The 57,671-nt window shown below is 47.2% G+C and carries 46 protein-coding genes (2 of these 46 cut by a window edge); 14 read left to right on the forward strand and 32 right to left on the reverse strand.

Going from position 1 to position 57,671, the window contains the following annotated elements:
* Positions 1 to 291, forward strand: partial view of a TetR family transcriptional regulator gene (locus ACJJI7_RS18305; RefSeq protein ID WP_444901541.1) — the end only. Its footprint begins 393 nt before the window's first position; 291 of the gene's 684 nt are visible here — the last part of the coding sequence; its start codon lies off the left edge, out of view; its stop codon occupies positions 289 to 291.
* 380 nt (positions 292 to 671) lie between these two features.
* On the opposite strand, the gene ACJJI7_RS18310 is transcribed toward ACJJI7_RS18305, so the two are convergent.
* The 17 genes from ACJJI7_RS18310 to ACJJI7_RS18390 form a co-directional block, all read right to left on the reverse strand.
* A complete protein-coding gene (locus ACJJI7_RS18310; protein ID WP_444901540.1) occupies positions 672 to 1,124 on the reverse strand; it encodes a hypothetical protein in 453 nt (150 codons plus the stop codon).
* Positions 1,125 to 1,386: 262 nt separating this feature from the next.
* A complete protein-coding gene (locus tag ACJJI7_RS18315; RefSeq protein WP_282953441.1) occupies positions 1,387 to 1,701 on the reverse strand; it encodes a hypothetical protein in 315 nt (104 codons plus the stop codon).
* A gap of 54 nt (positions 1,702 to 1,755) precedes the next feature.
* Positions 1,756 to 2,292 (reverse strand): pre-toxin TG domain-containing protein, encoded by a 537-nt coding sequence (locus ACJJI7_RS18320; RefSeq protein ID WP_282953440.1) that lies wholly within the window; start codon positions 2,290 to 2,292, stop codon positions 1,756 to 1,758.
* A 37-nt stretch (positions 2,293 to 2,329) separates the two neighbouring features.
* Complete coding sequence (locus ACJJI7_RS18325) at positions 2,330 to 2,794, reverse strand: hypothetical protein (protein ID WP_282953439.1); 465 nt, start codon at positions 2,792 to 2,794, stop codon at positions 2,330 to 2,332.
* A gap of 9 nt (positions 2,795 to 2,803) precedes the next feature.
* Positions 2,804 to 9,865: an RHS repeat-associated core domain-containing protein gene (locus tag ACJJI7_RS18330; protein ID WP_444901539.1), complete on the reverse strand. Its 7,062-nt coding sequence runs from the start codon at positions 9,863 to 9,865 to the stop codon at positions 2,804 to 2,806.
* A gap of 869 nt (positions 9,866 to 10,734) precedes the next feature.
* The gene (locus tag ACJJI7_RS18335; protein ID WP_282953438.1) at positions 10,735 to 11,709 is read right to left on the reverse strand and encodes an isoaspartyl peptidase/L-asparaginase family protein; all 975 of its coding nucleotides are present in this window, start codon (positions 11,707 to 11,709) and stop codon (positions 10,735 to 10,737) included.
* A 68-nt stretch (positions 11,710 to 11,777) separates the two neighbouring features.
* Positions 11,778 to 14,537: a TonB-dependent receptor gene (locus ACJJI7_RS18340; protein ID WP_282953437.1), complete on the reverse strand. Its 2,760-nt coding sequence runs from the start codon at positions 14,535 to 14,537 to the stop codon at positions 11,778 to 11,780.
* Positions 14,538 to 14,700: 163 nt separating this feature from the next.
* Entirely contained in the window at positions 14,701 to 15,396 is a 696-nt protein-coding gene (locus ACJJI7_RS18345) for a gluconate 2-dehydrogenase subunit 3 family protein (protein WP_282953436.1), read from the reverse strand.
* Positions 15,396 to 17,192: a GMC oxidoreductase gene (locus tag ACJJI7_RS18350; protein ID WP_282953435.1), complete on the reverse strand. Its 1,797-nt coding sequence runs from the start codon at positions 17,190 to 17,192 to the stop codon at positions 15,396 to 15,398. The genes ACJJI7_RS18345 and ACJJI7_RS18350 overlap by 1 nt, the downstream gene beginning before the upstream one ends.
* Positions 17,193 to 17,458: 266 nt before the next feature.
* Positions 17,459 to 18,373 (reverse strand): sugar phosphate isomerase/epimerase family protein, encoded by a 915-nt coding sequence (locus tag ACJJI7_RS18355; protein WP_282953434.1) that lies wholly within the window; start codon positions 18,371 to 18,373, stop codon positions 17,459 to 17,461.
* Positions 18,373 to 18,588: a twin-arginine translocase TatA/TatE family subunit gene (locus ACJJI7_RS18360; protein WP_020412851.1), complete on the reverse strand. Its 216-nt coding sequence runs from the start codon at positions 18,586 to 18,588 to the stop codon at positions 18,373 to 18,375. The genes ACJJI7_RS18355 and ACJJI7_RS18360 overlap by 1 nt, the downstream gene beginning before the upstream one ends.
* Before the next feature lie 4 nt (positions 18,589 to 18,592).
* Complete coding sequence (locus ACJJI7_RS18365; RefSeq protein WP_282953432.1) at positions 18,593 to 19,306, reverse strand: 3-keto-disaccharide hydrolase; 714 nt, start codon at positions 19,304 to 19,306, stop codon at positions 18,593 to 18,595.
* 79 nt (positions 19,307 to 19,385) lie between these two features.
* Positions 19,386 to 20,396 carry a LacI family DNA-binding transcriptional regulator gene (locus tag ACJJI7_RS18370; protein WP_282953431.1) on the reverse strand — a complete coding sequence of 337 codons (1,011 nt, stop codon included), beginning with the start codon at positions 20,394 to 20,396 and terminating at the stop codon, positions 19,386 to 19,388.
* Between the two features lie 56 nt (positions 20,397 to 20,452).
* Positions 20,453 to 21,772 (reverse strand): MFS transporter, encoded by a 1,320-nt coding sequence (locus ACJJI7_RS18375; RefSeq protein WP_282953430.1) that lies wholly within the window; start codon positions 21,770 to 21,772, stop codon positions 20,453 to 20,455.
* A 56-nt stretch (positions 21,773 to 21,828) separates the two neighbouring features.
* Positions 21,829 to 22,890, reverse strand: coding sequence for a sugar phosphate isomerase/epimerase family protein (locus tag ACJJI7_RS18380; RefSeq protein WP_282953429.1), 1,062 nt, complete (start codon positions 22,888 to 22,890; stop codon positions 21,829 to 21,831).
* A gap of 223 nt (positions 22,891 to 23,113) precedes the next feature.
* A complete protein-coding gene (locus ACJJI7_RS18385; RefSeq protein WP_444901538.1) occupies positions 23,114 to 24,283 on the reverse strand; it encodes a Gfo/Idh/MocA family protein in 1,170 nt (389 codons plus the stop codon).
* 275 nt (positions 24,284 to 24,558) lie between these two features.
* Positions 24,559 to 25,815, reverse strand: coding sequence for an FAD-dependent oxidoreductase (locus ACJJI7_RS18390; protein ID WP_282953427.1), 1,257 nt, complete (start codon positions 25,813 to 25,815; stop codon positions 24,559 to 24,561).
* Positions 25,816 to 26,083: 268 nt separating this feature from the next.
* Between ACJJI7_RS18390 and ACJJI7_RS18395 the strand changes: the two genes are divergently transcribed.
* From ACJJI7_RS18395 to arsJ, 7 genes are all read left to right on the forward strand, one after another.
* Positions 26,084 to 26,626 (forward strand): lipocalin family protein, encoded by a 543-nt coding sequence (locus tag ACJJI7_RS18395; protein WP_282953426.1) that lies wholly within the window; start codon positions 26,084 to 26,086, stop codon positions 26,624 to 26,626.
* A 788-nt stretch (positions 26,627 to 27,414) separates the two neighbouring features.
* Positions 27,415 to 29,514 (forward strand): carboxy terminal-processing peptidase, encoded by a 2,100-nt coding sequence (locus tag ACJJI7_RS18400; RefSeq protein ID WP_020412860.1) that lies wholly within the window; start codon positions 27,415 to 27,417, stop codon positions 29,512 to 29,514.
* A gap of 85 nt (positions 29,515 to 29,599) precedes the next feature.
* Positions 29,600 to 30,415, forward strand: coding sequence for an exodeoxyribonuclease III (xthA, locus tag ACJJI7_RS18405; protein ID WP_020412861.1), 816 nt, complete (start codon positions 29,600 to 29,602; stop codon positions 30,413 to 30,415).
* 104 nt (positions 30,416 to 30,519) lie between these two features.
* Positions 30,520 to 30,939 (forward strand): arsenate reductase ArsC, encoded by a 420-nt coding sequence (locus tag ACJJI7_RS18410; protein ID WP_282953425.1) that lies wholly within the window; start codon positions 30,520 to 30,522, stop codon positions 30,937 to 30,939.
* A 19-nt stretch (positions 30,940 to 30,958) separates the two neighbouring features.
* Positions 30,959 to 31,303 carry a metalloregulator ArsR/SmtB family transcription factor gene (locus ACJJI7_RS18415; protein ID WP_020412863.1) on the forward strand — a complete coding sequence of 115 codons (345 nt, stop codon included), beginning with the start codon at positions 30,959 to 30,961 and terminating at the stop codon, positions 31,301 to 31,303.
* 85 nt (positions 31,304 to 31,388) lie between these two features.
* Positions 31,389 to 32,396 (forward strand): ArsJ-associated glyceraldehyde-3-phosphate dehydrogenase, encoded by a 1,008-nt coding sequence (locus tag ACJJI7_RS18420; RefSeq protein ID WP_282953424.1) that lies wholly within the window; start codon positions 31,389 to 31,391, stop codon positions 32,394 to 32,396.
* Between the two features lie 57 nt (positions 32,397 to 32,453).
* Entirely contained in the window at positions 32,454 to 33,698 is a 1,245-nt protein-coding gene (gene arsJ / locus ACJJI7_RS18425; RefSeq protein ID WP_444901537.1) for an organoarsenical effux MFS transporter ArsJ, read from the forward strand.
* Positions 33,699 to 34,155: 457 nt separating this feature from the next.
* Here the strand turns inward: arsJ and ACJJI7_RS18430 are convergent, their stop codons facing one another.
* Positions 34,156 to 34,761, reverse strand: coding sequence for a cytochrome b (locus ACJJI7_RS18430; protein WP_282953423.1), 606 nt, complete (start codon positions 34,759 to 34,761; stop codon positions 34,156 to 34,158).
* Between the two features lie 238 nt (positions 34,762 to 34,999).
* Between ACJJI7_RS18430 and ACJJI7_RS18435 the strand changes: the two genes are divergently transcribed.
* Genes ACJJI7_RS18435 through ACJJI7_RS18445 form a run of 3 tightly spaced genes read left to right on the forward strand, consistent with a single transcriptional unit; the run spans position 35,000 to position 38,319 of the window.
* Positions 35,000 to 36,439 carry an alpha/beta hydrolase family protein gene (locus ACJJI7_RS18435; protein ID WP_282953422.1) on the forward strand — a complete coding sequence of 480 codons (1,440 nt, stop codon included), beginning with the start codon at positions 35,000 to 35,002 and terminating at the stop codon, positions 36,437 to 36,439.
* Positions 36,440 to 36,492: 53 nt separating this feature from the next.
* Entirely contained in the window at positions 36,493 to 37,587 is a 1,095-nt protein-coding gene (locus ACJJI7_RS18440) for a sensor histidine kinase (protein WP_282953421.1), read from the forward strand.
* Between the two features lie 15 nt (positions 37,588 to 37,602).
* Positions 37,603 to 38,319, forward strand: coding sequence for a LytR/AlgR family response regulator transcription factor (locus ACJJI7_RS18445; RefSeq protein ID WP_282953420.1), 717 nt, complete (start codon positions 37,603 to 37,605; stop codon positions 38,317 to 38,319).
* 118 nt (positions 38,320 to 38,437) lie between these two features.
* Here the strand turns inward: ACJJI7_RS18445 and ACJJI7_RS18450 are convergent, their stop codons facing one another.
* The 6 genes from ACJJI7_RS18450 to ACJJI7_RS18475 all read right to left on the reverse strand — a co-directional run bounded on the left by ACJJI7_RS18450 (position 38,438) and on the right by ACJJI7_RS18475 (position 44,713).
* A complete protein-coding gene (locus ACJJI7_RS18450; RefSeq protein WP_282953419.1) occupies positions 38,438 to 39,841 on the reverse strand; it encodes an FAD-binding oxidoreductase in 1,404 nt (467 codons plus the stop codon).
* A gap of 214 nt (positions 39,842 to 40,055) precedes the next feature.
* Positions 40,056 to 40,727 carry a DUF6962 family protein gene (locus ACJJI7_RS18455; protein WP_444901536.1) on the reverse strand — a complete coding sequence of 224 codons (672 nt, stop codon included), beginning with the start codon at positions 40,725 to 40,727 and terminating at the stop codon, positions 40,056 to 40,058.
* Between the two features lie 295 nt (positions 40,728 to 41,022).
* Positions 41,023 to 41,448 carry a hypothetical protein gene (locus ACJJI7_RS18460; protein ID WP_282953417.1) on the reverse strand — a complete coding sequence of 142 codons (426 nt, stop codon included), beginning with the start codon at positions 41,446 to 41,448 and terminating at the stop codon, positions 41,023 to 41,025.
* Between the two features lie 89 nt (positions 41,449 to 41,537).
* Positions 41,538 to 42,827, reverse strand: coding sequence for a DSD1 family PLP-dependent enzyme (locus ACJJI7_RS18465; RefSeq protein ID WP_444901535.1), 1,290 nt, complete (start codon positions 42,825 to 42,827; stop codon positions 41,538 to 41,540).
* Positions 42,828 to 42,925: 98 nt separating this feature from the next.
* Positions 42,926 to 44,317, reverse strand: coding sequence for an FAD-linked oxidoreductase, L-gulonolactone oxidase family (locus tag ACJJI7_RS18470; RefSeq protein WP_353376237.1), 1,392 nt, complete (start codon positions 44,315 to 44,317; stop codon positions 42,926 to 42,928).
* Positions 44,318 to 44,323: 6 nt separating this feature from the next.
* Positions 44,324 to 44,713, reverse strand: coding sequence for a c-type cytochrome (locus ACJJI7_RS18475; RefSeq protein WP_444901534.1), 390 nt, complete (start codon positions 44,711 to 44,713; stop codon positions 44,324 to 44,326).
* A 1,028-nt stretch (positions 44,714 to 45,741) separates the two neighbouring features.
* Between ACJJI7_RS18475 and ACJJI7_RS18480 the strand changes: the two genes are divergently transcribed.
* Positions 45,742 to 46,155 carry a hypothetical protein gene (locus ACJJI7_RS18480; RefSeq protein ID WP_353376238.1) on the forward strand — a complete coding sequence of 138 codons (414 nt, stop codon included), beginning with the start codon at positions 45,742 to 45,744 and terminating at the stop codon, positions 46,153 to 46,155.
* A gap of 486 nt (positions 46,156 to 46,641) precedes the next feature.
* On the opposite strand, the gene ACJJI7_RS18485 is transcribed toward ACJJI7_RS18480, so the two are convergent.
* A complete protein-coding gene (locus ACJJI7_RS18485; protein ID WP_444901533.1) occupies positions 46,642 to 47,211 on the reverse strand; it encodes a DJ-1 family glyoxalase III in 570 nt (189 codons plus the stop codon).
* Positions 47,212 to 47,452: 241 nt separating this feature from the next.
* Between ACJJI7_RS18485 and ACJJI7_RS18490 the strand changes: the two genes are divergently transcribed.
* The gene (locus ACJJI7_RS18490; protein WP_444901532.1) at positions 47,453 to 48,358 is read left to right on the forward strand and encodes an aldo/keto reductase; all 906 of its coding nucleotides are present in this window, start codon (positions 47,453 to 47,455) and stop codon (positions 48,356 to 48,358) included.
* 14 nt (positions 48,359 to 48,372) lie between these two features.
* On the opposite strand, the gene ACJJI7_RS18495 is transcribed toward ACJJI7_RS18490, so the two are convergent.
* Both ACJJI7_RS18495 and ACJJI7_RS18500 read right to left on the reverse strand, forming a co-directional pair.
* A complete protein-coding gene (locus tag ACJJI7_RS18495; RefSeq protein ID WP_282953408.1) occupies positions 48,373 to 48,771 on the reverse strand; it encodes a hypothetical protein in 399 nt (132 codons plus the stop codon).
* Positions 48,772 to 48,931: 160 nt separating this feature from the next.
* The gene (locus ACJJI7_RS18500) at positions 48,932 to 49,759 is read right to left on the reverse strand and encodes a S1/P1 nuclease (protein ID WP_444901531.1); all 828 of its coding nucleotides are present in this window, start codon (positions 49,757 to 49,759) and stop codon (positions 48,932 to 48,934) included.
* Positions 49,760 to 49,998: 239 nt separating this feature from the next.
* Here ACJJI7_RS18500 and ACJJI7_RS18505 point away from each other — a divergent pair, with 239 nt between their 5' ends.
* Complete coding sequence (locus ACJJI7_RS18505) at positions 49,999 to 53,136, forward strand: TonB-dependent receptor (protein WP_444901530.1); 3,138 nt, start codon at positions 49,999 to 50,001, stop codon at positions 53,134 to 53,136.
* A 79-nt stretch (positions 53,137 to 53,215) separates the two neighbouring features.
* Here the strand turns inward: ACJJI7_RS18505 and ACJJI7_RS18510 are convergent, their stop codons facing one another.
* From ACJJI7_RS18510 to gspL, 5 genes are all read right to left on the reverse strand, one after another.
* Entirely contained in the window at positions 53,216 to 55,426 is a 2,211-nt protein-coding gene (locus ACJJI7_RS18510) for a hybrid sensor histidine kinase/response regulator (RefSeq protein ID WP_020412886.1), read from the reverse strand.
* A gap of 45 nt (positions 55,427 to 55,471) precedes the next feature.
* A complete protein-coding gene (locus ACJJI7_RS18515) occupies positions 55,472 to 55,675 on the reverse strand; it encodes a DUF2788 domain-containing protein (RefSeq protein ID WP_020412887.1) in 204 nt (67 codons plus the stop codon).
* 109 nt (positions 55,676 to 55,784) lie between these two features.
* Positions 55,785 to 56,057: a hypothetical protein gene (locus tag ACJJI7_RS18520; RefSeq protein WP_020412888.1), complete on the reverse strand. Its 273-nt coding sequence runs from the start codon at positions 56,055 to 56,057 to the stop codon at positions 55,785 to 55,787.
* A 204-nt stretch (positions 56,058 to 56,261) separates the two neighbouring features.
* Positions 56,262 to 56,747: a type II secretion system protein M gene (locus ACJJI7_RS18525; RefSeq protein WP_020412889.1), complete on the reverse strand. Its 486-nt coding sequence runs from the start codon at positions 56,745 to 56,747 to the stop codon at positions 56,262 to 56,264.
* Between the two features lie 45 nt (positions 56,748 to 56,792).
* Positions 56,793 to 57,671, reverse strand: partial view of a type II secretion system protein GspL gene (gspL, locus tag ACJJI7_RS18530; protein ID WP_444901529.1) — the 3' portion only. It continues 456 nt past the right edge of the window; 879 of the gene's 1,335 nt are visible here — the last part of the coding sequence; its start codon lies beyond the right edge, outside the window — the gene reads right to left on this strand; the stop codon is at positions 56,793 to 56,795.

Genomic DNA, 57,671 nt, shown 5'->3' on the forward strand with positions numbered 1-57,671 from the left:
GTGTGTGAATCAACCCGGCGTATCAAGCAAGGCCGCACTGCTGGCTTAGAGCGCATGGCCAACTTAATGAAGATGGCAGTTACTGCAGGACAATTGCCTGCTGACTTAGATGTAGATCTGGCGCAACAGATGCTACATGGTGGTCTTTTTGGCGTATTGGAAGACTGGCTGCAGTCTCCACGAATTGAGGATTTGGGTGAACTGGGCGAGCGTTACATCGACACGCTACTAGATATGATTCGCTTTTCTTCTACTATGCGTTTGGACCGGCAGCAGCGAACCTTGCACTGATTTTGAATACTCGCGCACAAGATGTTCATTAAAACTCGAATTCGGTTTCTATGGCTGGCTGGCAGACGCCGCCGATATCCATGTGACGCAGATTAAGAGGTAGGAGGCTGGTAGCACACAGCCCAGCCCACCTTGGAAGGACTGGTCAGCAGGCCAAGCCCAACGACGAAACTATTCGATAAGAACGAGCGCGGCCCCAACGACAGAATCCGGTGGCTGTTCGAGGCCATTGAGCAGTTATTGGGCGAGGAACAGCAGATTATCCGGGAAATGATGGAAGGGATGATCTTTCGGCGCTGGACGCGTACCGGATAATAAAAGCCCCGCCAGATTACTCTGCTGGGGCTTTGTGGGTTTTCTGGAGTGATGATTTCCTGAATTCAATCAATCCGCTTGGCTGCTTCTAAACCCAATAACAATATAACTTCTGGTTCGGACTCGAACTGAGACAAACGCACCCCAGGGAAAGGCCCATTTACCCGCCGAATACGCGCCGAGAATGCAATGCGCTCGCCAATTTGAGTATCAGTCCAGGAAGACTTCTGAGCGCCATCAACATTTAAAAAAACATTATTAGCAATCAATTTTTTTGAGTCGCCCAAAGTTATTTTCGGATCATCCATTTCGACTGACACTCCGAGGGCATACTCATTCGTCAAGTCTATGCTTTTCACAACCCCAGACCAATCAACCTCTTTCCCGCCAAACACAGCGCTTAGGTCACGATCATCAGCCCCAGACAAATACTGCTCAACTAGGGCTCTCAAAAATTCTTGCCACGACAAATGACTCATATTAAAACTCTCACTCCCAGGGCCCGAATGTTCCAGCATTAATCGAATCCCTCAACATGTTCGCCCTCTGTTGCACTTCAAAAGCAGCTCTTGGGGCACTGCCCCGATAGATTACACTGCCGAGGCTTTTTCGGGATTTATATGCTCTGAGTTTCAAAGCTAAGGATTTTCAACCAGCCACGCCTTCCGAATTAGCGATTCTCATTCTAGGAATGAGGTAAAGCATCGGGTGAAAGTGATAACTATACCTACACTCGATTCCGCTCCCAAAATTCGAAAAAGTAAGAGTCATACTTTACTCTTACTCACCCTCATCAATCTCTAGAATGACTCCCTTTCCCACAACCCTATCCAACTCCTGTATTAAAAATACATCACCAACTTTCACATCTTCTTTTATATGTTCCCAGCTAGCAAAATTTATATTTGCATTGATCACCTCACCCGGGAAATGCTTTTTATCATCCCCATATGAATGCATACCGCTAACTAAAAAACTTATACCGTCAAATTTATGATGGGGGTTATATCCACTCCTAACACCATTTGTCTTTGGACTATCCACATCATTGCACAACTCGACCCGAGCCAAAACATGCCTTGTAAATTTTCCCACAACTTACTCCAAATGATTAACTACTGATATTACTGCGGAATTGAGGAAATCTAATTACTTTTGCCCGTTAACGGTAACAACGCCACCTTTAAAAATAAATGGGTCAATTTTTCCTTTTGAAAAATGAAATTGTTTTAAAGAATTTTTTTGGACAGTTACCCTCAAGATAGCCGCATATTCAGGATTTGTATTCGCATACTTAAGAACCTCATCAAAACTCATTCCGAATTGCTTCATTTCACTACCATTGGGACCAAACTCAAATTTTCCCCTCATGGTTATAAGGCTATGGTATTCATCGGGGCCTACTGCCCGATATAAATCAACCATTTTATCCCCTTTGGTTAGCGTCTTACCAAAGGGAACCATCCCTAATAAAATACCTCCCCCTTCAAGCCATCGATTGACAGGTTCTCCTGTTATCAAATCAGTGCCAGTAAAAACTTGCCCCAAGCTTTTTGCTGAGCCAACTCCCGGAAATAAGTCTGCAATTAACGATGCACCTGCATCAACGCCAGAGCCGTCAAACTCAAAATTTGAAGTCGGGTGGCACGAATCGCAAGCGACATTGGAAGACCCAGTAATGGGCATGAAATCATTACTATGCCCATTAAATCAACTACTTAGGTTAGTCTCGCAGTTTTTCCCCAGCAACCAACCTTATTTGATCAGAACCCTTACACATCTGAATGAACTCCTCCCGAGTATCCGGTGGAGGGCTATCGAATCCCACATAGCCATATTCGCCACCCACCAACTCCGATAGTTTGTTAAGCCAACTCTCACTCCCATCAGCCGGAACAGTTATGCCTGCAATCATACATCCATCTTCAGTAAAAAAACTCATCGCACTCTTCACAACACTATTGCCGGTGCCATCCCAGTAAACTGAGTACGATGCACTTTCGTCTTTTTCTAGTACTTGAAGGAGTTCATCACTGGTATCGTACACACATTCAGGCTCATCACTATACTCTGGATATGGATAATCCTCCGCGACCTCTTCTCTGCTAGGAAGCAACTCATCCAAGAACCTCAACACTAATTTTTTAGTTCTTTCCTTGCAAAGAACATAAATTTCTATCAGCTCCACTTATATCCCCTATCTAGCCTTACCGGCACTGATAAATTGACCACTCATAGTTTCGTAGTAATAGTAGTTAGTACCTTGTAGATTTGATTCGTAGTAGTTCACGCGAGTTGATTTTCCATTAAATGGTTTCATTCGAGTTCCTAAGTGAGTACCTGTTTCTCGAATATGCCCTACAACGGAGTTGAACTGCTTCCTCAACGCTTCCGCATTTCCCTGCTTCCATTTTGGCAGTCCAAGTTCAGCAGCATGACGAGAGTAGGAATGTTGAAAGGCTCTTCGTTGCGCCTTTGTCATTTCCGCCCAAGGTACAGTGTGTCCTATACGGAGGTGCCCTAGAGCTTTCGGTCCTGCCTTTGTAGCACTACTTACTTGCCTCATAGCCCCCATTGGGTTTCTGGCAAATAACCCAACCAATATCGAAGCCGGCAAAGCTAAATCATGGCCAAGCTGTGCCTCTGGAGAAACCGGCGCTTCAAATGGAGACTCATAATCAGCTCCCACTAAATTTGCAGGTGACAACTCCCCCGGGTAAAGCTCAACAAAAGGGTTAGGTGAATCGTACCAAGCCGAGGAAGCAAAAAGGTCAAACATACCTTTGAGGAAGCCACTACCTATTCCATCGGAGTTTCCACCACTCTGCCCAGATGAACTAATCTGCCCCCAACCTCCACTTTCTGAAGAAGCAAACCCAGATGCACTAGGCGACTGACCCAATGAAATTACTGAATTAATATAAGTCTGGCCAGTGAAAGTTCTTCCACCCGGTCCGGTTGGGCAGGACCCGCCTTCAGCACAGGGTGGTAGACAACCTCTACTTTCTAGATTACACCTACTTCCGAAATTTACGGACATATACCCTGTCGGGTCTACAAGAGAAAGAGGGTTATTTAAAACGTAAGAATAACGGTTATAACTTTGCGAATTTTTTGGGCTTTGAATAAATGGATCAGGACTCAAAAATCTGCCAAGACTTGGATCATATACACGCCCATTCATATGAATGAGCTGAACACCATCCAAATGCTCATGATCCGTATAGCCTCGAGCCGTAACAAAGGGCACATAGTCTTCACCCTCTTCTGCGCCATTCCATAATGTATCACGCCTCTTTCCCCAGGGGCCATTTGACATCCACTGCACATCATCATTACTGTCAGCGTTAGCTCCAGATTTTGCCACTATAGAGCCAATGTGATCACGATGTTGGTAAAGGTAATAACCAGATGAAGCATCACCTTCTTGTATATATAACGCATAATCCCCTACATAATGAATTTTTTGCAGGATTCCGTTAAAGGTGGTTTCTTCATAAACACCGAGGCTCGCATAGATAGTTGAGCGGCCGCTACTATCAGTACGCTTAACACGACTCTGATCTGGGCCATACGTGATTTCGGACCAACGGGTTACACCATTAACAGTATTTTCTATGCGGGTAGGCTTGTTAAATGCAGCATAATCTACAGCACGGTGATTGTTACTGTCCTTAGTTGAGCTGGTCAAACTACCATTCTGATTATAATAGTTGGTATATCCACGAGCGCTGGTTACCGCATTAGGACCCGCCCCGTTTTGACCGTATTGATAAATATCAGAATTATCATACAGTGTTTTTACATTACCCAAAACATCATAGCTAAAGTCGTTGGGTGCGCCAATACAATTGGTAAAACATGATTTTGACAGGCGATTCACAGAGTCATAATAAAAGCTCTGGGTTAAGCCGTTCTTATTATCTCTGCGCTGGTCCAGATTACCTAAACTATCAAAATCATACTCATGACTCTGAATAAGGAAACTCCCCTTTTTTGCTACAACACTATCAATATATCCATTCGTTGGCTTGTATATTTGCTTGGTTACAACTCCGTTCCCTAAGGTGAACTCTGTTAGGTTTCCGCGAGCATCTTGCGAGTTCGCACTCCATAACACTTGACCATCATGAGCATTTTTTACTTTAACCATATGTCCATGGCTATTGTAATGATTTGCGATCGTATATCCTGTTGGATAGGTGGTAGCAAATGCCCTATTAAATGAATCATAGTGTTGACGAGTTATATAGCTTTTACCGTCAATAACCTGTTCAACTGACTCTGGTTGTGAAAAAGACGAATAACTATAATTTTCTGTATAGGCCGAGCCGTCTGAATTATAGCCACTGAGCGTTCCCAGTAGCCCAATACCATAAAGTTTATCGTCATAGGTCCAGCTGTGAGTAAGACCTGATGAGCCGTGAACCGCTGTAGCATTGTCAGTTCGCGCAATAGTACGCTCCAATTTATCGTAACTAAACCGAGTAACATAGCCTTCTGCATCAGTTTGAGCTGCTATTAAACCTAGCGGGTTATAATCATATAAGACTGTACCTGTGTTCGGATCACTCAGTAATGTTTTTCGCCCCAGTATATCGTACTCAATATTAATCAGAGTGTTATTATCATTATCAACCTTGGTTGACTGTAAATCTCCAAATGGCCAATAAGTATAGTCAACTTGAGTTCCGGCATTGTCCAAAGTTTTCATTGTCCAACCAGCGCCATTCACAAACAACCTGGTTGTTTGTACTTCCGACGGACTATGCTCTGATAGAACAGTTTTGGCAACTACTGTTTCAAGACCTTTATAGGTTGTTTTAACAGTGGATGAGTCCGCTTTTGTCTTTAGTTCTTCTCGGCCAAGCAAATCATACTTAGTGCTAACTTTATACTGTGGATCGTTATTATAAAAGGGAGCAATCTCAGAAGTAATGAGTCCTTGCCCATTATAGGCCTGATAACTGTAAATAAGAGCGCCCAGCATATCCTTTGTTCTGTTCCCTAGCTCTCGCTCGAAACTGTCAAAGTATGTCCTAACAGAAGGCGACCCTGTCGTTTTGCTTTGAATATAAAACTCAACATTTGGGTTATAGCTAAAACAGCTATTGCCACAATTTCGATAATCAAAATCTGTACGAGTATTATCAGGATGATCTATATGGTCCACCCGCCCAACACTATCATATGATATTTTTGTAATAAGATTATTTAGATCCTGAATTTCAAATGGCAAACCAAAATCTGCACTAAATTTAGTGATTGCACTTTGGCCTTTAGGGTTGGTATGGGTTACTTTGCGTATACCATTGGCATCAAAGTTTTCAATATAACTCTCCGCACGAACGGTAAAATCCAGACCATCATAAGCGAAGCTATTAAAGCTTTCAGCGATACTGCTTATGGAGCCATAGTTGTTATAACCATACGTTGTAATTAGTTTTAATGAAGCAGAGCCCTCAGGTTCAATTGTTTTTGTTTTTATTGTTCCGTTGTTATTATAGGAGTAAGCTGTAGTTCGTTTTTTGCTGCTAACTGAAGTGCTACTGGCACCCACTGATGCAGTATCCTCTACTCTCTCAGGCAAACCCAGTATCCAGCTATCATCTGACTTTGTACTGAATATTTGGCTTTTTTGTTTATGATGTGCAGTCACACTAGCCTGGCTAGCATAGGTATCACAGATTACCTTGTGGGAATTGAGCAACACACCATCGGTATGATAATCCACATCACTAGTTGTAGTGAGTACAATATCAATATTTTCTACAGGACTACAAGAAAAGCTTGCAGAATTATGGTTTCGAATAATTGTATCGGAAATTTTACTACCATTATATAGGCTATTTCTTACCGTACTTTGCTCGTATACATAAGGAAAATAATGCGGACTACTAAAACCAGCATCCACATCATCACTATAAGTACGAATTTTCCACCGATACTTAGTGTCACTTAGTACATCTAACGTACAAGTGGAAGTATCAGCGGAATTAGAGCAGTTCTTGAAACAGTCTACATAGGAGCCATCTACCGCACAGACTTGCTGTCTTTTAAGTTGACCGGCCAAAAGATAATTATCTTGAGCCACCTGATGGAATTCTGACACTGTACGTATTTTTTTAGCCTGCCCCTCGTGGCTCACAGTTTCTATAACTCTGGCAAAACCTAAAGAACCATAGCCCGTGCGGTGCCTAACAGGAGACTCATATTTATATTCCGCAACTGTGGTACCACCAATACCATTACTTTCCTCTAGTATGGTTACAACATACGGTAAACTAGACACGGGGACTGTATTTTTGGGGCCTGCACCATCAGGCGCTATATCCTCATTATCGTGAGAATCGTAAACTTGCCTTATACCCAGCAAATTACAGGAGACATTCCCTTTGATCGCCAGATCACACGCTGTATCTAGAGGTCGATATTGAACCTCCAATTGTTCGCGGCCATCAAAATTAACACTTTCAATACGAGGCTTTCTAATATTATTGCTAGTAGTAGTTAGCCCCTGTGTATCATTAGCAGTAGAGCTACCATCATGATCAGCAAAAAAATCGACCATACCGTCACGGTCAAGATCCAGCCATGCGCTAGTTCGCCAATCGGGAACGGCATTAATATGTTCGTAGTTTTTAGGTGAACTATGAAGTAATTGACAACTGGAGAAAGATTCTCCCTTATTAAAGCGCACAGCTAAGTATGCAGATTTTTTATCTTCTCGCTCAGTGAGATATTCACAATTAGCATTAACTATATACAACTTATCAGTTAACCCGTCACCATTATAGTCAACGAGAAATCTTCCAAGAGTGCTCTTACGTTGCTCTTTGGGTACTTGAGTTGTCGCGCTCTCAATTCCGGGGTCTGTCGGAGCAGCAACCCAATCATCCCCTGTAGAATACAGGATCCGATTGTAACTAAACACCATATCTGCCAAGCCATCCCCATTCATATCCTGCAGTTGCAGGTTATCTACTATATCGGGAAAAGGCTGAGCGGGTCCAAAGCGGGTAAACTCACCATCATAAGAATAGTCTTCTGGTGATTTTAAAATAAATCCATTACCGGTATTAATCGAGACATTTCCCAGTACATCAGCCATATCGGGTAAGCCATCACCATTAATATCCCCTATCCGTGTTGAGGGGTGAGATGACTCTCCATGCCACCATTGCGCAAACTCCGAAAATCCACTACCCGTATTCAAGGCTACCGAGCGATCTTTTAATGGACCCTTTAAATAATTTCGATAACGCCCGTCAGTCGATAAAGTGTAACGACCAATACCGTATCGAAAAACATCAACCAAGCCATCACCATTCATATCCTTAAATACTAGGCGATAAGGCTCAGGGGCTGTGACACTTTGTATTAATGTTTCTGGCCAAAGATGCGATTGCGAACCTGGACTTCCTGTATGCAAGGTGATTTGCTCAGAAGTAAGGGAATAAGCTCCACTATAAACGTAACCACTACCAGTATTGAGAAAAGCTTTAGTGCCAGCAAGCCCCATCCAAGAGTTTGCTATGAGATCAAGTTTACCATCTCCGTTTATATCCAACGGGATGAAACCAAAATATCTTAGATCTCTTGTTGTCGGGATAAGTGACTCCGAGAAACTTCTATTATATTGATAATAAGTAATAGTTCCCGGTGAGCTTACATCACCTACTTTCACCATAGTGCCCGTTGCATCTTTAACGTAAAGAGTGTCATTTCGGACAACAGGGTAATCTACTTTATAATCGCCATTAAAGTCAGCTAACCATTCTGGAAATACTACTTCATCAAGAACCCAGCGATATTCACTACCCAAAGGTTTATTGGCATATGTGCTACTCGATGAGGAACTCCAATCAAAAGATAACGGCTGCCCGCAATCTGTGGTCGACCCTCCATAGCATAATGTGACATTTTGCAGCTTACTGGTACTGGTTGGATCAGCATTGATATTTCCATCAACAGCTTGGTAGTTGAGACTATAACGGCGAACTATATGACTGGCGCTACTCTTTACTGTTATATTTTTTAGGCGCTTATCTACTCTATGCTTTCTACCTGCTATATAGCTTTCGCGAACATCTACTCTGGGTTCATAGGTGAAAATCAGCGCATTATTAGTCCCTTGTGCAACATTGTGCTTGGTATAATCAATCTGACTGATTCGATGGACACCTGCAGAGGTATCTTTTTCATAGGTATACACCATGTAATTGCCGAAGACGTCCTCACGCTTAGCAATCCGCCAGTGAAGTGTTTTATTATAACCGTCTTCAAATTCAGCATTGGCCGAGCCCTTCGCACCATAATGAATTTTTCCCCCATCCCTTGACTCAACTCGCCAATAGTCTGGTACCGCAGCCTCCCCCCCATAAGCTCTCAGGCGCTGAAATGACTCTGATTCGGTACGATATTCACGATAACTTATTCCCCCGTGAGAACCTGAACCAGTCTGAACAAGACGGTGTCCATCCAGACAGAATTTATAAGCATCTCCCTTATTAATGCCGCTTATCGTACCATCTCTCACTTTACTAGCGCGACATCGTGATATCTTTGACTGGCCACCAATATCCCATCCCCAACCCACTACGCCATTTCGACGATTACTGTTGTAATTCAAATTGACTTGGGGCTGCAGGCCATTAATACCAGGTGGAACCTCAATAGGGATCGTATAGTTAAACGATCCATCTTTACCCACCAAATGCTGACCGGTGAGTTTACCTCTGTATAAAGATTCGGTCATCAGGTCATTCGCCGGGTCTGTCTGCGTGATCGATAGATTACCTATCTTATCAATGAAGACATTGGTAGCGATTATATCCGGCGTTATTGCATCGCCTCCTGCAATTACAGCGTTATGTAGCATACTGCCAACCTTGGCAATATAAAGATCTGTATTACCATCGCCACTGTAGTCCAGATATTGCAAACTTGTCGGCGGTACTTTTTTCAGTAAACTGATATCAATATTTTCACTGACAACCGGAGAGCCATAACTACCGCCTTGAGAAGCATATAAATAACTAGGGTTTATCGGGGGCAGTACGAGAGGTACAACAACCTCTCCATGGATCATTACATAAAGGTCTCTAGCTTTGAGATAAATATCATCTACCCCATCACCATTGACATCACCATAGTAAACATCGTAGTACGAATCATCGATATTCTCCGCAATTAAACTTCCTGCTGAGAATAGTAAAACAAGCAATAAAAGCCTGGATACTAAAGGAATACCCTTCATATAACATCCTAATTATAATCTTATATAATAATTTTTATGTCTATACGCACAAATGAAGCTTAATATTCAGCACATAAACTAAGCTTTCCCTAAGCTGTATGCTCGCACCATCTAACTCTTAGCCGAAGTAATAACGTGGGTACGCATTCTACACGGCAACGTCAAAATTATCGTTTTGCACCACCAAACACCTCCCATCATTTTCGCTGTTATGGCTTCACTTTGGAAGCCCTCCATGTCAATAAGTTAACAACTTCAACTGAAAATTCAGCTTAACTAGCACTACCCTTCCAACTACAAATTTATCCAAGCTCTTTCCCGCTAAAGAGTAGCCATCAAGATGCAGACCATGCGTTTACTTGAAACTACGCGAAAGATGCAATTAGGCATACGATGTCAGTGTTGCTTTCACTCACAATATAAAGAATGGAACTTTCTTCACACCTTACTCATAGCCCATAAAAAGCTAGCAGATGTCAAATGCAACTAGGCACTAAAACCAATTAAAGGGGCATAGAGGGGCGAGGCATCATAAGCCTAAAGCTTTAATAACGATCGCTTAATAAAAGTATGAATTAAGGGGTACAAAAGTACATAAATACTATACGTTAGGCAGGATACTATTTGCCTTGTTTAGTAACAGGTTTAAGAACTCGGCTTGACTAGTTCCAATATCACCCAAAAGCCTACCAAGAAAAATCCTCTAAGTTTTAGTATCACATTGATGAGCGACCAGCTTTCTGAGAGCCATTATTACTAGCTTTAATAGCCAGTGATTTACAGCACCCAGCTATAGTTTGGGTTTTTCTGCCGCAAGCAATGACCGGCAAATCAGAACGAAGTTAATATAGGCAGCTTATTTCAAAGAGTCACCCTAACTTACTTTCTGAATCAATCATTCGCGCACCATCCACATCACGCACCGCATAATTAAAACCCGGGTGAATACAGTGAGCACCATAATTACCGGCTTTATCTAAAGCCAGGAAACCCACCTGGAACTTCTTATAGTCCCCAAGCTTGCGTGCAATACGCTCCACCGCCTCACGACAGGCTTCTTCCGGTGTATAGCCATGACGCATCAGCTCCACCACTTGATGGCAACCGACAGTTTTGATCATTAGCTCACCCATGCCGGTGGCGGTAGCCGCACCAACTTCATTGTCGACATAGAGCCCGGCACCAATAATTGGTGAGTCCCCTACCCTCCCATGCATCTTGAAAGCAGCGCCGCTGGTAGTACAAGCACCTGAAAGATTGCCGTCCTGATCCAAGGCTAAGATGCCGATAGTATCGTGGTTTTCAATGTTGATTACCGGCTGGTAACGGGACTCGCGCTTCCACTCACGCCAGGCGGCTTCGGCTTTCGGGGTTAGCAGGTTCTCAATTTCAAATCCCTGTTCAACGGCAAAACGTTGCGCACCCTCTCCAACCAACATCACATGTGGAGTTTCCTCCATTACCTTTCGCGCAACCGAGATGGGATGCTTGATACCCTGTAAAAAAGCCACTGAACCACAATCTTGTTTGTCATCCATAATGCAGGCATCAAGAGTCACTACACCATCGCGATCGGGAAAACCACCATAGCCAACGCTGGTTACCTCAGGATCACCTTCCGGCACTCGCGCACCGGCCTCGACGGCATCCAAAGCCCTGCCACCCCCAGTGAGAACCTGCCAAGCTGCCTCATTGGCAGGGCCCCCATGGTTCCAGGTTGATATGACTACCGGCTTTTTTCCCTTCTTCGTATAACGCCTTGCCATAGCTGCCACTGAAGATGTTGCCAGAGCACCAGCAGTGCCCAGGAAGGAATATTTCAGGAATTTTCTTTTGCTGATCACGATAATTTATCTCAAATGGAAAGCGCACAGATACAGTAATGTATCTGTGCGCCGTAGTTATGGCGAGATCAGAAGCTGTAAGTCAGCCCCATGTAGGCGCGGCGGCCTGAGTAGGAGGAACCCAAGACCCTGTTTTCCTCGCCCCAATACCTATCCACCTTCTCTTCGGTGAGATTAATAATGGAGGCAGTGAGAGTAAGATTTTCCATCAAACTATAAGAAGCATTTACATCAAGTTGATCATACTCATCAGTAAATGTATTCACGCCGTTGCTATAGCCATCCGCATAGGCGCTGCGATAGTTGTAGGAAGCTCTCACACTGAAAAGGTCATTCTCGTAGTACACCGATAGGTTGTATTGATCTTTAGAAGTGCCCGCAATTTCTGTTTTGATTGTTTCACCGCTTTCGAGGTCGAGGTTGGCCAGTTCGGTATCCGTATAGGTGTAGTTGGCTAAAACCCCAAAACCGTTATCAAAGGCATATTGCACAAACAGCTCGGCACCCTGGGCGGTGGCATCGGTGCCATTAACAGGCATCGACATGTTGACATTCCAAGTGTCACCATCGATTTCCCTGGTAACCAGGGAGCTGCCGTTAATTACGAATGATGCAATATCCTTCCTGAACAAGGTCACTCCCATTGCGGAAGCATCGTCAAAGTACCACTCCAGGCCTAAATCAAACTGATCTGCCTTATAGGGTTCTAATTCGGAGTTCCCCGCAAATCCATCTCTCACAGTCGCTCCTGGCAATGGAGCGTGTATGGATTCAGAGCCACCGAGGTCATCATAATTCACTCGGGCAACAACCCTTGCGAGGGCTGCACGCATTACCAAATCATCGTTAATATCCCAAGCAATATTGGCGCTTGGCAGAAAATCGGTGTTACTGCTGTCGCGAATATTGGGCTCATCTTGCAAAACCCCGTCAATATTGTCATAAGTGCGGGCATATTGTTTGGTTTTTACCGCGCGAACACCAAAATTACCGCGCAAAGTGGCAGAGGTAAAATTCTGCTGTACATAGGCTGCAGTAACTTCCTCACCGATACGATAATCCTGGTCCCGCTCTACGATAACTGTAGGATCACCATAAGTCTCATAGAGAAACTCTTTTAGCTTCTCAAACTCCAGGTAGGCAAAGTTGGGCACTTTTACGCCACCAATAATATTGTCGAGTGGGCCACTGGAAAGGATATCAATCGTATCCGGAACGCCATTAGGGTCAGTGTGGAAAGAATCATCCGGCCACCAGGGATAACAGGCCCCCTCAACTCCGCCCCAATTAATAGTAGGGCACGGTAGGTTATCGTCGTCCCAGGATTGTTTGGTGATCCTACGATTAATTTCGTGATCGCGGTATTTAAGTCCTACATCAAGGGAAGTCAGCCAGCCGTAATCCATATCAATAGAAACATCTAGCTGGTAATAGTTTTCATCATCCTCACTGCTGGTCCAATGAGAAGAGAACCAGTCGTATAAGGGGTAAGTATTGGGATCTCCCAGATCCGCACTGGTATCAATCTCTGCTGTACCACTGCTTAGATCCCAGCTCCAGTCAGTCACAGTGCCATAGCGAGAGTTTACTGAGGCAAACAATTTCTCGGAAGGGCCGCCTTCCGCACTTGTGCTGCCCACAACCATTCGCACGCTATAGCCATCCCCTTGGTAAATAGCATTAAAGTCCAAGGTATCTGATACATACTCTGCTCGCGTGTAGTCACCGGCTACCTGAGGAGACTGCAATTCTGCCTGCCCTCTATCCAGCATACCAATACCGAGTAAGGTATCGCCATCTTCATCAAATTTAAGGCTGCCGGGAGCAATTGCATTACCGTAGTTCCACTCAGGAAAAACAATACGATAATTCTCCGAATTACCACCCTGTTCAAAGCGAAAATAATTGACACCAAGCTCAAGTTGCTCAACCGGACGCCACTGGGCACTGAGCTGAATTCCCTCTCGGGTACGCTCCTCCTCAAAGACACTACCTACTACTGCTCTGGGTGCATAGAAATCTCGGTACTCATTACCGTCGATATCTACCATAGCCCCCCTGGCCTCTACGCCATCGTGCGGCTTTTCATCACCTTGCCATCCCCAGTTTTCTGTAGTGGTGCTAATCACCCGGTTCTGACGATCCTGCTTGGAATAACCCACTAATACACCAAAGGTTTCCTGATCATTTTTCCATGAGTAAAAACCTGTGTATTGTGGTTCATACTTTTCAGTGACATCCGCATAGGTTGTCTCAACTGATAGCATGCCCTCCCCCGCATCTAGATCCAGAGGTTTGCGGGTGTGCAAAATGACAGTCCCGCCGATTCCGCCTTCATCCAGCTTTGCCTCAGGGCTCTTATAAACATCTGTACGAGCAATCATTGTTGCTGGCAACAAAGAATAATCTAGTGAGCGTGACGGCTCATCTCCCGGAGTGGCAATATAGTTACCGTTAAGTTGAGTAAAAGTAAGTTCAGGGGCCGTACCACGAATACTTACCCGGGCACCCTCACCGCCACTACGGACAATAGAAACTCCCGGCACTCGCTGCAAGGCATCGGCTACGTTTTTATCGGGGAACTTGCCAATATCCTCAGCGGTAATTGAATCCACCACAGCATTAGAAAAACGCTTCACATCAAGGTTTTTCTCCATACTCTGGCGAATACCCATCACCTCTACTTCTTCGAGAACCAAGCTTTCCTCTTTTGCTTGCTCCGTATTCTGTGCTTGCGCCATACCAACAACACTAAATAACACCAGTGCGCTGGCAGATGTGCGTAATAGTTCCGCCCTACGATTTGTATAAAGGGTTTTCTCTTTCATTGCTGAGCATCTCTTTTATTATAATTCTCGAGCTTTCCGTACACCCTCTTGACTCGGCATATCCACATACCAAGCTCTCGGAATAACCCGGGTTTTAGGTCTGCCTGTCCCTGGCTTATTTTTTTGAGCCCCCTTCCCTGGGGGTTAAGGCCATGTACAGCTATCAGCTATCCAGGCCAAGTCGCTTTAGTACTTCAGGCGGTGCTCCAGGGAAGCTGGCCATAGGTCTGTTACCCACATAGCCGATATCCGCCATACCTTCCTCGGTGGTATAGAAAGCGGTAGATGCGAGAACCCTCACTTTGGCAAAGAAACGCGCACCGGCCTGGTATTCTGGCTTCGCGGTGCGAGTCCATTTGATGTCCTCACAGATGGCCGTTTTTTGAGATTCACTCAACTCGACAAATGAGCCTTGAAATCTGCGCCTAGACTCTCCCTCGAGCCAGACAACCCCACCGCGAATCGTGACAAGATCTGCTTTATTATTGGAATAAGGCGCACTCACGTATTCATTGATGTAATGCTGAGCACCAACAGAAGAGGCGCTCGGGGAAATTGCATCCGTGGGAATAATGACATCACAGAGCGCAGCCAGTACCGCTAATTCATTCTCATCTAGCTGCATTTCCCAAGGCACAACTGGATTAAGAAGGTCTGGATCCGTGGGCGTCCCCCTGGCTAGCGTTTGTTTCGGAGCATCCAGGTTTTTAACTGCAGGTTTTGCCGCAGGTTTGTCCTCCCTCACTACAACCTTTTCAGCTACTTTCTCAGAGCAGCCAATTACCGGAACTGCAGCGGCGGTGGTAGCAATCAAACGCAGGGCATTACGGCGACCAAGGTTGGTTTTTTCCTCGCTCATCAGATATTCCTCTTCTTGAATTGGTCCACGATGTAGTCACAGGTACGCCAAGCCAGGGCCATAATGGTCAGGGTTGGGTTTTTATCGGCATTAGAAACAAAGGGGGCGCCGTCAGTTAGGAAGAGGTTGGGAACCTCCCAGGACTGGCAGTAAGGGTTGAGCACAGAATCTTTTGGGTTGGAGCCCATGCGCGCGGTGCCGACCTCATGGATGATGGCACCACCGTTGATAATTGCCTTGGCACCATCGGTCTGTACGGTTGTGGTCACATTGCCGCCCATACCTTCGATAATTTCGGCAAAGGTTTTGTGCATGTGGGCAGCCTGATTAAGTTCCTGGTCACTCCATTTCCAGTGGAATTTCAGAACCGGGATACCCCACTGGTCGACCTGGTCCTTATCAATTTCACAGTAGCTGTCATCATTGGGGATCATTTCCCCACGACCGTCGAACCAGACAAAGGAACCGTAATAGCGTCGGCAGGCCTCTTTTAAATCCTTACCGTAGGCACCTTCGGTGAAATCACCCATACCGCCGAAGGCACCAGCTCCAGGCATACTGCGGCCACCACCGAATTCAATGTGATAACCCCGAGCAAAATCCAAGTCTCCGCGCAACTGTTCTTTGTACAGCCACCAGGGCATATACATATGCATTGCCGACGCGCCATCTTCGTTATGAGCGGGCATGTTTTCCAGGGCTGGAATCTGGCCACCTACTCCCGCGCCCACAGTATCCATCAGGTATTTGCCTACAACACCACTGCCGTTGGCGAGACCGTCTGGGAATAAAGTGCTTTTTGAATTGAGAAGAATGCGTGATGTCTCGGCGGCACTGGCCGCGACGACAACTGCGCGGGCACTGGCAAACTTTTCCTGACGGGTGTTTTTATCAATGTAAACAACCCCGTTGGCTTTGCCTTTCTTATCAACGGTAACTTCGCGCACCATTGCGTCAGTTATGATGTCAAGGTTGCCTGTGGCCAACGCAGGAGGCAGCAGTACTGTGGTGGACTGGAAGTTCGCCTTAATGGAACAACCGCGACCACAGGGTGTGGCCCAAAAACAGGCAGCACGGGATTTCATCGATTCACGGGTTACATCCTGGGCAAGCTTGTTATCGGGGAACAGTTTCTGCGGAATATTTTCATGGTCGAGGCGCTCACTGAGAATGGCCAAGTGTGAAGGGATCACGGGGATACCCAACTTGTCACAAGCTTTTTTCGCTAGCAGTTCATAAGCGCGAGGGTTGGGGGGCGGCAATAATACGCCATCGGAAGAATCCGGGGTATTTTCCAATCCCTCATTGGTGCCGTAGACACCAATGAGCATCTCGGTTTTATCGTAGTACGGAGCCAGATCTTGATAGCTGATAGGCCAGTCAAAACCGAGTCCATCCCTTGAGTACGGCTTAAAGTCGTATTCCCCCATGCGCAGCGAAATACGCCCCCAGTGGTTCGTGCGGCCACCTAGCATACGCGCTCGCCACCAGTCGAAACGCCGGCCTCTCTCCCGGGATCCCTGGGTATAGGGCTCGCCTGGCACCTGCCAGCCACCATCCACTGTCGCATCGTAAAAACCGAATGGTTTTTCCGGCGTGCTACCACCGCGCAGGGGGGCGTCTTTGGGCAGATTAAACATAGGGGTTTCCTTGACCGGGTCATAGGACCGCCCCGCTTCCAGCAAAAGTACCTTTAAACCTGCTGTGGCCAGCACATAGGCAGCCATACCGCCCCCTGCACCAGAGCCGACTATTAAGGCGTCGTACTCTTTATTCTCAATATCTTCACTCGCCATAACATCTCTCCTGCATGACCATTTATTTTTCTTCTGACCGGCTAAATTCCATCAATTGGGAATATTTTTCTGTAACCGGTTACATTATTAGAATATTTTTCTGTTTGGGTGAACAACTATCAAGTCTGAATTTTTAATTTATCGGTGTTAAAGACTGATTTCTTGAAGAAAGCAGACATTAAAATACATATTTTCAGGTTAGGTAAAATTAAAAATATGTAACCGGTTACATTTGTAAGTAAATTTTATCAATTATTTTCATTTAATTACGTGGACACCTCCATCTTCCTACCAAGATGTTCTAGCAACTGTTTTGTTGCCATAATTCCGTGGTCCTCATCTCCCGGCCCTTCAAATTCAATCCCAACATAACCCCGATAACCCGCGTCGCGAATGATCCGTAACATTCGAGCAAAGTCCGTGTTGATTTCACTTCCCGCTGAATCGAACTCAAAGCTTTTGGCACTGATACCCTGGGCAAAGGGCATAAGTTGCTGAACTCCCAAATAGCGATCGTAATCTCCGAAGTTTCCAAAGTCCGGCAAACTGCCACAGTTGGGCATATCTACACGGTGAAGGACCTGTGACAGCCACTCCCCGTTAGATGAGTAGCCACCATGGTTCTCAACAATCACATTAATATTAAAATCCTGGGCAAATTCCGAAAGCGCGCGCAGCCCCTCAACAGATGCTTTAGCCACTTCTTCGCGACTCCCCTGTCCTGCGGCATTTACTCGTACAGAATGACAATCTAGATGTTTAGCCGCTTCGATCCATTTGTAATGGTTCTCTATCGCCTGCTTTCTCTTGCCTTTATCAGGATCACCCAGGTCGCCCTCTCCATCAACCATAATTAACAGACTGCGAACATTATGGTCTTCTGCCCTAGCCTTCATTGCGGTGAGAAACTTCAAGTCCTTTGCCTGATCTTTAAAGAACTGATTTACATACTCAACCGCTCCAATTCCAAAGACTTTGCGCGTTTTAACCGGAAAGTCCAGAACCTTGAGAGTACCACTTCGCAGTTGCCGATGCAGGGACCACTGAGCTAAGGAAATCTTAAAAAAGCTTTCACTTCCCGCGCTGTGGCTACGACCAACAAACCCCATAAAAGGGGCAGCCAGTCCCAAAGCTGCCAGGCTTGTGCTATTTGCCAAAAACCGCCTTCTATTGATAGTCATTACCGCTCTCCTATTTGGGAAAACTCTGCAATGGGTTTCGAGGGGTTATCGGTTGAAGCGCTACCCTCTCGGTTTCCTTGCAAAGAACGGCGAAAGCCACTGATTGCTCCCCCCAGATCTTCGCCCAAACGGCGAATCTTGCCGCTGCCAAACAATAAAACTGCAAGCACCAGTACTATCAGGATTTGCCACAGACTGATTCCTGAAATACCCATTAGCTTATAGCTCCCGGATTTTTATATTGCGATACCAGACCTTATCGCCATGGTCCTGCAAAGCGATATAGCCACTTTCAGACCGCGCAAAATCTGGATAATTTGAGAACTTGCTGCCCGCCAAACGCTTGCCCCAATCTTCTGACCAAAGCTCGTAGCTAACAATCTTGTTGCCATTTAACCAATGTTCTACCTTGCCGTTCTCTACACGAATACGAGTTTGATTAAACTCTCCCGCAGGCTTAACGCTCTCTTCACTGGGCGCATACATATCAAATACTGAGCCGGCGCTGTGGCTTGGCTTTTCCAGATTGGGAAACGCGGCATTGTCCAACACCTGGTATTCCATGCCACTCATCCAAACTGGTGCATCTCCATCAGCGACGCGATAAATAATGCCGCTGTTACCGCCCTCAGAAATTTTCCACTCCAGCTGCAATTCAAAATCTGCAAACTGCTCAGCGGTTACCAGGTCCCCAGCCCCTCCCGCGGTCAATACCAGATTGCCATTAACAACCTGCCAGGCACCCCCAATCTGCGAGCCATTTGTTCCAGTCCAACCCTGTAATGTCTCACCATCAAACAGGTAACGCCACTCTCCATCCGCTTGTTGGACGCTCGACTCGGGCACCCGCTCGCAACCTGCAGCACCCAGCATCACTGCTGCTGCAATCGCTACGGATATTTTGGATCTGGTTTTAGTAAAGTTTTTCATCATTATTATCTCCACACCTATTGGCTGTTATCTAATCAATGCCATGCTTTTCAAGGCAACGGTCCTTGGGAGCCTGCAGTTCTCAGTTGTCCCGACAAGAGGCTGTGCTTTCCCGCTCCACTAGCTCAAATGGCAAAATAGTCCGGCTGGATTTCAATGGCTTACCATCGATAATCAATCGCAGCGTTTCCATTGCGTAGCGGCCTAACTCCTCCGCGGGCTGGTTAATCGTGGTCAAAGGCGGATCTGTAAATTGGGAGAATTCAATATTATCGAACCCGGTAACAGACACATCTTCCGGCACCCTGAGGCCCATCCTCTTCACCTGATGCACTGCACCAATAGCCATCTCATCGTTCATACAAAAAATGGCAGTTGGCCGACGGGGAGTAGATAGCAAAGTCTCTGCGCCTTCCTGTCCAGATGTCATAGTGAATTCCCCATGAACAACCATTTCAGGATCTAGTCCTAACCCACGTTTTTTTAGTGCATCATAAAACCCAGACAGTCTGTCTCGGACTATGGGGCTTTGCGAGGGCCCGGTAATAACCCCGATGCGGCGGTGCCCCATCTCCATCAAGTGCCGCGCAACCTCCTGTGCCGCGCCATGGTTATCCAACTCCACCACCGGATACCGATCATCTTCTACTATGCGCTCACAGGCATTCACCAACGGAACAGATGCAGCCAGGTTTGCATCCTTCTCTGCAAACGGATAACGACTACCAAGCTGGATAACACCGTCCGCTTGGTTGGTTAACGCCATACCTGCATAAAATTGTTCATTGGTGGAATCCCCTTTTGTATCCCCCAGCAGCACCGAATAGCCTTGATCCTGCGCCGCTTTCTCAATTCCGCGAATGACCCGGGAAAAGAATGGATTGGCTATATTGGGAACTAATACCATCACTGCGAATGACTTTCCCGAACTGAAGTTCCGCGCAAGGAGGTTCGGCCGGTATCCGGCCTCCTCCACGGCTTTAAGCACCCGCTCTCTGGTTCGCGGAGAAACCATCTGCGGATCTTTTAACGCCCGGGATACGGTCGCGACCGATACACCGGAGCGACGTGCAACTTCGCGAATATTTGACATAGTTTCCTGCTAATTTCTTATTAGTAGGGGGTTATTTTCGCACAGACGGATATCATCTACTGGTTACCCGTAACTGCTGCTTCCGTTTTATTGGCTGTTTGCCTTCGATCCCACAGCCAAATAAAGGCAAAAATAGGGAGCAGGATAAGTGGGACTACTGCCAAAGACTGGAATGACTCTACAGAAGCGGTTGCCAATACCGCATCCAACTCATCCCCACTCAGCTTTTCAAAGGCCTCCAAGCCCCCCGCTGCCTCAATCTTGGCATTGTCAAAAATAGCCCCAAGCTTTGGCAGAACAAATTGGATAGACATACCACCGGCAAAACCCAGCAACCCCAGAAACAATGCCCCTCCGCGCACAAAACGCTCGGAGACTGTGGCCAGCATAGTGGGCCACATATAACAAACACCAATGCCCCAGACAGTCGCTGCCAAAAATGCAGTTACTGGCGTCCTAGCCATACCCAGGCAATAGAGCCCAATTGCGGCAAGGAGACTGCTTAACCATAGAAGTCCGATAGGAGACAGTTTCTTTGCCAGCCGTCCGGCAAAGTGGCGCATCACAAACATCAACATACTGACATAAACAAGGATAAGGATACCCTTCATGCCAACTACGCGTGATAGGGTCAGGTCTACCCACTGCCCAGGGGCCAGCTCGGTTGCGGCGGTCAGCCACATACACACCCAAAGCAGGATAAACATCGGTTGCTTGAATACCTCTTTAAACATTTCGCCATAACTGATACCGGAAGAAACCCGTTCAGTAACTGGGAAATCTGTTTTAGCCACAAGCCAGGCCATAACAACAGCCGGCAGTGCCAACACGACAAGGTTCAACTGCCAGGGAAGCTTGAGGGCAGAGATTGACAACCCCAGTAATCCTCCAACCACAATGCCCGCAGGCCACCAGGCATGTAGTACGTTTAAACGTTGCGTTTTATTTTCTGGATCGACTGCAGCAACCATAGGATTACTGGCTGCCTCCACGGCACCCCAGCCCAAGCCTGTCAGTAACAGGCCAGCTAGAACCAGACTCTCTACCCCCTCCCCTGGAGTCACCATAGATGCCGCAATAATAAGCAAACTGCCCAACACATAACCTATAGATGAGAGCATCAACATTCGCTTGATGCCGACCAAGTCCACAAGTGCGCTTCCAAATAGAAGTGTGAAAGCAAATCCAGCAAAGGTAATACCAATTGCTTCACCGAGCATAGTGGTGGAGTTAGCTAGGTCTATATGGTTATAGATATCTTCCTGCAAGTTAGTGGCTATCACCGTCCGCACAGCCATGCCCAAGCCAATCATAAAAATGGAGAGATTACCCACCAAGAATATTCTCTTGTTCTGGGGCGTTATCATCGTACTCATTTATCCAGTCTCCGCATGATTTATTGTTATTGGTTATTCACTTGGTTTGGAAAAATTTAATCCAATCCTAAAATCCGACGATTTCGCGCGCGATCTGTTTCTGCACCAGCAAAATCATCAAAGGCCTTCCCTGCCACAGTAATCAGGTGATCCTGAATAAATGGTGCACCCTCACTGGCCCCCTGCTGTTGATCCTTAATACAACACTCCCATTCAAGTACTGCCCAGCGATCGTAACCGTATTGGGTCAAGCGGCTGAAAATCCCGCGGAAGTCCACCTGACCATCGCCCAGGGAACGAAAACGGCCAGGTCTTTCAATCCAGGGAGCATACCCACCATAAACTCCAGCCCTACCACTCGGATTGAATTCAGCATCTTTCACGTGAAACGCCTTGATTCGTTCGTGATAGATGTCGATAAAAGCCAGGTAGTCCATCTGCTGCAAAAGCAGGTGACTGGGGTCATAGAGAATATTCGCTCTTGGATGGTCCTCCACTTCGTAGAGAAAACGTTCAAAAGTCAGCCCATCGTGCAGATCTTCACCGGGGTGGAGTTCATAACAAACATCAACCCCAGCACTGTCAAACGCATCCAATATGGGGCGCCACAGCCGACCCAATTCGCGAAAACCTTCTTCAACCAGCATTGCCGGGCGCTGGGGCCAGGGATAAAAAGTATGCCAAAGTAGTGCGCCAGAAAATGTAGCATGGGACTTTAGCTTTAGGTTCGCACTGGCCCGAGCAGCCAACATCAGTTGATTGCTTGCCCACTCGGCACGGGCTGGCAAGTTGCCTCGCACTTCCTCAGGGGAAAAAATATCCAGCATCTCTTTATACGCTGGATGCGCTGCAACCAGCTGGCCCTGCAAATGCGTGGACAGTTCTGAGATTTCCACCCCCGCCTTCTCACAGACCCCCAGAATATCGTCACAGTAAGCCTGGCTATCGCTGGCCAGCTCGAGATCAAAGATGCGCTTGTCCCAAGTGGGAACCTGAATGCCTTTGTAACCCAGATCCGATGCCCAGCGGGCCATAGACTCCAGCGAAGCTGGTTGATCGCTCGGAGGGAGGAACTGGGCGAGAAATATTCCGGGCCCCTGAATTCTGGGTGCCTTCATTTATTCTTATCCTTTTTACTGCTGTACTTATTTACCTCTGCAACCAATCAATCCTTCCTGGGTGATCCGTTTGCTCCTTTTGAAAAAACACAGTGCTGCCTTTTCAAAAGTGGACTGGCACTGGGCCGACATCGACACCTCCCTGTGCCGTACTAACTGCCGGACTTCCACCCTGCCAGAGGTTCCTAACTTGTTTGAAAATGAATCGGTACGATTCAGCTGTCTATTCCCAATACGGTGCCAGAGACACCCAAGAAGAGTTCGCGCGACTGCTTTCCAATGCACCGCGTACAAATGCCATAGCTCGGACACCCGCATCAATATTCCCAACGACAGAACTATTTTTAATGGGCAGTTCTTGCCGGCGGCATCGAACCTGGGCTGCAAAGTCGCGGTAAATATTCGCAAAGGCCTCTATATAACCTTCGGGATGCCCCTGCGGGGTACGGCAAAGAGCTCGGACATCGTCATCCAGATATTCACAGTCAGCACCAGCCTTCAAAAAGGCCACTGGCTGACCCCTACGCTTTAACTGCAATTGGTTAGGAGATTCCTGCTCCCAGAACAGTGAGCCATGTTCGCAATAAACACTGATATTCAGGTTATTCCCTTCCCCACCACAGACTTGGCTGGCTGTAAGGGTGCCGCGCGCACCCTGATCTAATTTAAATAGCGCCGCGCCATCATCATCCAGCGCCCTTTTGTCGACTACCGATTGCAAGTCCGCACAGACCTCAGAGATACGCTGACCGGTAAAAAATTCGACCAGGTGGTGAGCGTGGGTACCAATATCGGCAAAACAGCCACTTTCTCCCGAGCGTGTGGGATCTGTTCGCCAACTGGCTTGTTTACTTCCGCTGGAGTCACCAGCCAATGCCAACCAGCCTTGTGGATAGGCAACAGTTACCCGGCGGACTTGCCCAAGCTCTCCCCTGGCTAAGATTGCCCTGGCCTGCGTCACAAGTGGATAAGCTGCATAGGTATGAGTCAAACCGTAGAGATGGCCACTCCGCACGACCTCGTTTTTGAGCGCAAGAGTTTCCTCAAGAGTGCAAGCGGCTGGCTTATCGGAAAGAACATGAAACCCCGCCCGCAGTGCAGCAATAGAGACTGGTAGATGTAAATCATTGGGTGTTACCACGGAAACAAACTCTATGCGCTCATCAACAGCACGCTGGGATTCCTCCAGAAACATCTGCTCATAACTCTGGTAAACGCGCTCGGGGTTAAGGCCCAACTTCTCTCCGCTGCTACGGCCACGCTCGGGATTACTGCTAAAACATCCCGCCACCAGCTCTATTTCACCGTCAAGGGAAGCAGCCATACGGTGGATTGCGCCAATAAAGGCACCCTCTCCACCACCAACCATGCCCATTCTTATTTTTTTTCCCATACCACTTCCCATATAGCTGCCTCTGGCAACCTGGTTCTTATTGTTTTGGGTTTCTACCCGGCCAAATACCTTGCCTCCATACTCAGGTCTTGTACTTCTTCCAAGAACCCTTTCAGAAAATGTAACCGGTTACATTTGTTTTTAAGATACAGAAAAAACTTACAGTTGCAAGCGACAGTTTCATTGCATGTTGTTTATTTTCCCCAGAGATCAGGGTACCAATATCCACGAGTGCAGAGGAGTTACACTGGTTTACTCATTCGAGGTGTTAATAATCAGTCGTGGTAACCCACTTTTCGGGCGAAGTCTTCCCAGGATTGCCAATTAAGCTCCTGGCTCTGCCACCTATTCTCTATCGGGTGGCCGATCCCCGGGCCTGGGGGTAATCCACTGTCGGCGCCCGGCTGGGGGTGGCAGCTTTTGAGCTTGGTACGCACCCACTTCCCAGCATCTTCAGCGACGTTAGCGGCCAATCCCCAATGGTTTGGCCACACTGCAAGGAAGTTTTGCAGACCAAAATCGTCCAGTTGATACGGAGTGGGATACTCCAACTGCACCAACAGATCACCATCTGGCCCTGGTGCATCAGTTTTCCAGCCTGCATATACCGACCACTGGCAGCCCTGCGCCCAGGCCTCAAAGGCCACCATCGCACTGGAAAGGCGCTTAAAAGATGCACAAAGTAGATCATTCTCTATTTCTGGTGGGATGCACATATCGACAACACCCGCTTTGAACTTGGGAACTTCTGGGTTAAGTGTAAGAATCCAAAGCCCCTCCCCACCTTCCAGTGGGTGGTACATCACTATCAAGTCGATCAAGAAAGCTGAAACCGGGGGAATATTGGGACCGCGAGCCAAAAGCATATGCAGAGGCCGTACTAGCTGCGCATTTTGTACCTGCTCTTCCGCCACACCCAACTGCCGAATCACCTCTGCGTTGCCCGCACCGCAGGCAGAAATCACAAGCTCTGGCCTTACTTCGCAAGAGCGGCCACCGATATCCAGGGCTACCTGTTCAATAGCTGAGCCCGCGAGCTGAAATGATGCCAGCCGTCCACTATAAATATGTTTTCTCATGGGCTCGCTGACACTGAGGTAGGCTGCGGCTCCATCGAAAACAAGATCATCAGGAAATCTGAACCTGCGATTTGGTGGTAAACCGTCCGGATCAAAGATCTCCGGCAGTTCCACCTCCTCTGAGGGAATAGCCGCTCCAGCCCAGTTACCTTCAACTGTCTTTAGAAAGTCTGGAGTCAGCGCTGCATGGAAATCTGTTATTCGACTATTCACACCGCTATTAGCAAGTTCTTTGTGCCAATGCTGCGCGGCTGTCCTATAAATCTCAGCAGCTTGGGGGTTCGCGGCGTTCCAACCAGAGGAGAAGTAACCGTGGAAATGCAGAGATTCGGCATCACCCAACTCGTCATCGACCAGTATCACCGAATACTCTGGTATCAGCTGTCTCATCAGGGTTACTCCCTGAATCCCTCCACCAAGAATCAAAACATCAACAGGGATAGTCTGTGACATAGGTGAATCCATTTAAGTTGAAAGGAGTGACCTCAATAAGCCTTTTAAACTCTCTGTTGCTGGGTAAATAGTAGCCTGCCCTCTCCCTATCAATACTGAGTTCCCATCCTTCTTTCGGTCTATTACGAAGAATATGTGAACTTAATGTGAAAAGTTCACCCCACTAGCAAATTAGTTAATCCGTTCCAGTTAACTCTCCGTAAAGAGGGGGTCGCTACGGCACTACAGCAGTAGTGATTGAACAAGCAATCAACAAGGAAGCGTAACTATGAATGGCTTTGCAAAAGGTTTGGGAATCGTTCTATTGGCTTTTGCTGCTCAGTTCTCTTGGGCGGAGGGAGATTCAGAGCTTGAGACAGTACCCTACGTGGATGTTCATCAGTATGTCGGTAAGTGGTATGAAATTGCCAGGCTTCCACAGATATTCCAACCCGCATGCACCGCTGTAACCGCGGACTATGGGCTGAATGATGACGGCAGCATCAGCGTGTTCAACTTCTGTCGAATCCTGCACCCGAAATACGGGTTCCCTATTAGCGTGCAAGGCACTGGTGTTCCTATTGATGAAACCAATAGCAAACTTGCCATCTCATTCTTTAACGGCCAGTCCACTGGCGACTACTGGATATTGGAGCTGGACCCAAATTATCAGTGGTCACTGGTAGGTGATCCCGATCGCAGCAGCCTTTATCTCCTGAGTCGATCTCCCCAGCTGGATGAATCAATTATTGATGAGCTGCTTGGTCTTGCTGTCACTAAGCATGGCTACAATATCGATCACATCATAATGACTAAACAGCCAACACATTAGGCTCTCTTTCATTAGCGCGTGGGCTTCTCCTGCTCACGCGCCCCGTTAATTTAATAAATTACATTAACTTTATTTAATTTATAATATTCATATAGTTACGATGTATATTGAAAGTAATTTATAGAAAATAAAGGCTTAATTTTCCCTGGCTACCAGACTGACAGGTGGCACCCTACCCCCAGGAAATAGTCCTCCCCCCTGCAAAGCAGACAAACTTCCCGACTAAAAAATGATCAACCAAGACCCACCCAGCGGGTAACTGGCCGTATGGCTCATCAGCTGCCAATCGACTGGAGTTCTGTGGGTGCACTAAAACCGGGGCTCGAGAGGGGTGACAGCAATCGCTGTCAGTTCAACACTATGGTTTACGCTCCAGTGCCCAGTTCCACTGGACACCCGCGCACCAGAAGATGTATCAGAGCGGGACTATTAGCTGATCAACCCTGCGGCTCTTTTCTGACACCTCCTGGGAGTTACTCCAGTTGACGTTCAGGGTGTACAACCGGGCGGTCAGATAGATCAGATTGACTATTTAGTGGTCGAAGTCAGTAGTGATTATGGTGATGACCATACATATCTGTCGTTCATAATTGAGAAAAAATGCCCTACGCGACAAGAAAAAGGGAAATCTATTTTGCTAAATCTGCCCAAAGCGGGAAGGATCTATCTCTGAATAGAGGTATTTCATGCCCTTCGGAGCTTTCAGCCTTTATACTTGTCCTAAGCTATAGGTCGCCAAGCCATAAAGGCTGGCCTCCTATGAAGTAGGACGTATAAAGAGACTCCCTATGCTTACCAATCGGATCGCCGCACTATTTTCCGGCTTCTTGGTCATTGGCCTGCTTTCCACAACCGCTCTGGCAGAGGCCGAGCGCCTGGCCCCAGAAAAGGACCAGGGCAGCACCGCCAGAGAGATAGTCAGCAAACTCGAAATGCTGCACTACAACAAAATAAAGGTCGGAGACGAAATGTCAGAAGACCTCTGGAATGAATACATTGATGCTTTGGACCCCACCAAAAGCTACTTCCTCAACTCAGACATCAATGAGTTTCGTGAGTGGCAAACCAGGATGGACGACCAGTTGCGCGCTGGTGACGTAAAAGCGGGCTTTGAAATTTACAATCGCTTCCGCCTGCGCATGGGCGATCGCCTCGACAATATTTTGTCCCAACTGGAGAAAGGCCTCCCAGACTTTGACTTCACTCGCGATGAGTCACTGGAACTTGATCGAGAGAAAAGTGAATGGCCGAAATCAATCAGCGCTGCCGATGACCTGTGGCGTAAACGCCTGAAAAGCAGCGTTCTGAACCTGCGTCTCACAGGAAAAACCGACGAGGAGATACGCGATCTTCTGGAGCGCCGCTATAAAGGCCAGAAGAAGCGTCTCGAGCAGCAGAATAGCGATGATGTATTTGAGCTCTATATGAACTCACTCACACGCCTCTATGATCCTCACAGTAATTACCTGTCCCCGCGCTCATTGGAAAACTTCAATATGAGCATGTCCCTCTCGTTGGAGGGCATCGGTGCTGTACTTCAGGCAGACGAGGAGTACACCAAGGTGGCCCGCTTGGTTGCAGGTGGCCCGGCTGATCGCACTGGCAAAATAAAGCCCAACGACAAGATCGTGGGTGTTGGCCAGGACAAAGAAGGTGAGATGGTCGATGTCGTAGGCTGGCGCCTGGATGATGTGGTTGACCTGATCCGCGGTAAGGCCGGCACTTTTGTTCGTCTCGAAACGATCCCGACGGGCGGTGACGGCACTCACAAGACCATCCTGATCAAACGCAGCAAAGTGAAGCTGGAAGATCAGGCGGCTAAGAAAGCTGTGTTTGAATTCTCCGACGGTAGCCAAAACTACAAGATTGGCGTGATCAACCTGCCGACCTTCTATATAGACTTTGATGCCTATCGCCGCCGTGACCCCAACTACAAAAGCACCACTCGTGATGTGGCCAGGCTGTTGAGTGAACTGAAAGAGGAGAATGTCGATGGCATTATCCTCGACCTGCGCAACAACGGCGGTGGCTCGCTGCAAGAAGCCACCATGCTCACCGACCTGTTTATTGACCAGGGACCGGTGGTGCAGATCCGTCATGCCAATGAGCAAATTTCGCGGCATAACCGCTCACGCTCCCGTGCTATGTACCGCGGCCCGCTGATGGTATTGATCAACCGCCTGTCAGCTTCTGCCTCTGAGATTTTTGCCGGGGCTATCCAGGACTACAACCGCGGCCTGGTTGTCGGCAACCAGTCGTTCGGAAAAGGTACGGTTCAAACCATGGCACCCCTGAAAGAGGGACAGCTCAAGATTACCCAGTCCAAGTTTTACCGCGTGTCCGGTGACAGCACCCAGCACGCCGGGGTAAAACCGGATATCCCCATGCCACAGCTGATTGACGCTGAAAGCGTTGGGGAGAGCGCTTACGATACCGCTCTACCCTGGGATCGCATCCATGCCGTGCCTCATGCAAAGTACTTCAACCTGAAGACTCTGATTCCCAATTTGATGACCAAGCACAACAAGCGTACGGCATCTGATCCGGACTTTATCTTCCTGCGCGACCAGTTCGAATTTGAGAGCGAGCGCGCTGATAAGAAGTACCTTTCTCTCAATGAGGTAATGCGCGAACAGGAACGTGAGAACGTAAACCAGCGCCTGCTCTCTATGGAAAACCGCCGCCGCAATGCGAAGGGTCTTGAACCCTACGAGAATTTCGAAGCTTACGAAGAAAGTGAGTCAGAAGATGTCGCAGCTATCGGTGGTCCGGTTGAGATCAAGCTCGAAAAAGATCCAATCTTGAATGAAGCCGGCTATATAATGGCGGACTTTATCGGGCTAGCCACTAAGGCCAGCAAGGCCCCGCCTCAAGTAGCGAACTTCTAATTTGTAGCAGGTGCGCCTTGCGTGCCTGCTCCGCTAGTAACTCCAGGTCGGGCAAGCCCGGCCTTTTTTATTTTTGGGGGAATAAATGAAAGTCGTTTCCTTTAACGTCAACAGCATTCGTACACGCCTGCATCAGATGGAGGCACTGGTAGACAGCCATAAGCCGGACATAATCGGCTTGCAGGAAACCAAAGTTACCGATGAAGATTTTCCGGTAGATGCGATCCGGGACCTTGGCTATGAGCTGATCTACTTTGGCCAGAAAACCCACTACGGCGTCGCCCTACTCTCACGCCTTCCCTTTGTCGATCGAGAGTACGGCTTCCCCACTGATGATGAAAATGCCCAACGCCGTATGGTTATGGGTAAATTTGATATCGGTGGCAAGGAGCCGCTGACAGTGATTAATGGCTATTTTCCCCAGGGTGAAAACCGCGAGCATCCGGTAAAATTCCCGGCCAAGCAAAAGTACTACGCAGACCTTGATACCTTTTTGCAGACCACCTGCAAACCCAATGCTCCAGTACTGGTAATTGGAGATATGAATATTTCCCCCAGTGATCTCGACATCGGTATTGGCGAGCCCAATCGCAAGCGTTGGCTTCGCGACGGCAAGTGCAGCTTTCTGCCAGAGGAGCGCGAGTGGCTGCAGAAAATCGAGGCATGGGGATTGGTGGACACTTTTCGTGCACTTAATCCAGAAACTAACGATGTGTTTAGCTGGTTTGATTACCGCAGCCGCGGGTTTGATCGCGATCCCAAGCGTGGTCTGCGTATCGACCTGATCATGGCTAGCAACCCTCTCATGGAAAAGTGCATCGCTACTGGAGTAGATTACGATATACGCGCTATGGAGCGCCCTTCTGACCACGCCCCGGTTTGGGCCGAATTTAAGCTCTAACCACCTTCTAATGAAAACCGGGATCTGTTCCCGGTTCTTTTCCTCTTTGAATATATGATTTTCCATATATAATAGAAAGAGATAAAGCTGGCAGGTGCAACGCTGTGAAGAAGCGGGTTTTGTTTATCTGTGCTGGGAACTCAGCCCGATCGATTATTGCTGAGGCGCTACTGCGTTATCACTCCGGGGGCTTCTTCGAAGTTGCCAGTGCAGGTACCAGCCCAGAACCCGTGGATATTCGGGCAATCAGCGCCTTGAAACGCTTTGGGATACCCATACAAGGATTGTATTCCAAGTCTCTGGATGAAGTATCCAACCAGAGTTTTGACTTGGTGATCACCCTGTGTGACAAAAGCCAAAGAGAGTATGTACCTTCGCCCACCCATAGCAAAATAATCGCTTGGGACTTTGAAGACCCGGCCACGCGCCATTGCTTCAAGCCATTTTACACAACGGTGAGAGAGCTAAGCACTCGCATTAAATTGTTTGCCTTGGTGCAAACCAAAACTGCCAAAGCGGCCTGACAGAAGCCCGGGGGAAACTTTGAATCCAGTTCAGTTTTATAAGTGCCTTGCTGACGATACCCGCCTTCGCACCCTTCTATTAATCGCTTATGAAGGTGAGCTTTGCGTGTGTGAGTTGACCGCTGCCCTAGGCCTTAGTCAACCGAAAATTTCCCGGCACCTGGCCCTTTTACGCAGCGCGGATCTTTTACAAGACCGGCGTCAGGGACAGTGGGTTTTCTACCGTATCAATCCAGCTCTAAGCGACTGGACAAAAAATATCCTTCAAGACACTTTACAAGCAAACCAGCAGTTCATCGCCAAGGATCTACGGAATCTGTTCCAGATGGGGGAAAGGCCCGAACGTGCGAGTCTGTGTTGTTGATGGCCCTAACAGTACCCTATTAACTGTAAAAATTTGTCTGTATATATATGAATTTCCATATATATGGATTCAAGGAGAAATATAGATGACGATAAAAGTCGGAATCAATGGTTTTGGCCGTATTGGTCGATTGGTACTGCGCGCAGCATGGGACTGGCCGGACATAGAGTTTATTCAGATTAATGACCCCTCAGGCGACGCCCATACCCTGGCCCACCTCCTGAATTTCGACTCTGTCCATGGCCGCTGGCACAACACAGCGAAATCCACTGATCACACTATTGAAATAGATGGCCTCAAAGTAGCGTGCAGTGCGAATACCGAAATCTCCAAGACCGATTGGAGCCGCTGCGATCTTGTCATTGAAGCCTCTGGTAAAATGAAAACCTCTGCAATTTTGCAAGCGTACCTTGATCAAGGCGTAAAAAGGGTGCTTGTCTCCGCTCCTGTTAAAGAGGCCGGTGTGCCCAATATTGTCCTGGGGGTGAATCAGCATATTTACGATCCCGACAAACACCCTATTGCTACTGCTGCCTCCTGTACCACTAACTGTCTAGCGCCAGTTGTGAAAGTCATTCACGAAAACCTGGGTATTAAACATGGCTCCATCACGACCATTCACGATATTACCAATACCCAAACAATACTTGATGCCCCCCACGCAGATCTGCGCCGGGCCAGGGCTTGTGGAGCCAGCCTGATCCCGACAACTACAGGATCAGCCACAGCTATAACTGCGATTTTCCCTGAGTTGACTGGCCGGTTAAATGGCCACGCCGTACGTGTACCCCTGGCAAACGCCTCGTTGACCGACTGTGTTTTCGAAGTCGAACGCCCCACCACTGCCGAGGAAGTTAACCTGTTACTGCAAACCGCCTCGAAAAGAGAGCTGAAAGATATTCTCGGCTATGAGGAGCGCCCTCTGGTATCGGTGGATTACAAAACCGACCCACGCTCCAGCATTGTCGACGCTCTCTCGACCATGGTGATCAATGGTACCCAGGTTAAAATTTATACCTGGTATGACAACGAGTGGGGGTACGCGAATCGTACCGCGGAACTAGCCCGGATGATCGGAAACATGGATCGCTGATTAAATCTGGGGAACCTAGAAGCCAGCAATATTACAATATTGGTAAAGTTCAGTTCGATGCAGTTACTTTCCTCTTTGCCCCCGCCAGTTCGCCAGTATTTGCTGGTAACTGGCAACTATTGGTCATTTACCTTGACCGATGGCGCCCTGCGAATGCTGGTGTTAATGCATTTCCACAAATTAGGCTATGCCCCGCTGGAAATCGCATTGCTCTTTCTTTTCTATGAATTGTTCGGGGTGATCACCAATCTTGTTGGAGGTTGGCTGGGTGCCCGCCTCGGCCTCAACCGCACCATGAACACAGGGTTGATGCTGCAGGTAATAGCTTTACTAATGCTGCTAGTACCCTCAAATCTGCTCTCTGTCCCCTGGGTGATGGGTGCCCAGGCCCTGTCAGGCATCGCCAAGGACCTCAACAAGATGAGTGCGAAAAGTGCTATCAAGTTGTTGCTCCCGGCACATGCCCAAGGTCCGCTCTACCGTTGGGTAGCCCTGCTTACCGGCTCCAAGAACGCCCTTAAGGGATTGGGATTTTTTCTGGGTGGGGTCCTGCTCGCTCTGGCGGGATTTCGCGGTGCTATCCTGATCATGGCCATATGCCTGGCAGGGGTTTGGATTCTCAGCAAGAAATTTCTACGCAGGGATTTAGGAAAGGCTAAAGCCAAGAAGCGCTTTCGCGACGTATTTTCCAAGAGCCGAGCAGTAAACGCCTTAGCTGCCGCTCGGCTATTCCTTTTTGCTTCCCGTGATACCTGGTTTGTCATTGCCCTGCCAGTTTTCCTGGCGAGCCAATTTGGCTGGGGGCATTGGCAGATAGGCACTTTCCTAGCGGTCTGGATAATCGGCTATGGAGCTGTACAAGCATTAGCCCCAAAAATCACAGCCAGTATTTCCCCGAAAGCCCCAGATGGCAGGACCGCCTTATACTGGTCAGCTGCACTGGCAATGGTCCCAGCAACAATAGCCTTGGCATTGCACTCCGGTATTCATCCCCTGCTTACAATCCTGTCGGGACTGATGGTTTTTGCCTTCGTATTCGCAATCAATTCCTCACTACACAGCTATCTGATTGTCTCCTATGCGCGAGAAGATGGAGTTTCAATGGATGTAGGCTTCTACTATATGGCAAACGCCATGGGGCGCCTACTTGGAACCCTATTGTCCGGGTGGATTTTTCAGATAGCAGGAATTGAAGCCTGCCTGATAATTTCTTCTATATTCTTAATGGCAACTGCGCTGATATCCCTGGCTCTGCCAAAACAGGGAGATGAAGATAGCCCTGCCGCCACTGTTGTCAGCTAAGTGCAAATTGATTCCTCAAAGCCGACTAATTCAGCAACGGGATAGATCCTTCCCGCTGAATCACAGCCAGTGATCATCACCAAGGCACCAAACAAAGTAACTTTTGATGTTATCTGGATCCAACTCCACATACATCCCCCTGCAAAACACAAGCTCCAGACTTGCTCTGGGCAAAATCAATCCATAAATCCGCAACTCTCCCAACGGATACCTAATCCATGGAAACTTTATTCATTAAAAGCCATTAAGCCTAAAAGGAAAGGACTTTATCGGGGCCAATGCTGACCAAGGAACAGTTGCCCCAACAGGCAATAAACCTGCAAGAGGGACACCTGGCGGATAAAGCTTCCACGTGTAGGGTAGGAAATCGGCCCGTATCTTTCCATGCCAAGTTAGCACCAATTTCTGCCATTGGCGGACATAAGCCTAAACTTCCCAAATCATCTACTCAGTGGGACTACTCCCTTCCCCGGCTATCTCTATCAATCGTCATACGTAATAGAGTTCGATCTTTCTTGATAAAGTGATGATACAAAGCGGCCAATACATGCCCGAGGATTAGCAGCCAAACCAGCCACTCACCCAAGACCTCCTTATGGATAAAGTCCACGGGCTCCTCAAATTGTTCAAAAGTCATACCAAGACCATTCTGTACCCATGAACCAAAGAGCCAAGTATCAGCAAACTTGGGGATTTCAAACAAGAAGAAGTAATCCGTGTTGACCCCCGTACCCAGATAGCCGGTCAATGGCGTGATGATCATTATCAGATATAAAGCAAAATGGCCAATATGTGCTGCTACATGTTCCAAGCGAGAGCCGGGCTCCAGTAATGGTGCTGGATTCATCAACCTCCATAAAATACGGAGAACAACCAGTGAACCTATGGTTACCCCAATAGACAGGTGAAACTGCAAAGCGACCAAATTCTCAGGGGTTTCCTCTTGAGTGAACCATTGTCGATAGTAAACGCTGATATAGGAGCCAAGGAATAAAAGGGCAATGGACCAGTGAAGCCACTTGGCTATTGAGCCGTAGCTATGATCGCTGTTTCTAAGGGGCATCAATCACTACCTATCACAGAGTAATTCTCACAAGATAGTAGTTCGTACTACCCAATAGCAACTGGAGAATTTAGGATAAGATATTCAAATTTTTGAATAGATAGGAGCATCCAGTTCCTTCCCCACTCCCTGTTACCGTTCGCCAGCTATATAAGCCACTCATCCTACTTTTATCACAGGAAAAAAATCAGCCCCTAGAATGCCACTCATTCAGTGAAACAGCACAGGCAAAACACTTATGCAAATTCTGCAATCTGGAATAAATAGCGTTAAATTGGGATTAAAATCTCTTATCCTCGCTACAAGCCTATCTTCCACTTACGTCATGGCTGGAGGTATCGATGGTATCTGGAAAGCAACTTTTCAGGTTGCTAACGAAGAAACGCTACCAGTAGTAATTCATATTGACCAAGAAAATGGCGAATGGACAGGCGTATTGGATAGCCCCTCCCAAGGTAAATATGGAATGGAGATGTCTACGTTAGAGATAAGATCGAATAGTATTGCATTCGAAGTGGAAGACTTACATATCAAGTATGAAGGTGCATACAATAATGACGTTGACCTGATCTTTGGTACCCTCACTCAAAGAAAATCATTGCCTCTAAACTTTAGAAGGGCAGCTGACGGTACTAGTGATACACCTAAAAACCGTCCCCAGACACCAAAACTTCCTTTTCCATACGCTGTCGAGGAGGTTAGTTTTAAAAATAAAACTGCCAATATCACCCTGTCTGGAACACTGACAAAGCCTACATCCACTGTTAAAGCAACTGCGGTTCTTATTAGCGGTTCCGGCCCCCAGGATCGGGATGAAACCCTATTCGGGCATAAACCATTTGCAGTAATCGCCGATTACTTGACACGCCAGGGTTACGCAGTCTTAAGGTATGATGACCGTGGAATTGGTGAGTCTACCGGGGATTTTTTTACGGCAACTAGCGCAGACTTCGCCAGCGATACCAGCGCTGCAGTTGACTACCTCAACAGCCGCAGCGATCTTCCCAAGGGCAAAGTCGGTTTAATTGGACATAGCGAGGGAGGCATGATAGCTCCCATTGTTGCCAGCAACCGTGAAGATATCGCATTTGCTATCTTGCTTGCCGGTCCAGGTGTTAAAATACCACAACTTCTCGTGGATCAGTGGTATAGGGATAGGAAATTTAATGGTTTAGATAAACAAAAGCTCAAAAAACTCCGCGAGTTAGACAAAGAAATTTTCAACCTGATTAGCCAGCTAGAGGAGAAAGAGACTATCAGCGGAGAGATTCACCAACTCCTCCTCAAGAGCGCCAGACTCGAGGGAAACCAGGATGACGAACTGGAGGCAGAAGTTGAGCAATTAAAGAGGCAATACTCTACACCTTGGTTTCGGTATTTTCTCAAGTTCAACCCTGAGCCCTATTTAGAGCAAACAAAGGCCCCATTACTGGCTCTCAATGGCTCTCTGGATTTTCAAGTAAATGCGAAGATGAACTTGGACAATATGCATAGAGTTTTAAGCAGGACAGGTCACCCCGACTTTCAAACTTTCGAGCTCGAACAGATGAACCACCTGTTTCAAATAGCAAATAAAGGCTCCTCTTCTGAATATGCCGAAATAGAGGAAAGCTTCTCTCCAAAAGCCCTGAAGATAATGTCTTTATGGTTAAACGAGCGCTTTGGCTTAAATCCTTAGTAGTAAAATGCGGCTCCTGCTTAAGGAGCCGCATTGCCAATATGTAAAATTTTATGCAATTTCTCAAGTCCCCTACTCCAACAGCAAAATTTTTGACCTACCACTTTGGTGGCTGGTTAATATTCGCTTTGGTGAATACTTTTTCACTTGGATTACTTACCCAGCACAATTTTGAAAAAAATGCCATACAAGTAGCAACTGTAGTAATAAGCCTTGGCTTATCCACTTTATTCATCCGAGAAATCATATATCGTTTCGATCTTATCAATACAAGCTGGCGTAAGCAGTGGATATATTTCCTCACCACTTCAATCCCTCTTGGGTTCATATGCGCCTTTATTGCCATTAGCTTTGTATATGCATATTACATCCATGCCGGATACGCAGTTCCGCCATCTTTCTGGGGAACTGTTCTTGACAACTGGCTTTTCCTTGTCCTTCTTATGATCGCTTGGACTTTTATTTACATTACAACTGTTAATAAGGATCGATTACACAAAGCTGAGCAGGAAGCTATACAGCTCAAACTGCAGCTCAATGAAGTCAAAATGAGTGCCCTAATGGGACAGCTCAACCCCCACTTTCTTTTTAATGGCTTAAATAATATCCGCGCATTAATCCTAGAAGACGCTGCGAAATCCAGAGAGATGCTAACAAACCTATCTGGCTTGTTACGTTATACGTTAGTGGCTCATAAACAGAAAACGGTATCCTTAAGAGATGAGCTGGAAATTGTATCCCAATACGCTGAGCTCTTAAAAATACAATATGAAGATCGTCTACGCTTCAACCTGGAAGTTGATCCGGCTTTAATGGAAGAGTCAATACCACCACTTTTAATACAGTTACTTGCTGAGAATGCAGTGCGCCATGGAATTGATAAATCCAGGATGGGAGGTGAACTATTGATTAAAATTTTCAAAGAGAAAGACCATATATCGATCACAGTAACGAATCCTGGAACTTTAGAAAACCTTAACTCTGAAGTAACAACAACCGGTGAAAGGAAAGTCCAAAATACCGGACTTGGATTGATCAATATTAAAAAACGTCTATCTCTACAATATGGAAATAGAGCCTCCTTTAATCTACAACAACAAGGTTTACTAGTTGTTGCCCAATGTAGCATACCCTCTTCTGCTTTTTAATTGACGGTATAAGAAGTGAAAGCCATTATCATTGAAGACTCACGACTCGCACGTAACGAATTGAGAGAATTACTTAAGCCCTATAAAGATATTAATTTGGTTGCAGAGGCCCAAGATTGTGAGCAGGCCGTTACACTTATTTCCAAGGAACAGCCAGATTTGATTTTTCTGGATATCAACTTACCGGATGGAAGCGGTTTTGATATCCTGGATAAACTAGACTCTATCCCTAATATCATTTTTACAACGGCCTACGACGAATATGCAATTCAGGCTTTCGAAGTAAACGCTCTGGATTACCTGCTGAAACCAATTCATCCGGAGAAGTTAGAACGCGCTATCAATAAGGCCGTAAGTGATACCTTACCAGCTGCCAGCTCCAGCCAGGAAACCTATTTAAACACTAACAATAAAATCTTTATTAAAGACGGCGAGCGCTGCTGGCTTATTGAGCTTGGACGTATAAGATACTTTGAAAACTGTGGCAATCATGCACAGGTCTTCTTTGATAATGATAAGGCTTTTATCTATAAGTCACTGGTTAAAGTTGAACAGCGCCTAAACCCGGAAACCTTTTTCCGCGTAAATCGACAACAAATTATCAATCTTAACTTCATTAAGGATATTCAACCCTGGATAAGTAACGGGCTACTTGTAACCATGACAGATGGGAAAGAAGTAGAAGTCGCCAGGCGTCCCGCTACCCGCTTAAGGGATATGTTAAGTTTTTAGTCAACTTTTAACATATCCCACTTTAGAAGCAGGTGTTTCAGGTTATGGCAATATCAAAGTTAAATTTTTACTTTACTGTGATGTTGCCGTATTCGAACTCTTAATTTGTAAAATAGCCCTATGCTCTTTCAATACTCTGTGGATAGTTAAACCGATTACCTGGATCAAGTACACTTTTTAAACGCTGTAATCGGTCATAGGAATCCCCATAGTAGGCATTTTCATAATTCTTGATATTAATATCAGGATAATTCACATAGTGCTTAGTTATACCACTTTTGTGGAGCAACTCTTGAAGGTGAGCCATACTCTCCAGTCTTTGCACTTCATCAGCAGGTTTTTCCCAGTAACACTGAGCTTCTCCCAAATAATTGGCGTCCCTATGGACATAGGCCCCCTCATTTTCTTGGTGCAAACGACTTATCTCACCCCCCAATGTATTAATTTGAAAAACCGCTCCGGGGGTTTTACCCACGAGGGTAAAAATTTCCTCTATAGACCTACTGATATCATTAAAGCCACTATAATAACCAGCACTAAAATTCTTAAAATACATAGCATTGGAACGGCCATAGTAATACTGAATACCCACCTCCAGAGGATCCGGCTTTAACTGGGCATTTTCATCCATTCTTTGGTCAAATTTTGACAAGATCCTTGTCATTACTCGATCATGATCTGTCGATGTTAGCATTACTGTCAATGTATTGCGGTTCAAGACAAAGGCAGAAAAGGCGTGGTCTGGTAATAACTCACACTGGTCAAACCAAAATCTTGCCAAATCAGCTGCGGCTCTCGGCGAGAGCTTATAAGACCTAAATCGGTGCTGATAAAGTGTTGTTGGTGCGGAAACCGTATCAAAACGCATTTCCGTTATCACGCCAAAATTACCATTACCACCTCCACGACAAGCCCAAAGCAGTTCTGGAACCTCATCTGAATCTACGGCGATACCCTTGGCATCTATCAGGCGCACGCCTTTCAAGTGGTCACATGTCAGCCCAAACTCCCGCGCAAACAGCCCATAACCCCCACCTAGCGTGATACCTGAAAGCCCTACTGTCGCACAAGAGCCCGATGGCAGCAGGCGTCCCTTTGGTAGGCAATAGCTATATAATTGAACAAGCCTAACTCCAGGACCCGCTATCAACCTATTATCCGCTCTCAGCTCCAGCCCACTCATAAGGGAAACATCAATAACCAAACCATCATTATTTAAAGAAAAACCCTCGAAACTATGGCCTCCACTTTTGATATTGATGTCCAGGCTGTGTGTATTTGCGTAATGCACCGCTTGCTGAACACCCTTCTCGTTTTTGCATAACGCAATAATTCTTGGAAGGAAATCGATTCGCTTGTTAAATAGGCGTCGATAGAGATCAAATACAGCACTATCTCGCTGGAGGAACTCTACATCATCTTTAGAGTAATCCCCATATACAGTTCCAATTGGCAGGTACCCTGCAGGAATGCCCATTCCCAAGGTTTTGACAAAGTCTCTGCGGCCTACTGTTTGCTTCATTCTATTTCCAACGACGTTCATGGGCTCTGCTACTTATGCCGTATAATACAGAGATCAACTTCAACAGGAAACTTTAGCTGTTAACATACGAAGCACCTAACCTCTTGAGCAATAGGCCGCTATACATAGAGACAATATCAACCAAAACGGTATCTCTTCCAAAGCTCTGCTCGCTCAAATAAGGCAATCAACTATATACAATACTTTTAAGAACCTACTGGTTATTTAGGAGTGCCCTTCTAATACCTAAAAAGAAGAGAATAACTGCTACGCTTTGCACCATATGATAAATCCCATTATGGTCAAAATCCCAGATTAACGTAATATATAGTGAATCTTTTGTTTGAATATATATGGCAATTAATGAAAGCAAGCCACCCAGTGCCATATACCAACTTCCATTTAACTTATTCAGCCAGGCTAACCTGCCATATCCAAATATAATAATAAATGTAATAGAGAATTGATAAATCACGTAAGCAAGAAACCCTTCAGGCCACAATAAAGTAACAACATAGAAGGCAATCCCGATGAGCGGAATATAAGGTAAAACTTTTTGCGTCGCCTTCTCGCCTAATAGATCAAAGCAAATTGCAGTGGTAAATGCTATTAGAAATAAACCAAGAAAGAAAAATAAGACTCTCCAGAGCCTCTGACTTAGCTGCACCGACAACTCTAAACCATGAATTGTTGCGGCCAATACAGTGACAACAATTGTCAGAAAGAAAAAAAATTTCCAGGCCAGATACTTCCTACCGCCCTTTGGGCTATATCGAACCAAATAAATCAGTGCCACTAATGCGATCAGGGCCAATATAATGTCCGTTGCGGCCGACGTCAGCTCTGTTTGCAGACTACTCAGTTTCATTGCTTTTTCAGGGCCCACTGATACCCATAGTTAATGATATATTGAACGGAAGATTAGTGATCCTAAGACTCTATATCACAATTCAAGATTATAGGTTGATACTGGTATGACTTTGGCCATACTGGCATCAATTACGACAGCTATCCAGTAGCTTCTCTCGGTTTAATAGTGTCACACTCATATCCCTGATCCATGACCCATAGTTATTCTATATAATCTAACCAACCGTATATTTACCAGAATTAGGAACTACAACTCCTCCGTTAATAGAATCTCATCCAACAAGAAAACTTCCTTTACTCAAATATACAAGTTATAAGTAATACCAAATCGCGACAAAGAGGTTTAGCAGCATCATTAGAAAGTCAACAATAAAAATAAAGCGCATTACCCCTTTAACCTGCCAGGCTCCTCCACCACTACGATTTTGAAGAGCAACAGGCACGTTATAAATAAACTGTGAGCCATGCGTGACTGCAAAAGCAAGTAACAGTACTGCCCTCTGAATATCACCTGAAAAAGTAGAGAGATTAATTAACAACAAAATATTGAGGAAGGCCAGGGAAAAGTTGAAACCACCGAGAAACTTTCCAGATTCAGCTAAGATACCAAAGACGGGGGTATCCCTATGCTCCCTGGGCACTACCAGCTTGGCAAAGATCTTTCCTCGTAATGAAAAAACATTAAACCCCATAAGAAACCAGATGGTATTTAATACTAAAACTATTACAAATATCATGTAAATTCTCCGATAATTATTTTTATAAAGATCTGCTAAAAATTAGCTATCTACACATAGCTAAATATATTCTAATCAATTATTAAGGTTTAGCTGTTACTCAATACAGGCCAGCGATCCACTATCTCTCCCCTGTCATATACTGCAATATCACCGAACTGAAGAAATACTGATTCACTTTGAGTTGGGCGCAGGAAAACCCAGTCATCTTCCACTAAGGTCACCCTGTCAGAGGCATTTAGCATTTCCTGATTTGTAGAGCGGCCATAAATAGGGTTTATTGATAATCCAGCAGGAGACTCAGGTAGTGCTTTCCAGTACCCCCCCGAAATAAAAAAGGTCTGGGCACGATTTGGGTTCAACCAACGCATTACACCGGTAAGGTTTTCTATTCCCGGTATCTGGGTATGAGGTAACCTTTTGAGCACTGGGCTCGCAATAAACGCTGCAGGGATATGATCCGATAGTGTGGGAATATCAAAATCCGTTGGCTTGACCAGACAAGAGCCAGCCGCAAGCTCGGTGCAGGGAGCAGTATTTCTCCGGGACTTGTACAGCTGGTAAGTCGGACTCCCCGCGCCATTTAACGTGAGTTCCGATGGAAATACAGCACCTAGCTGCCGTTTTGCTTGCTCCAATCTCTGCGAGTAGATATTGAGCCCCCGATCTATTGCCTTATCAGGGCCACCCAGTAAACCCGGCATCTTGGCAGCATGGGCGTCATAGCCCATAAACCCCGCAAGCTCCAATCCCTGCTCTCTCTGGATAATATTGAGCATTTCAGTAAGGGCTTGATCACTAGAAACCCCTCCCCTGTGCAAGCCAACGTCCAGTTCAATATTGATACGCAGTGATTGCCCAAGGCTATTGGCCAGCTCAGCATACTGCTGTAATCGGCGGGGGCTATCAATCAACCACTGCAACTGTTTACTAGGATCAAAACTGTTGCCTGTCGGTTTCGCATAAAAATCCTTGGCAGCAGCTATCGGTAAGGGTTTACCCAGCAGGATATCCGCCGATGGCTGGGCCTGAGCAAGCTGCCGTAAGAATGGCAAGTGAAATACCATGATCCGCTGTGTACCGGTTCGCCTGGCTACTGTTTCCAGTAAGCCAAGTGCGGGCAATGACTTTGCAACAATACGGAAATCATAATTCCCCTGAAGGTGGCTCGACAATGTATCGGCATTGTTCTTTAATCGATCGAGGTCAACCACCATGGTCGGACTCGACATGCCAGCTTTGTGCAGGGCTCTGGAAATTGATTCGAAATACTCACTATGCCCACCCTGCCCCAAGGCTTTTGGCCGCAACATGGGTACCGCTGCGGCAGCTCCCAGAACCACTCCCCCAAGCAACAATTTTCGGCGCTTGCTATCCAAAATATTTTCCTTTTGGCCTTTAGGGCAATCGCTACAAGATCATTTAATAAAAATAATTTATCAGCATTTTGCCCGAATAGAAGAGTTGTCAAAAAACATCAAGCAATTAGTGATTTTAAGTAGGAATTCAGGAACTTTCCGCTGGGGTCCAATTCTTGGCGAACTTTCATAAAGTCCTGCCAGCGTGGATAAAGCTTAGCGAAGTCCCCCCCCTCCAAAGTGTTTAACTTTCCCCAGTGCGGCCTGCCCCCATACTTACGCATAATTGGCTCCAGCACTTTGAACAGTGGCTGGTGATCCTCTTCAAAGTAACGGTGAACGGCTATCGAAATAGAATCCTGCTGATAGAAAGGACTCAGCCAGATATCATCCTGCTTAACGAAGCGGACCTCGATAGGAAAGAAAACATTAAGGTTGTTTTCTTCAATAGTGCTTTGAATCTCAGCAAATGCCGCTAAGCCTGCCTCCCTGGGCAGGTGGTATTCCATCTCATTAAAGCGGACATTGCGTTCGCTAGCATAGTTACGCCAGGAGGACTCCACTACTACTTCCTTTTCAATGTCTTCCATGGCGGACTGCAAGGCAAATCGGCGCAACTTGGGGGACCAGCCCAGCCAGTCTCTTACACTCTTAAGAGTCATCACTGCTTCATTGGTATCCTCACGCTCAGTGGAAAAGATATCCTCTTCTGTGAGCTGATGAGAATCAGCCATGCACATCCCGGAGAAAGGGATGTAATAGAACTCAAAGTTTCGATTAGAGTTCGCCAGCGATTCAGCTTGATCCAAAATCTCTTGCATAGGCGCCACCCAGGACTCACGGCGTAAGCGATAGCTGGGCTGATTTTGCATACGCACCTTGGTCACCAAGCCAAGGCACCCCAGGGAAACCTTGGCCGCAGAAAACACCTCCGGGTTATTCTCTGCATCGCACCAGAGGATATCACCATCGGCCATTACCATTTCCAGACCAGTAACATTACTGGACATGCAACCCAAATTCGCACCGGTGCCATGGGTGGCGGTTGCCAGGCATCCGCCAAGGGTTTGCTCATCGATATCTGGCTGGTTAATCAAGGCCTGCCCTACTTCCTCCAGAGGCTGGCCAATATCTGCTATCCGTGTGCCCGCATAGACCGTGGCTTGGGAGTTTTCGGCATTGTGGTCAGATAGTCCGCTAATACGACCGAGAGAAACTATCGTATCTTCTGTTGGCACCAGCGCAGTGAAAGAGTGACCAGCACCCACTGCACGCACAGTACCACTAGCCTCCGCCACTATTTCCTGTAATTCAGTAATATTTTTTGGTGCCAGGCGCCTATCGGGTATGCACTCCTGGGACCCCGACCAGTTTCGCCAGCGAATCTTACGGGGTTTAGCAGCATCAGCTGCCTGGACTAAAGTACGCGCTATTGATGATATTGGGGATGCTGCAAAAGCTGCAGATCCGGCAGCCAGGGTAGTGACGAAACGGCGACGTGATTGATGCATACTTCCCTACTCCGCCGTAGCCATAAAAGCGATCAACTGCTCAAACTGCTCTGGTGAGCATTCAAAGCAAAGGCCTAGCGGGGGCATCCCCTGAAAACCATTGATAGCATTATCTACCAATATATCCATTCCCTTATCCATACGTGGCTTCCAGTTATCCAAGTCGCCGGTTAAAGGCGCGGCACTAGCGCCGGTACCATGACAGCTACGACAGGTCCGAATATATATTTCTGCAAGATCAGAATCAGCTGGTGTCAGGGAAAGTGCGCGCTCACCCAGAGCTGCACGATTGGCAACTGTGCTGTCTGGTGATTTAGAGCATCCACTTGTAAGGAGGGCCAAAATTAGAAAGATGCCGACTAACCCAAGACTTCGGCGCAGACTTACCAATTCCATGTATGTACACCGACGACTACATTATTGTTAATTATCACTCAGAGATATAAATCTGAGAGGGTTTGTGTACTTAATTTTGTCACCATTGTTAAACAGACTGACCTCTAAAACAACTAGCGGAACTGGCCGGTCTGATAAGGGGGCGTTAGCCCAATTTTGTTGCGTACCAATTAAAGAAACTTTTACCGCTAGATATCATTACTCTCGCAACTTATCAAACCCCAATCGATACCTCACGGGTTTGTGCCCTTTCAAGAGGTCAGAAGTACTGGATACTTAAGTTGCCATAACCTCACGGTTTTTAGTGAAGCTCCTGAAAGCCAAGCAAAATAATTATTATTGAAAGAAATTTCTATGCAAAATTATAACCATACCAAAATTAAAATACCGGGAAAGCAACCATTCATTTATAGCCTACATAAATAAGCTTTTAACTATTTTGAATCCACTGATAGGAACCTGCCTCTAGAACCACCTACCTATACAAAAAGATAGAAACCACCTAGCAACTACCTCAAAATTGACCTTTTGGTCAAGCCAGGCTTTGAACGCAAACAGCAATATGTGGCAAGACTACACTCTACTGACTACACATCCATCGTTATCCCAAACACCTTGTTTGTTACAACAAACGAAAACGGTAAGAAAGCCCTTAAGATTTTAGTTGACATATATCAACATTATGTCTTTAATGGGGCTCTACAGTACAGAAGACAGCCATGAAAATCTTGGGGTCCATCGATATAGAACGTATTAACAAAGAGAATTCAAAAAGTCTTCGCCAAGGTTTTTAGCCATGGCAAAAAATTACTGAGCATTATTTATGTTCTCTTATTGTGAGCGGCGAAAGCCAAATCAGCCAGCCAAGTATCCGTCATTTTTTAGATACGCTATTTGTACAGTAAGAACACGTGGCCCGCACCAACACTGCACAAGAAACATGAAGGAACTCAATATTTATACTTAAGGAAAATAACAGACATAGCAGACCAAGTCATTTTTCGTTTACATACTATAAAGGAAGCACCGTGATACGCTTTGCACAAATAATTTCTACAATTTTTGTTTTTATCTTCACCTCTGCAGCTATAGCCTGTATATTTTTTCCCGGCTCAATTAGCGAAGCCAGTGGGTTTAATGCCGTCTCAGACTATGGCCTGACTAATGTGCGCACACTCGGTGCTCCTCTACTTATGTTAGCTGTGGTTACGGCAATAGGAACTTTCCGCCGGGATTGGATAATTCTTGTACCAGCCTCACTTTATTTCCTCTTTAATGGGCTAACTCGTGTTCTCTCTCTTTTCCAGGAGCAATACGATCCTATTATGATACGAGGGCTGATACTGACCTTTGTATTATTTTCTCTCTCTCTGGTTGTTATTTATATTTTCCGAAAATCAAAAACTAACTTAAAGCAAACCAACCAATTAGTCTCAGCATAAAGGGACGGGAACACAGAGTCCTTCAGGGGTTTTCAATGGGAGGATTTGGGGCAACGAAAATTGGTTTCAAATTTCCTGAGTATTTCTCTAAGATAGTCTCCTGGGATGGCGCCATCCACAGCCGGAGTACCCTTAAGAGCACCCGCCCCAGCATCGTCGAGCAAATGTTTGTCTCTGAAACTGACTTCAACAGCCACTCCCCTGGTTCCAGGTAAGCCAGTGGTCTAAAAAACGCGAAGAAATGCCTATGGATTTAGTATTCTTTACAGGTACCATGGATGCACCTGCAAATTACACCACTAGCTTTCTGCGAGAATTGCAAAGCCTGGATATCCCTTTTCAGCACATTGATACCAGTTGTCCCCACAGCCCTTTTAGCTTTTTTAGTGAAGACCGCATAAAAATAGCGTATGGCAGCAAGTAATCATGAGATACGAATATACCATCTCAATAAAAAGCTATGTGCACAAACTAAAATCGATGCAGTTATTCCGGCGGTAGATAAACATTCACAGTTTGAGCAATCGATTTTGATTGCTCCTCCCCAAACAAGCAGGTGACTAGTTGAAAAGCAAACTCTATCGCAGTACCTGGAGATTGACTAGTGATTAGATTTTGATCAACCACCACTCGTTGGTCGCTAGTCTCCCTCACATATTGACTGAGTTCACGACGGAAAGTCCTATAACAAGTTGCTTTGAAATCAGTTATTAGGCCATGTCTACCAAGTACGATTACAGGAGCGGTACAGATTGCTCCTAACCAGCGCCCAGACTCAATTTGCTTTTGGATTAGCCTCATTAGAGGCTCCGAGTCATGCATATGCTCCGCCCCCTCCTTGCCTCCCGGTAGCGCAATTAAATCCCAAGTAGTATCCAGGCATTCCTCTAGGCTGCTGGGTGCCTCAATGACAAGGTCACGCAGGGTGGTTACACGCCTACTCGGCATAATTGATGCCAAAGTCAGTTTCGCGTCAGTTCGGCTCAAAATGTCGTAGATGGCAATAGCCTCGATATCTTCGTTACCATCAGCGATTGGAATCAGTATTTTTGACACAGTTACAGCTCCCATAAATACAGGGCTTAAGTATTTATAGACCTAACGTTTACAATCCACACACTTGAACCAACTCTTGACCATAAGGCTACTCCCGGTTCTCCAGATGTACGCAGTGGCCTACTCTACCGATGGGAAATTGTGCCCTGGTGACACTACTGGCTTAATGCCGCTCTGGATTCCTGTTAAGCATGCATAGTTCAGGCATAATCAAGATTTTTGATCTTTGACAGGAATGCTGATGGCTGAAAGTATCACACGCCCCCAGGGCCCATACCTCTCCGAACTGGTTCAGGGCTATTGGAGATTGGCTGACTGGGAAATGAAACCCCAGCAACGCCTTAGCTTCCTTGAACAACACGTAGACTTGGGAATTACTACCATAGATCACGCCAACATCTATGGTGACTATGAATGTGAGCAACTCTTTGGCGAAACATTAAAACTGCAGCCGGGTATGCGAGGGCAGATTCAAATAGTGACCAAGTGCAATATCAAGTTGTGCTCAGCCAAATTCCCCCTTCGAAAGGTTAACCACTACGATACCAGCTCTACACACATAATAGAGTCCGTTGATAACTCCCTTTCCCTACTGGGGACAGACTACCTTGATGTTCTTCTGCTCCACCGACCGGATGTCTTGATGAAAGCTGAAGAAGTTGCAGAAACTTTTACCAAGCTCCGAAAAGCTGGCAAGGTCCTGCATTTCGGAGTATCCAACTTTTCACCGAGCCAGTTTGCCTTGCTGCAGTCACGGCTGGAAGTGCCATTAGTAACCAACCAGGTTGAAATAAATCCGCTTAACTTTTCCGTGGCCCATGATGGCACCCTGGATCAATTGCAAATGCATCGGATACGCCCTATGGCTTGGTCCTGTCTCGCAGGGGGACGATTACTCAGTGGAGGCGATATACAGGCTCAAAGAGTGCTTAGTGAACTTGAATTACTCAAGGAAGAAATTGGTGCCAAAAGTCTCGACCAGGTGATTTACGCCTGGGTTAGACAACTGCCAGCCAATCCATTGGTTATTATCGGCTCAGGAAAAATAGCTCGCTTGAAAGCTGCTGTGGATTCACTAAAACTCGAATTATCCCGGGAACAGTGGTATCGGATATGGGTTGCATCCAAGGGACATAATGTCCCCTAGTTAAAAAGGGGCGCCTAACTATCCCCTTCTCCTGCAGCACGAGACTTACGCCACTCTGAGTGTGCGGCAAGTATTGCGATGAGAATGAAAATGTTGATCGCGATCATCACCCATGGCCGGACTGCCAACGGAAACCAACTTGCGACAAATGGTATTAGGGGTATCGAAAAACCTATGGTGGCAAGCAGGGCAAAGCAATAAAAGACAAGGAAACCCCACCCCTTGTATGCCAGTAGGCCCACAGCGCTAAAGATAGCGAGTGCCAGCAGCAGTAACCCCAAACTGGCCACGCCCGGTGATGTTCCGAACATACTGATGCTTATGAAAAAAGACTTCCAGTGCACGATCGAAGTTAAAATAACAAGTACCCCGACTATTCGGGCCAGGTTTCTCGCCTGAGTTTTCATAATCACTTTAACTCCACCTTGTTGTGCTTGGCCAGCTCCCCAGCTGACAATTGCAGGGGAGCTGTATTACTAGATTATTAGCATAATCAAACAGGAACAATCAGTTCACGATCAAAACTAAGGCAATGGGAAGTGCTGATAGCCAAGCTTTACAACATTTCAAGCATTAATTGTCTGCGATGTTAATACCTCTCTCACCAAGGGCTTTATTCAACACTGCGGCCAAACGCACTCCACCTTGTTGCAGGCGCATTTCCACAGATTCCTGGCAACGCAGGAAGTACTTTTCTCCTAATTCGTATTCACTCGTATAAGCGAGTTTGTGGGCTAACTGGTGGGATTCCCGAGCCCACTGGGCCTCTGTTGTGGATTGCCACAAGTGGCGCTGGGCTGCGCTTATCTTTTCTGTTTGCTCTTTTGCATAACTGTGCCAATCGGAAACTATCCTGGATACTAAATGTATGTCCCATAGGGCATGTAAATTGGTGTCAATACCTAAAAACCGGACTTGGACATCATTGCCACCTTTATCTGAATACAGGCCTGTATGGAGTGGCTGATGCAGATCGCCGACAAAATGAGCGATAAACATTAAGGCTTCTGCACGCTCCTCTGGTTTTCGGTTTCGATCACCCAAAATCTGCGAGAACTGCTTGATTGCCTTGAGGATGCAGCCCGCAGGCGGGCAATCCCTGGCCTCAACATAACTGGTCCACTCTTTGGACAAATTAATGTAGTGCATTGGAGCGGCCCAGTCGTATTGTTCATTAGAGCGGATACGATCCGCCCAAGTTGCTGACTCAGCCAAGTCCGGCTCATTTGCTCTTTGCAAAAGCAGCTGAACTTCACCAGCCACCTGTGGCTCCAGGTAGTGCCAGGCAATCTCACCCACTACCCGATGCCCATCATCCCCCCAGGCAACAGCCTTATTATTCAGCCCGAGAGTACTGAGCAGGAGTAGCGCTACTCGAAAGACATTAACCAGCCCGTTCATTGATTTTTCCATTGCAGTATTTTGTCGCCAACTTTAATGAGAGTTTGTGACAACTTGGCATCTATAGCCAACCTCTTCCGTAATCATTACAGAACTGCAACAAATCGTTAACCAGTCCTTAAATATCACCCGCTAAAAAGCTCACTGGCCGGGACCTGGGGAAAGTGTCTCGGGAGCCGATTACAACCAGTACTCTCAAAGCCACTTTGTTGGCTCTTTTTTAAGACCAGGACTTAGTTATGAAACCTTCCATTTTCCGGCGCATGTGCCTATCCGCTGCAATTATCTCCGCGATTGGCACTTCACATGTTTCCCATGCACAGGAAACAGCCGCAGCTATTCGCGGCTCTATTACTGGCAGCGGTGGCGAAGTAATAAGCGATGCGAAAGTAACGGTGATTCATACTCCGTCTAACAGCCGTCGCGTAGCGCAAGTGGGGGAATCCGGTCAGTTTAATTTGAGTGGTCTGCGTGTTGGCGGCCCTTACACGGTGACCGTTGAATCCGGTCAAGGCAAACGGGTACTCGAGGACATTTACTTATCGGTAGGCGATACCCTGCCGCTAATGCTAACCCTGGGTTCATCCAACCTTGAGGAGGTGAGCGTGCTTGGCCAAGCTTTGAGCAGTTCACGGCTTGCAGTAGGTCCCTCTTCCCACTTCAACAGCGACGACCTGAAAAGTGCGCCTACTGACGGTCGTGACATCAAGGACCTGCTGCGCCTAGACCCTCGTGTTTATATAGATGAGGCCAACGCAGATTCAGTCCAATGCGCCGGTGCCAACCCACGCTTCAACAGCCTGACTGTTGACGGCGTGCGTATGAATGACAATTTCGGCTTGAACAGTAATGGCTACCCAACCGAGCGCATGCCCTTCTCCTATGACGCTATCGACCAGGTGGCCGTAGAGCTCGCACCGTTTGATGTACAGTACGGAGGCTTCAGCGCTTGTAACATTAATGCTGTGACCAAGTCTGGCACTAATGAATGGCACGGTTCCTTTTTCTATGACTACACCGATGATGGCTTTCGTGGGGACTCCCTGGAAGGTGAGGACATTAACGTAGCCGAGTTTGATGAAAAGCGTTACAACGCTACTCTAGGTGGCGCCATTATTGAGGACAAACTGTTCTTCTTTGCTGCTTATGAGAAGCTTGAAGGCGTAGCTACTTTTGACCGGGGGCCCGCTGGAAGCAGTGCCGCAACTGAAGTCCAGGGCGTATCCCAAGCCCAACTGGATGAAATTGTGCGTATATCCAACGAAGTCTACGGCTACAACCCAGGTGGTCTGCCCAGCAGCCTTCCAGAGGAGGACGAGAAGCTGCTGGTTAAGTTCGACTGGAACATCTCTGAAAACCATCGCGCAGCATTTACTTACAACTACAACGATGGCTTTTCTATCGCTGAGGCCGATGGAGATCCAGATGAGCTGGAGCTGTCCAATCACTACTATGAGCGCGGCGCAGAGCTGAACGCCTATGTAGTACAGCTCTTCTCAGACTGGAGCGATATCTTCTCTACTGAAATGAAGATTGGTTATTCCGAACTGGATAACCGCCAAAATTCCCTGGGAGGTACCGATTTTGGTGAAGTACAGATCAGCACCTCCTATGACCATGACAACGATGGCAGTGATACAGATGCAACCGTTTATCTGGGTGCTGATGATTCCCGCCACGCAAATAAACTGAGCTATGACAACTTGACCTTTAAGCTCGCCGGCAAGCTCCTTTTAGGTGAACACAACCTTACAGCTGGCTACGAGCACGAAAACTTCGATATTTACAACCTGTTCATCCAGGAGGCCGCTGGTGAATATCGCTTCAGTAGCATTGAAAATTTTGAGCAGGGCGTTGCCGACTTGATCATCTACGAGAATGCCACGGGTACCAATAATATCTTGGATGCCGCAGCTGAATTTGCTTACAGCATCGACACTCTCTATGTGCAGGATGAATACACTTTTGCTGACGCTGACCTCACAGTTGTAGCCGGCCTGCGCTACGATCGCTACAGTAGTGACGACAGACCTGTCGCTAATACAGATTTCGCAGCAGCCTATGGCTTTTCCAACCAACACACCATGGACGGCCTCGACCTTCTGCAACCCCGACTGGGCTTGAGCTGGAATGTTGATGATAACCTGGAGCTACATGGTGGAATTGGCCTTTACTCTGGCGGCAATCCGAATGTATGGATTTCCAATAATTACTCCAACAATGGCGTTATACAAATTGAAGCGAGTGATAGCAGCGGCACGCCATTATTTGATATGGACTGGGCTGGCAACGGCGCCCCAATTTTTGATGTACCACAGTCCCTATATGATCAGGTAGCCAGTGGAGATGGCACTTTAGGTGGTGTGAATATGATGGATCCGGATTTTGAAGTTCCATCAGTTTGGAAATATGCAATTGGCGGTAGCTATGAGTTTGAATCTGGCTATTTGCTCTCTGCCGATTACCTCTATAGTGATTATAAGGATGCAGCCATTATTCGGGACCTGTCACTGGAGCAGGTGAGTAGTACCGTCGATGGCCGTCCGGTTTACGCTAACACCAATGGTCGCAGGGGCGACTATATGCTCACCAATGTTGACGGCGATTCTGGCTACTCCAGCGTCTTCTCTTTAGGACTCAGTAAATCTTTCGATTTCGGCCTGAGTGTAGCAGTGGGTTACGCCTTTACCGATGCTGAAGACGTAAACCCCATGACCAGCTCTGTAGCCTACTCAAACTACACCACCATCGCCACGGTAGATGCCCAGGACCCGGGTACGGCTACTTCAAACTATGTAGTTCCGCACCGATTCACCTTGAAGCTGGATTACGCCCAGGAGTTTTTCTCTGGGTATGAGACTCGCTTTACCCTCTTCGGTAGCGCTAACGAAGGTGTGCCCTACTCTTATACTTTCTCTGACCGTATCTTCGGTGACGGCGGAAGGGGCCGTGGGCTGCTCTACGTTCCAACAGGCGTGGACGATGCGAATGTTGTCTTTGGGGATGACTTCGATACAGAGGCATTCTTCGCCTGGGTCGACTCTGAAGACCTGGACAGCGGTACTATGGAGCGCAACTCCCTCAGCAGCGATTGGTGGACTAAGTTCGATCTGCGTATTGACCAGGAGTTGCCGGGCTGGCGCGCTGACGACCGACTCAATGCTTTCTTTGTTATCGAGAACCTGGGCAACTTACTGAACGATGATTGGGGAGTAATGTACGAGGGTGCCTTCCCCCGCTTCCAAGCTGCCGTTGATGCCAGCATAGATGATCAGGGGCGTTTTGTTTTCAATGAATTCAATGATCCTGCTGGCCAAACCCGAGTCGCCGACGCCTCGCTATGGAGTGCACGCATGGGAATTCGCTACGAATTCTAATCATAAAAAAGCCGCGGCAGTTACCGCGGCTTTTTTACTTCCAGCCTGCTTAACAAACCGCAGCTGGATTTTTTTAGACTTACGCACTCCCAAGCCAACGGGCTAAGGTTTCTCTCAGTAAATCTTTACTTAAAGGCTTTGTCAGGTAGTCGTCCATTCCGGCGGCTAAGCAGCGCCCTTCAAACTGCTCTTCAGTAGTACTGGTCAGGGCAACAATTGGCAATCGATCGTCGGGCCGGTGTTCAGTTTCCCAGCGGCGTAACATCTCTATAATTTCCGCGCTGTGGTCAGTATTTTGCTGGCAATCTACCAACACCAGGTCATAGTGGCCTTCGGAGAGGCGAATAAGGGCCTCATCCCCATTGCCTGCAACATCCACCTGATAGCCTAAGGCCTGCAGCATTTCCTCTGTCACCCACTGGTGTGGACGGGACTCCTCTACCAATAACAGTGAATATTGACGTGGCTGATCAGCCCCCCCAGTTACTACTCTGCGTGTAGTTTTTTTAATTCCACCAAATATGCGCTCGACAATTACGTCATGTAACTCTTTGCGAGTCACTGGACGGCCGAGATACTGAGCAGCAGGTACTGCGTGCTGTAGCTGGGCAAAGGAGGACTTCTGGCCAAACCCACCCAGGCAGATCACCGGACACTCCTTGCCTTCAGTGTGTGCCTTGTACATATACGGCGTTAACGAGTTAAAGAGCGTGTCATCTCCCATCGCTGGCACCAGGATTACCAGCTGATTGCGCTCCAAAGCCAGCTTAAGCAGCTTCTGTACCTCGCACTCGCAACCTTCACACCAACGCAGGGATTTCACATCCATACCAAACGAGCGTAATACCTGCACCAGCCCGGAAATAAACAGGCCCTTCTGGTGAATCAGCAATACTTCGCTATCCTGCAGACGGCGATCCGGGGTCAGGTAAGTGCGCTGGTTCGGCTCCATATCGAATTTGATTACCACTTGATAGCGATTGCCATCGGGAGTCGAGTGCAATTGCAGGTAGCCTCCCATCGCTTCTGCCAGCCCTTTGGCAATCGATAAACCCAGGCCGGTCGTAACCTGAGTGGTGTCCATTCGTGAGAAAGCACCGAACAATTCGCTTTCATCAGGGAGAATCTCACCACGCCCGTCATCCATCAGGGTAATATTCAACTGGCCTTCCACTGTCGTGATTGGCGTAAAGCTAACTTCCCCCCATAACTCACCGCGCTGGGCAATACCTGTTGCTGAATCTACCAAATTACGAATTAGCTGGGCCGTCTTGCGGTTATCCCCGGTAACCATTACTGGCAGATTGTCATCAATCTGGAAATTGAACTCCAAATCCTGGCCGTGGGCGGAGCGGGCGGCAAACTTAAAAGATTTCTCGATGGTTTTGACCAGATTAAAAGGTCCCTGGCGCAGGCGGATATCCTTTCGCGCCACTCGAGTGAATAACCCAACATTATCCACCAGCTTGAGCTGCTGACTATTGGCGGTTTTGGCAAGCTCAACCCACTCCCGCTGGCGGTCGCTGAGAGGCTCCGCTTCCAATAATGCCATTGCGCCAAGAGCATCTGATAGCTGGCTGCGAAACTCCTGACCGATATTAACGATAAACTCGTTAGTCAATTCCACCGCAGCTTCTGAGTGCTTGCGCGCGGCAGCCAGACTGCTGGCACGCTGCTGTAGCTCCTGCATGGCCGACAGTCGCTCCCAGTAATTTTCTGATTCGCGCCGCCCCTGGTGTGCAGTAAGCCAAATAAAAGCAAGGGTCAGGGTGCCGTAAATTGTGCCGAGGACCATTCCCGAGAACAGAGCCATCAGAGCCGCTGGCAGTAGAGAAGTGGCAGTAAACCAGGTGAGAAAACGATGATATGGAGAAAATACCGTAGTCACACTTGAGCAGAATATAACCGAGTAGATCCACAGAAAGTGCGTTTCAGGCGCAAAGCCCATCAGGTAGACAAAGTAAAACAGTGTCAAACCCCACCAAATGGAGCCAAGAATAGAGACGAAGAAATAATGGTTTCGCCAGCGGTTCGGTCCCGCGCTGTAAAGGGAGTCGAAGCGGAATACGTAGTAGCCCCTGATCAGGGTGAGTATCACCAAGCCCCCACCCAGGATCAGTAAAAGGCGCGGTGCTTCCAGGCGCATATCCCCGATTGTGGCGGCAATCAGGAAGGCACAGAGGGAGAGCAGCATACCGCGCCGGCTGTATTTAGCGATACGCATATCAGTGGCGCGACAAATACGTCGGTCTTTCTGAACCTTCAGTTCAGGGCGATCAAATAGTGGCATTGCGACCTTCCCTGGGAGATTGGGTATATAGTGACATAAAAGTCCCTACCCTATCCCAAGCACTTCAACCAGTACTGTTTTTATAATAAATCCAAGCAATCCGAGACCCAGTGCCAAAAACAGGATAAAGGTTCCGAACCTCCCCGCCTTGGAATCCTTAGCGAGGTTCCAGACGATAAACACCATAAACATGATAAGTGCGCCGATTCCCAACCACAGGGAATACTCTTCAAACTGCTCAAAAGTCATGCGGATCTTCACTTAAAAAATTGGCGCGCATTGTACAGTGCTTAGTGACTACTGATAAGGCTTGCCAGAATACGGTCAGCCAGCGCTCCCCCCGGACATGACTAACTATTCACGCCCCTTGATAGTAGTCACCATCCTCCTGGGCGTGAGTGCCACAGCGCAAACGGCGCACCTCCTTCTCACGATAACGACTATCGTGCCAGCAACGAGGCAGCGGCTCACCAGACAGAAAGCACAGGTCAGTTTTGTCGAAAACCTCTGGATCCTGGATCTCCTCACCCCAGAGATAGCGGCCAACCACAGTTAACTCATAGGGATTTGAAAGCGTGACAACGTCAGCCACCTCAACCAAATGCTTGGTAGTTACATCTTTAAAAAGCATAGTGGCACCTATTTCCTCTTTCACACTTCAGTATAGGGCCTTTAGCGGCTATTCCGGCTAAATCTATATGCTTGTGGGCCGAAAATCTGGGATGAGGAGCAGAGCGCCCTACCCAAAAGGTATTCATTACAGAGGTATGCTGGGAAAGTCTTCCCGCTAAAAACCGACAGTGATCACTGGCGGCTTAAGCGGGAGCAGATAGGATTACCCTTCTATTGTCAGGCGAGCGGAGACCATACCTTGCTCAGCGAGCGCATCCAGATTGATAGTACGCACCGATAGCTTCTCTTTCATCAGCTGGTTGAGCCATGGCTGCAGATCCTGGTAACGCACCTCCTCAATCCAGAGGCGGATACGATTCTCCCCCTCCGGCTCAAAGCGCTTAATGGTAATCCGGTTGTTCTTTGCCGCAGTGGTCACCCTTTGCAAAAGAGTGCCCGACGCATTGCCAGCGGAACTATTAGGCTTGATCCGGGCAAGTACCGGACGCTGGGACTCCATCCATTGCACTAGCTCCTGGGCTTCTTCAGCGCGACTGCGAGACTCCTCAAAAAAGCCCTTGGCAGGACTGTAGAGGCCATAGACTATAAACAGGCCCCCAGCAAAAACAGCGAGAAGAGCGAGAGCGCGCTGGTCACTGGAAGACAGTGCCTGCCACTTCTGTTTCCACTGTTCAATTTGTTCTTTCATGCTTCAATAACTACCAATCTTATTCTGCACATCAATATGTCACTATCAGCGCACGCGCACCCGTCCGGATACACCTTTCTTCAGTTCATTGGCCCCGAGTAAGTCAGCTTTTAAGCCGTTACCAGACAACTTACTAACAAATGTATCAAGATCCGCCAGGTTAGAGGCCTGTAACTGCAACACCATTTCACCCCGCTGGCCATCAAAACGCAGGGATTGCAACTTGAGTTCCTTACCCCGTTGCTCTGTCCACACCTTACTCAGCTGTTGCATCTGTGTGGTAAAGGCGCCGCCTTGACTGCCCGCACTCTTAAGAAAACCATCCAACTGACGGCGCATTTGCGCAGAGGGTCGGGTATTGGGAAACAATTCAGTAAACATGGTGCGCGCCTGCTCTTCGGCCTTCCCAGCCTGCCACTGAAAATAAGCCCCTGCCCCCACAAAGAACAGCAGTTGGGCGGCAAAACAAAAAGTGGCAACTTTTGCTGGTTTCAGCCACCAGGCTCCTTCAACTTCTCCCCCTGAAAGCTGGTAGTCGCCGCTCAATAAACTACTGAGCTTGCCAGCTTTAAAGCGCTCCAGAAAAACCTCTTCCGGGGCTCGCTGGTTGCGCTGTAGACGATCACCAAATAGCGTCTCCAGTTCGCCTACAATCAGGTTATCACTCTCTTGCGCTCCCAAGAGCAGCAGGCTTTTCTCCTCAGCTTCATCCTCTACTTGCTCAGATTCTTCTAAGGTTTCGCTTTCCCCCAGTAAGGAACTGAGCATCGGCTGCAGGTATTCACGGCGAATTGAAAGCCCCTGCCCACTGTCTTGCCAGATATGCGCCTGTTCTCCATCTAGCCATAGAGCAAGATCGCCCTCGAGCAGACCAAGTAGCTGATATTCAGCAACCGCAGCCACCAGCGGCCACTGCAAGCGCTC

The organism is Microbulbifer variabilis, assembly GCF_056232115.1.

What these genes read in the sequence shown, in the direction of transcription:
- ACJJI7_RS18375 (WP_282953430.1), bottom strand. Translation starts at nt 21,772, where the DNA reads ATGAGTACGATGATAACGCCCCAGAACAAGAGAATATTCTTGGTGGGT.
- ACJJI7_RS18400 (WP_020412860.1), top strand. Translation starts at nt 27,415, where the DNA reads ATGCTTACCAATCGGATCGCCGCACTATTTTCCGGCTTCTTGGTCATT.
- ACJJI7_RS18460 (WP_282953417.1), bottom strand. Translation starts at nt 41,448, where the DNA reads ATGATATTTGTAATAGTTTTAGTATTAAATACCATCTGGTTTCTTATG.
- ACJJI7_RS18525 (WP_020412889.1), bottom strand. Translation starts at nt 56,747, where the DNA reads ATGAAAGAACAAATTGAACAGTGGAAACAGAAGTGGCAGGCACTGTCT.
- ACJJI7_RS18350 (WP_282953435.1), bottom strand. Translation starts at nt 17,192, where the DNA reads ATGGCGAGTGAAGATATTGAGAATAAAGAGTACGACGCCTTAATAGTC.
- ACJJI7_RS18490 (WP_444901532.1), top strand. Translation starts at nt 47,453, where the DNA reads ATGGCTGAAAGTATCACACGCCCCCAGGGCCCATACCTCTCCGAACTG.
- ACJJI7_RS18360 (WP_020412851.1), bottom strand. Translation starts at nt 18,588, where the DNA reads ATGGGTATTTCAGGAATCAGTCTGTGGCAAATCCTGATAGTACTGGTG.
- ACJJI7_RS18345 (WP_282953436.1), bottom strand. Translation starts at nt 15,396, where the DNA reads ATGAGCGAGGAAAAAACCAACCTTGGTCGCCGTAATGCCCTGCGTTTG.
- ACJJI7_RS18505 (WP_444901530.1), top strand. Translation starts at nt 49,999, where the DNA reads ATGAAACCTTCCATTTTCCGGCGCATGTGCCTATCCGCTGCAATTATC.
- ACJJI7_RS18355 (WP_282953434.1), bottom strand. Translation starts at nt 18,373, where the DNA reads ATGACTATCAATAGAAGGCGGTTTTTGGCAAATAGCACAAGCCTGGCA.
- ACJJI7_RS18520 (WP_020412888.1), bottom strand. Translation starts at nt 56,057, where the DNA reads ATGCTTTTTAAAGATGTAACTACCAAGCATTTGGTTGAGGTGGCTGAC.
- ACJJI7_RS18380 (WP_282953429.1), bottom strand. Translation starts at nt 22,890, where the DNA reads ATGAAGGCACCCAGAATTCAGGGGCCCGGAATATTTCTCGCCCAGTTC.
- ACJJI7_RS18390 (WP_282953427.1), bottom strand. Translation starts at nt 25,815, where the DNA reads ATGTCACAGACTATCCCTGTTGATGTTTTGATTCTTGGTGGAGGGATT.
- ACJJI7_RS18440 (WP_282953421.1), top strand. Translation starts at nt 36,493, where the DNA reads ATGCAATTTCTCAAGTCCCCTACTCCAACAGCAAAATTTTTGACCTAC.
- ACJJI7_RS18435 (WP_282953422.1), top strand. Translation starts at nt 35,000, where the DNA reads ATGCAAATTCTGCAATCTGGAATAAATAGCGTTAAATTGGGATTAAAA.
- ACJJI7_RS18430 (WP_282953423.1), bottom strand. Translation starts at nt 34,761, where the DNA reads ATGCCCCTTAGAAACAGCGATCATAGCTACGGCTCAATAGCCAAGTGG.
- ACJJI7_RS18470 (WP_353376237.1), bottom strand. Translation starts at nt 44,317, where the DNA reads ATGCATCAATCACGTCGCCGTTTCGTCACTACCCTGGCTGCCGGATCT.
- xthA (WP_020412861.1), top strand. Translation starts at nt 29,600, where the DNA reads ATGAAAGTCGTTTCCTTTAACGTCAACAGCATTCGTACACGCCTGCAT.
- ACJJI7_RS18475 (WP_444901534.1), bottom strand. Translation starts at nt 44,713, where the DNA reads ATGGAATTGGTAAGTCTGCGCCGAAGTCTTGGGTTAGTCGGCATCTTT.
- ACJJI7_RS18500 (WP_444901531.1), bottom strand. Translation starts at nt 49,759, where the DNA reads ATGAACGGGCTGGTTAATGTCTTTCGAGTAGCGCTACTCCTGCTCAGT.
- ACJJI7_RS18385 (WP_444901538.1), bottom strand. Translation starts at nt 24,283, where the DNA reads ATGGGAAAAAAAATAAGAATGGGCATGGTTGGTGGTGGAGAGGGTGCC.
- ACJJI7_RS18320 (WP_282953440.1), bottom strand. Translation starts at nt 2,292, where the DNA reads ATGCCCATTACTGGGTCTTCCAATGTCGCTTGCGATTCGTGCCACCCG.
- arsJ (WP_444901537.1), top strand. Translation starts at nt 32,454, where the DNA reads ATGCAGTTACTTTCCTCTTTGCCCCCGCCAGTTCGCCAGTATTTGCTG.
- ACJJI7_RS18450 (WP_282953419.1), bottom strand. Translation starts at nt 39,841, where the DNA reads ATGAAGCAAACAGTAGGCCGCAGAGACTTTGTCAAAACCTTGGGAATG.
- ACJJI7_RS18395 (WP_282953426.1), top strand. Translation starts at nt 26,084, where the DNA reads ATGAATGGCTTTGCAAAAGGTTTGGGAATCGTTCTATTGGCTTTTGCT.
- ACJJI7_RS18510 (WP_020412886.1), bottom strand. Translation starts at nt 55,426, where the DNA reads ATGCCACTATTTGATCGCCCTGAACTGAAGGTTCAGAAAGACCGACGT.
- ACJJI7_RS18515 (WP_020412887.1), bottom strand. Translation starts at nt 55,675, where the DNA reads ATGACTTTTGAGCAGTTTGAAGAGTATTCCCTGTGGTTGGGAATCGGC.
- ACJJI7_RS18340 (WP_282953437.1), bottom strand. Translation starts at nt 14,537, where the DNA reads ATGAAAGAGAAAACCCTTTATACAAATCGTAGGGCGGAACTATTACGC.
- ACJJI7_RS18365 (WP_282953432.1), bottom strand. Translation starts at nt 19,306, where the DNA reads ATGATGAAAAACTTTACTAAAACCAGATCCAAAATATCCGTAGCGATT.
- ACJJI7_RS18310 (WP_444901540.1), bottom strand. Translation starts at nt 1,124, where the DNA reads ATGCTGGAACATTCGGGCCCTGGGAGTGAGAGTTTTAATATGAGTCAT.
- ACJJI7_RS18370 (WP_282953431.1), bottom strand. Translation starts at nt 20,396, where the DNA reads ATGTCAAATATTCGCGAAGTTGCACGTCGCTCCGGTGTATCGGTCGCG.
- ACJJI7_RS18420 (WP_282953424.1), top strand. Translation starts at nt 31,389, where the DNA reads ATGACGATAAAAGTCGGAATCAATGGTTTTGGCCGTATTGGTCGATTG.
- ACJJI7_RS18330 (WP_444901539.1), bottom strand. Translation starts at nt 9,865, where the DNA reads ATGAAGGGTATTCCTTTAGTATCCAGGCTTTTATTGCTTGTTTTACTA.